Source organism: Pseudomonas sp. EA_65y_Pfl2_P78 (assembly GCF_963970495.1).
In the GTDB taxonomy this organism is placed as follows: Bacteria; Pseudomonadota; Gammaproteobacteria; order Pseudomonadales; family Pseudomonadaceae; genus Aquipseudomonas; species Aquipseudomonas baetica_A.
The window spans coordinates 1-57,136 of the sequence record NZ_CAXAON010000019.1 but is presented as its reverse complement, the minus strand read 5'-3'; the positions used below and the strand labels follow the sequence as shown (position 1 = coordinate 57,136).

Annotated in this window: 50 protein-coding genes, 4 tRNA genes and 2 pseudogenes (1 of these 56 cut by a window edge); 23 read left to right on the top strand and 33 right to left on the bottom strand. The window is 59.1% G+C overall.

The genetic code is table 11. The features are described from left to right. The 4 genes from AACY02_RS16005 to AACY02_RS15990 form a co-directional block, all read left to right on the top strand. Positions 1–504: the 3' portion of a DUF1780 domain-containing protein gene (locus AACY02_RS16005; protein ID WP_003228301.1), read on the top strand. 123 nt of this gene lie to the left of the window's left edge; only the last 504 of its 627 coding nucleotides appear in the window; the start codon falls outside the window, past its left edge; its stop codon occupies positions 502–504. After that, positions 501–1,028 carry an MOSC domain-containing protein gene (locus tag AACY02_RS16000; protein WP_339432780.1) on the top strand — a complete coding sequence of 176 codons (528 nt, stop codon included), beginning with the start codon at positions 501–503 and terminating at the stop codon, positions 1,026–1,028. The genes AACY02_RS16005 and AACY02_RS16000 overlap by 4 nt, the downstream gene beginning before the upstream one ends. Positions 1,029–1,079: 51 nt before the next feature. After that, positions 1,080–1,253, top strand: a complete 174-nt coding sequence (locus tag AACY02_RS15995; protein ID WP_007909875.1) for a DUF3094 domain-containing protein — start codon at positions 1,080–1,082, stop codon at positions 1,251–1,253. Between the two features lie 63 nt (positions 1,254–1,316). Then, positions 1,317–2,615 carry an NAD(P)/FAD-dependent oxidoreductase gene (locus AACY02_RS15990; RefSeq protein WP_221733554.1) on the top strand — a complete coding sequence of 433 codons (1,299 nt, stop codon included), beginning with the start codon at positions 1,317–1,319 and terminating at the stop codon, positions 2,613–2,615. 166 nt (positions 2,616–2,781) lie between these two features. On the opposite strand, the gene AACY02_RS26045 is transcribed toward AACY02_RS15990, so the two are convergent. The 9 genes and pseudogenes from AACY02_RS26045 to rluD form a co-directional block, all read right to left on the bottom strand. Beyond that, the gene (locus tag AACY02_RS26045) at positions 2,782–3,645 is read right to left on the bottom strand and encodes a methyl-accepting chemotaxis protein (RefSeq protein ID WP_445261965.1); all 864 of its coding nucleotides are present in this window, start codon (positions 3,643–3,645) and stop codon (positions 2,782–2,784) included. Beyond that, positions 3,637–4,407 (bottom strand): annotated as a pseudogene (locus AACY02_RS26040) (MCP four helix bundle domain-containing protein); the annotation flags it as partial. The pseudogene AACY02_RS26040 and the gene AACY02_RS26045, both read right to left, overlap by 9 nt. 162 nt (positions 4,408–4,569) lie before the next feature. Continuing rightward, positions 4,570–4,646: transfer RNA gene (locus AACY02_RS15980), tRNA-Pro, on the bottom strand. 98 nt (positions 4,647–4,744) lie between these two features. Further along, a tRNA-Lys gene (locus AACY02_RS15975) sits at positions 4,745–4,820 on the bottom strand. Positions 4,821–4,825: 5 nt separating this feature from the next. Next, a tRNA-Pro gene (locus AACY02_RS15970) sits at positions 4,826–4,902 on the bottom strand. A 9-nt stretch (positions 4,903–4,911) separates the two neighbouring features. Further along, a tRNA-Asn gene (locus AACY02_RS15965) sits at positions 4,912–4,987 on the bottom strand. 296 nt (positions 4,988–5,283) lie between these two features. After that, positions 5,284–7,848, bottom strand: coding sequence for an ATP-dependent chaperone ClpB (gene clpB / locus AACY02_RS15960; protein WP_339432778.1), 2,565 nt, complete (start codon positions 7,846–7,848; stop codon positions 5,284–5,286). Positions 7,849–7,978: 130 nt separating this feature from the next. Further along, the gene (gene pgeF, locus AACY02_RS15955) at positions 7,979–8,701 is read right to left on the bottom strand and encodes a peptidoglycan editing factor PgeF (RefSeq protein WP_339432777.1); all 723 of its coding nucleotides are present in this window, start codon (positions 8,699–8,701) and stop codon (positions 7,979–7,981) included. Further along, the gene (gene rluD / locus AACY02_RS15950) at positions 8,698–9,660 is read right to left on the bottom strand and encodes a 23S rRNA pseudouridine(1911/1915/1917) synthase RluD (protein ID WP_003228314.1); all 963 of its coding nucleotides are present in this window, start codon (positions 9,658–9,660) and stop codon (positions 8,698–8,700) included. The genes pgeF and rluD overlap by 4 nt, the downstream gene beginning before the upstream one ends. Before the next feature lie 151 nt (positions 9,661–9,811). Here rluD and AACY02_RS15945 point away from each other — a divergent pair, with 151 nt between their 5' ends. The 4 genes from AACY02_RS15945 (at position 9,812) to AACY02_RS15930 (ending at position 14,118) form a co-directional block, all read left to right on the top strand. Further along, the gene (locus AACY02_RS15945; RefSeq protein WP_339432776.1) at positions 9,812–10,828 is read left to right on the top strand and encodes an outer membrane protein assembly factor BamD; all 1,017 of its coding nucleotides are present in this window, start codon (positions 9,812–9,814) and stop codon (positions 10,826–10,828) included. A 125-nt stretch (positions 10,829–10,953) separates the two neighbouring features. Beyond that, a complete protein-coding gene (locus AACY02_RS15940) occupies positions 10,954–11,196 on the top strand; it encodes a PP0621 family protein (RefSeq protein ID WP_339432775.1) in 243 nt (80 codons plus the stop codon). Then, positions 11,186–12,775: a sensor histidine kinase gene (locus AACY02_RS15935; protein WP_339432820.1), complete on the top strand. Its 1,590-nt coding sequence runs from the start codon at positions 11,186–11,188 to the stop codon at positions 12,773–12,775. Before AACY02_RS15940 ends, AACY02_RS15935 begins: the two co-directional genes overlap by 11 nt. Beyond that, positions 12,772–14,118, top strand: a complete 1,347-nt coding sequence (locus AACY02_RS15930; RefSeq protein ID WP_339432774.1) for a sigma-54-dependent transcriptional regulator — start codon at positions 12,772–12,774, stop codon at positions 14,116–14,118. The genes AACY02_RS15935 and AACY02_RS15930 overlap by 4 nt, the downstream gene beginning before the upstream one ends. A gap of 127 nt (positions 14,119–14,245) precedes the next feature. Here AACY02_RS15930 and thiO read toward each other — a convergent pair whose 3' ends face one another. The 7 genes from thiO to AACY02_RS15895 are packed head-to-tail and all read right to left on the bottom strand — an operon-like array spanning position 14,246 to position 21,008. After that, positions 14,246–15,346, bottom strand: a complete 1,101-nt coding sequence (gene thiO, locus AACY02_RS15925; RefSeq protein WP_339432773.1) for a glycine oxidase ThiO — start codon at positions 15,344–15,346, stop codon at positions 14,246–14,248. A 57-nt stretch (positions 15,347–15,403) separates the two neighbouring features. Next, the gene (locus tag AACY02_RS15920) at positions 15,404–15,805 is read right to left on the bottom strand and encodes a type IV pilin protein (RefSeq protein WP_221730090.1); all 402 of its coding nucleotides are present in this window, start codon (positions 15,803–15,805) and stop codon (positions 15,404–15,406) included. Positions 15,806–15,820: 15 nt separating this feature from the next. Continuing rightward, positions 15,821–18,901, bottom strand: coding sequence for a pilus assembly protein (locus AACY02_RS15915; RefSeq protein WP_339432772.1), 3,081 nt, complete (start codon positions 18,899–18,901; stop codon positions 15,821–15,823). Continuing rightward, positions 18,888–19,328: a pilus assembly PilX family protein gene (locus AACY02_RS15910; RefSeq protein WP_339432819.1), complete on the bottom strand. Its 441-nt coding sequence runs from the start codon at positions 19,326–19,328 to the stop codon at positions 18,888–18,890. The genes AACY02_RS15915 and AACY02_RS15910 overlap by 14 nt, the downstream gene beginning before the upstream one ends. Before the next feature lie 50 nt (positions 19,329–19,378). Next, entirely contained in the window at positions 19,379–20,092 is a 714-nt protein-coding gene (locus AACY02_RS15905; RefSeq protein ID WP_221730093.1) for a PilW family protein, read from the bottom strand. Then, on the bottom strand, positions 20,089–20,538 hold the full coding sequence (pilV, locus tag AACY02_RS15900) for a type IV pilus modification protein PilV (RefSeq protein WP_339432771.1): 450 nt from the start codon (positions 20,536–20,538) through the stop codon (positions 20,089–20,091). Before pilV ends, AACY02_RS15905 begins: the two co-directional genes overlap by 4 nt. Continuing rightward, positions 20,535–21,008 (bottom strand): GspH/FimT family pseudopilin, encoded by a 474-nt coding sequence (locus AACY02_RS15895; RefSeq protein WP_221730095.1) that lies wholly within the window; start codon positions 21,006–21,008, stop codon positions 20,535–20,537. The genes pilV and AACY02_RS15895 overlap by 4 nt, the downstream gene beginning before the upstream one ends. Positions 21,009–21,138: 130 nt before the next feature. On the opposite strand from AACY02_RS15895, the gene AACY02_RS15890 reads away from it, so the two are divergent. Beyond that, a complete protein-coding gene (locus AACY02_RS15890; protein ID WP_339432770.1) occupies positions 21,139–21,693 on the top strand; it encodes a GspH/FimT family pseudopilin in 555 nt (184 codons plus the stop codon). Here the strand turns inward: AACY02_RS15890 and ispH are convergent. From ispH to murJ, 6 genes are all read right to left on the bottom strand, one after another. Beyond that, positions 21,665–22,609, bottom strand: coding sequence for a 4-hydroxy-3-methylbut-2-enyl diphosphate reductase (ispH, locus tag AACY02_RS15885; RefSeq protein ID WP_221730097.1), 945 nt, complete (start codon positions 22,607–22,609; stop codon positions 21,665–21,667). The two genes, AACY02_RS15890 and ispH, sit on opposite strands and share 29 nt — an antisense overlap. A 137-nt stretch (positions 22,610–22,746) precedes the next feature. Next, entirely contained in the window at positions 22,747–23,184 is a 438-nt protein-coding gene (gene fkpB, locus AACY02_RS15880) for an FKBP-type peptidyl-prolyl cis-trans isomerase (protein WP_339432818.1), read from the bottom strand. A gap of 7 nt (positions 23,185–23,191) precedes the next feature. Further along, positions 23,192–23,704: a signal peptidase II gene (gene lspA / locus AACY02_RS15875; protein WP_221730098.1), complete on the bottom strand. Its 513-nt coding sequence runs from the start codon at positions 23,702–23,704 to the stop codon at positions 23,192–23,194. Continuing rightward, positions 23,697–26,528: an isoleucine--tRNA ligase gene (ileS, locus tag AACY02_RS15870; RefSeq protein WP_339432769.1), complete on the bottom strand. Its 2,832-nt coding sequence runs from the start codon at positions 26,526–26,528 to the stop codon at positions 23,697–23,699. Before ileS ends, lspA begins: the two co-directional genes overlap by 8 nt. A 13-nt stretch (positions 26,529–26,541) precedes the next feature. Beyond that, positions 26,542–27,480: a bifunctional riboflavin kinase/FAD synthetase gene (ribF, locus tag AACY02_RS15865; protein WP_339432768.1), complete on the bottom strand. Its 939-nt coding sequence runs from the start codon at positions 27,478–27,480 to the stop codon at positions 26,542–26,544. Positions 27,481–27,609: 129 nt separating this feature from the next. Then, entirely contained in the window at positions 27,610–29,148 is a 1,539-nt protein-coding gene (gene murJ / locus AACY02_RS15860) for a murein biosynthesis integral membrane protein MurJ (RefSeq protein ID WP_339432767.1), read from the bottom strand. A gap of 252 nt (positions 29,149–29,400) precedes the next feature. Here murJ and rpsT point away from each other — a divergent pair, with 252 nt between their 5' ends. Next, positions 29,401–29,673, top strand: coding sequence for a 30S ribosomal protein S20 (rpsT, locus tag AACY02_RS15855; RefSeq protein ID WP_166216506.1), 273 nt, complete (start codon positions 29,401–29,403; stop codon positions 29,671–29,673). A 180-nt stretch (positions 29,674–29,853) separates the two neighbouring features. Here rpsT and AACY02_RS15850 read toward each other — a convergent pair whose 3' ends face one another. The 5 genes from AACY02_RS15850 to rplU form a co-directional block, all read right to left on the bottom strand. Next, entirely contained in the window at positions 29,854–30,321 is a 468-nt protein-coding gene (locus AACY02_RS15850) for a CreA family protein (protein WP_221730102.1), read from the bottom strand. A 9-nt stretch (positions 30,322–30,330) separates the two neighbouring features. Next, positions 30,331–31,449 carry a glutamate 5-kinase gene (proB, locus tag AACY02_RS15845; RefSeq protein ID WP_339432817.1) on the bottom strand — a complete coding sequence of 373 codons (1,119 nt, stop codon included), beginning with the start codon at positions 31,447–31,449 and terminating at the stop codon, positions 30,331–30,333. A 137-nt stretch (positions 31,450–31,586) separates the two neighbouring features. Beyond that, positions 31,587–32,810 (bottom strand): Obg family GTPase CgtA, encoded by a 1,224-nt coding sequence (cgtA, locus tag AACY02_RS15840; RefSeq protein ID WP_339432766.1) that lies wholly within the window; start codon positions 32,808–32,810, stop codon positions 31,587–31,589. Positions 32,811–33,003: 193 nt separating this feature from the next. Further along, on the bottom strand, positions 33,004–33,261 hold the full coding sequence (gene rpmA / locus AACY02_RS15835) for a 50S ribosomal protein L27 (protein ID WP_016773121.1): 258 nt from the start codon (positions 33,259–33,261) through the stop codon (positions 33,004–33,006). A 35-nt stretch (positions 33,262–33,296) separates the two neighbouring features. Beyond that, positions 33,297–33,608, bottom strand: coding sequence for a 50S ribosomal protein L21 (rplU, locus tag AACY02_RS15830; RefSeq protein WP_007924746.1), 312 nt, complete (start codon positions 33,606–33,608; stop codon positions 33,297–33,299). A 241-nt stretch (positions 33,609–33,849) separates the two neighbouring features. Between rplU and AACY02_RS15825 the strand changes: the two genes are divergently transcribed. The 3 genes from AACY02_RS15825 to AACY02_RS15815 all read left to right on the top strand — a co-directional run bounded on the left by AACY02_RS15825 (position 33,850) and on the right by AACY02_RS15815 (position 35,749). Continuing rightward, on the top strand, positions 33,850–34,818 hold the full coding sequence (locus AACY02_RS15825) for a polyprenyl synthetase family protein (RefSeq protein WP_339432765.1): 969 nt from the start codon (positions 33,850–33,852) through the stop codon (positions 34,816–34,818). Between the two features lie 126 nt (positions 34,819–34,944). Then, positions 34,945–35,286 (top strand): zinc ribbon domain-containing protein YjdM, encoded by a 342-nt coding sequence (locus AACY02_RS15820; protein WP_339432764.1) that lies wholly within the window; start codon positions 34,945–34,947, stop codon positions 35,284–35,286. Positions 35,287–35,491: 205 nt separating this feature from the next. Further along, on the top strand, positions 35,492–35,749 hold the full coding sequence (locus AACY02_RS15815; RefSeq protein WP_221730106.1) for a PA4570 family protein: 258 nt from the start codon (positions 35,492–35,494) through the stop codon (positions 35,747–35,749). 131 nt (positions 35,750–35,880) lie between these two features. On the opposite strand, the gene AACY02_RS15810 is transcribed toward AACY02_RS15815, so the two are convergent. The 3 genes from AACY02_RS15810 to AACY02_RS15800 form a co-directional block, all read right to left on the bottom strand. Further along, positions 35,881–36,498, bottom strand: coding sequence for an FKBP-type peptidyl-prolyl cis-trans isomerase (locus AACY02_RS15810; RefSeq protein WP_221730107.1), 618 nt, complete (start codon positions 36,496–36,498; stop codon positions 35,881–35,883). A 122-nt stretch (positions 36,499–36,620) separates the two neighbouring features. Next, the gene (locus AACY02_RS15805; protein ID WP_339432763.1) at positions 36,621–36,926 is read right to left on the bottom strand and encodes a DUF6482 family protein; all 306 of its coding nucleotides are present in this window, start codon (positions 36,924–36,926) and stop codon (positions 36,621–36,623) included. 134 nt (positions 36,927–37,060) lie between these two features. Continuing rightward, on the bottom strand, positions 37,061–37,549 hold the full coding sequence (locus AACY02_RS15800) for a TIGR00645 family protein (RefSeq protein WP_339432762.1): 489 nt from the start codon (positions 37,547–37,549) through the stop codon (positions 37,061–37,063). 161 nt (positions 37,550–37,710) lie between these two features. Between AACY02_RS15800 and AACY02_RS15795 the strand changes: the two are divergent. Next, a pseudogene (locus AACY02_RS15795) lies at positions 37,711–39,541 on the top strand (hypothetical protein). Here AACY02_RS15795 and AACY02_RS15790 read toward each other — a convergent pair. Together AACY02_RS15790 and AACY02_RS15785 are read right to left on the bottom strand one after the other, a co-directional pair. Then, positions 39,538–39,858 (bottom strand): PA4575 family protein, encoded by a 321-nt coding sequence (locus AACY02_RS15790; RefSeq protein ID WP_339432761.1) that lies wholly within the window; start codon positions 39,856–39,858, stop codon positions 39,538–39,540. The pseudogene AACY02_RS15795 and the gene AACY02_RS15790 sit on opposite strands and share 4 nt — an antisense overlap. 327 nt (positions 39,859–40,185) lie before the next feature. Further along, a complete protein-coding gene (locus tag AACY02_RS15785) occupies positions 40,186–42,624 on the bottom strand; it encodes a Lon protease family protein (protein WP_339432760.1) in 2,439 nt (812 codons plus the stop codon). Positions 42,625–42,924: 300 nt separating this feature from the next. Between AACY02_RS15785 and AACY02_RS15780 the strand changes: the two genes are divergently transcribed. From AACY02_RS15780 to AACY02_RS15765, 4 genes are all read left to right on the top strand, one after another. Then, on the top strand, positions 42,925–43,413 hold the full coding sequence (locus AACY02_RS15780) for a DUF3015 domain-containing protein (protein WP_221730112.1): 489 nt from the start codon (positions 42,925–42,927) through the stop codon (positions 43,411–43,413). 95 nt (positions 43,414–43,508) lie between these two features. Next, entirely contained in the window at positions 43,509–45,362 is a 1,854-nt protein-coding gene (locus AACY02_RS15775) for an Lnb N-terminal periplasmic domain-containing protein (protein ID WP_339432759.1), read from the top strand. 215 nt (positions 45,363–45,577) lie between these two features. Further along, positions 45,578–45,934: a hypothetical protein gene (locus AACY02_RS15770; RefSeq protein ID WP_339432758.1), complete on the top strand. Its 357-nt coding sequence runs from the start codon at positions 45,578–45,580 to the stop codon at positions 45,932–45,934. 71 nt (positions 45,935–46,005) lie between these two features. Next, entirely contained in the window at positions 46,006–46,500 is a 495-nt protein-coding gene (locus AACY02_RS15765; RefSeq protein WP_339432757.1) for a GreA/GreB family elongation factor, read from the top strand. 135 nt (positions 46,501–46,635) lie between these two features. On the opposite strand, the gene ettA is transcribed toward AACY02_RS15765, so the two are convergent. Next, complete coding sequence (ettA, locus tag AACY02_RS15760) at positions 46,636–48,300, bottom strand: energy-dependent translational throttle protein EttA (RefSeq protein ID WP_339432816.1); 1,665 nt, start codon at positions 48,298–48,300, stop codon at positions 46,636–46,638. Between the two features lie 286 nt (positions 48,301–48,586). Between ettA and AACY02_RS15755 the strand changes: the two genes are divergently transcribed. From AACY02_RS15755 to AACY02_RS15735, 5 genes are all read left to right on the top strand, one after another. Beyond that, on the top strand, positions 48,587–52,435 hold the full coding sequence (locus AACY02_RS15755) for a sensor domain-containing protein (RefSeq protein WP_339432756.1): 3,849 nt from the start codon (positions 48,587–48,589) through the stop codon (positions 52,433–52,435). A 237-nt stretch (positions 52,436–52,672) separates the two neighbouring features. Next, a complete protein-coding gene (glyA, locus tag AACY02_RS15750) occupies positions 52,673–53,926 on the top strand; it encodes a serine hydroxymethyltransferase (protein WP_221730117.1) in 1,254 nt (417 codons plus the stop codon). 276 nt (positions 53,927–54,202) lie between these two features. Next, the gene (locus AACY02_RS15745) at positions 54,203–55,516 is read left to right on the top strand and encodes a C4-dicarboxylate transporter DctA (RefSeq protein WP_339432755.1); all 1,314 of its coding nucleotides are present in this window, start codon (positions 54,203–54,205) and stop codon (positions 55,514–55,516) included. 50 nt (positions 55,517–55,566) lie between these two features. Next, positions 55,567–56,271 carry a FadR/GntR family transcriptional regulator gene (locus AACY02_RS15740; protein WP_339432754.1) on the top strand — a complete coding sequence of 235 codons (705 nt, stop codon included), beginning with the start codon at positions 55,567–55,569 and terminating at the stop codon, positions 56,269–56,271. 24 nt (positions 56,272–56,295) lie between these two features. After that, complete coding sequence (locus tag AACY02_RS15735) at positions 56,296–57,006, top strand: GntR family transcriptional regulator (protein ID WP_339432753.1); 711 nt, start codon at positions 56,296–56,298, stop codon at positions 57,004–57,006. The last annotated feature ends 130 nt before the right edge of the window (positions 57,007–57,136 follow it).

Genomic DNA, 57,136 nt, shown 5'->3' with positions numbered 1-57,136 from the left:
AACATTCCCTACCGCGCCGACGAGTTCGCCCCGGCCGGCGAACCACCGGACGTGCTGTTTCGTGATGCCAATTTCGAGGTGTTCTTCGTTCTGGATGAAGGCCGGCGACTCAACGATGAATGGCGCGATGAATTGCAGCGTCGGCGCAGTGCGTTCTCCCTCAGCCAACTGGTGCGCCGGGAGGCCAAGCCGCGACGAATTCCAGCCAATGAATTTCTGCTCAGACTGGCGCCGACCTTGCGCAAGAAAGCCCACAACTACAAGGAGCGCGGCATGGATCTGGGCGAACTGGACATCATCGCTTTCGCCAGCCTCAAGCGTGAGGTTCTGGACCTCAACAGCCACTTTCCGCCCCCCACCGAATATTTGCGCCAAGGCTGGCGCTCGTTGTCCCTCGTCGGCCCGACATTCGCCCGCGTGCTGTTCGCGCACCCCGATGCTCCGGATTTTCTGCGCAGCAACCTGGGCCGTAGCATCGTTTTCGACGTAGGAATCAGCCTGTGACGCCACTTCAACAATTGATCGCCGACGTACCGCAAACCGGCCGTGTGCGCTGGATCGGCGTGCGACCGGAATCCCGTGGGCCGATGATCGAACTCGATGCCGTGGAAGCGCGACTGGAGGCCGGACTGACTGGCGATCACGCTCGCCCCGGCATCCGCAACGCGCGGCAGGTGACGTTGATCCAGTGGGAGCATCTCGCCGTGATCAGCGCCTTGATGGGGCGCTCGCACGATCAACCGGTCAAGCCTGAGGATCTGCGGCGTAATCTCGTTATCAGCGGCATGAACCTGTTCAGCCTCAAGGGCCGACGCTTTCGCATCGGTCAGGCGATTTTCGAGACAACGGGCTGGTGTCAGCCTTGCGCCCGCCTGCAAAACAACCTCGGCCCGGGCACCTTTCAAGCGGTGCGCGGGCATGGCGGTATCACCGCACGAGTGTTACAAAGCGGAATCATTCGCCTCGACGATGGCGTGTCCGTCGAACCGGTTCCGGACAGCGGCTATGCTGCGTTCAACCCCGGTTGAAAACCGCTGTAGCTTCTGCACATTCAGCAACGTCTATCTGACGAGGCCATTATGACCAGCCGCCTGAACCCCGAAGACCAGAAACATGTCGAAGAGTACCTGCAACTGTCCCAACACCGAGTCGAGCGCCGGCCTTTCCGGCCGTGGATGCTCCTGGTGCTGGTATTGGCAGTGACCATTGGTCTGGGCCTGCTGAGCCGATTTATCAGTTACCTGACGCTATGAGCTGCATCGCGCTCGCTCGGGTAACCGCACCGATTTCCTTTAAAAACCTTGCGAGTTATCCCCATGTCCCATCGTATTGTTATTGTCGGCGGCGGCGCCGGCGGTCTGGAGTTGGCTACCCGTCTGGGTAAGACGCTGGGCAAGCGCGGCACGGCCAGTGTGATGCTGGTCGACGCGAACCTGACGCACATCTGGAAACCGCTGTTGCACGAAGTGGCCGCCGGATCGCTGAACTCTTCCGAAGACGAACTCAACTATGTCGCCCAAGCCAAATGGAACCACTTCGAGTTCCAGTTGGGCCGCATGAGCGGGCTTGATCGCACACAGAAGAAAATCCAGCTGGCCGCGACCTACGACGAAAACGGCATCGAACTCGTGCCTGCGCGCGAAGTGCAGTACGACTCGCTGGTGATCAGCGTCGGCAGCACCACCAACGATTTCGGCACTGAGGGCGCAGCGCAGCACTGCCTGTTCCTCGACACCCGCAAACAAGCCGAGCGTTTCCACCAGCAACTGCTCAACCACTATTTGCGTGCGCACGCCGGGCAAACCGATGTGGTCGAGCAGATCAGCGTGGCGATCGTCGGCGCTGGCGCCACGGGCGTCGAACTGGCGGCAGAACTGCACAACGCCGCCCATGAACTGGCAGCCTACGGGCTGGACCGGATCAAACCGGAAAACATGCACATCACCCTGATCGAGGCTGGGCCACGGGTGTTGCCGGCCCTGCCGGAACGCATCAGCGGGCCAGTGCACAAGACCCTGGAGAAACTCGGGGTCAATGTGATGACCAACGCCGCAGTCAGCGAAGTGACGGCGGACAGCCTGATCACCGCCGACGGCAACGTGATCAACGCCAGCCTGAAAGTCTGGGCAGCCGGCATTCGTGCACCGGGCTTCCTCAAGGACATCGACGGCCTGGAAACCAATCGCATCAATCAACTGCAGGTGCTGCCAACCCTGCAGACCACCCGCGACGAGAACATCTTCGCCTTCGGTGACTGCGCCGCGTGCCCGCAACCGGGCTCCGACCGCAACGTACCGCCACGCGCGCAAGCCGCGCACCAACAAGCGTCGCTGCTGGCCAAATCGCTGAAACTGCGCATCGAAGGCAAGACCCTGCCGGAGTACAAATACACCGACTACGGCTCGCTGATCTCGCTGTCGCGTTTTTCGGCTGTGGGTAACTTGATGGGCAATCTGACCGGCAGCGTGATGCTCGAAGGCTGGCTGGCGCGGATGTTTTACGTGTCGCTGTATCGCATGCACCAGATGGCGCTGTACGGGCCGTTTCGCACGGCGATGCTGATGCTGGGCAGCAAGATTGGCCGCGGGACCGAGCCTCGCCTGAAACTGCATTGATATAAAAACCTGTGGGAGCGGGCATGCTCGCGAAGGCAGTGGATCAGTCGGCCAATGTGCTGGCTAATAGACCGCTTTCGCGAGCAAGCCCGCTCCCACGGGGTTTGTGTTGAGCGAAAGATGAGGTGCCTGACTGAGCTCACCACCGTTCTTTGCGCCGGCCAACTTACAACTGGAATCGCCGCACCATGCCCTGCAAGGCATTGGCCAGTTGCGACAACTCAAGACTGGCAGCGCTGGTCTGGTCGGCTCCGGCAGCGGAACGTACAGAAAGGTCGCGAATATTCACCAGGTTGCGATCCACCTCCCGCGCCACCTGAGCCTGTTCTTCGGCGGCACTGGCAATCACCAGGTTGCGCTCATGGATCTCATGCACCGAAGACGTGATGGTTTGAAGCGCCTCACCCGCACGCTCTGCCAATGTCAGCGTGGTCGTGGCTCTCGCGGCACTGGCCTGCATCGAATCGAGCGCCTGGCTCGAACCGTTGCGCATGCCTTGCACCATCTGCTCGATCTCTTGGGTCGATTGCTGCGTACGATAAGCCAGCGCTCGCACCTCATCGGCGACGACAGCAAAACCTCTACCGCTCTCGCCTGCCCGTGCCGCCTCAATGGCCGCATTGAGCGCCAGCAGGTTGGTCTGCTCGGCAATCGCCCGGATCACGTCCAGCACTTTGCCAATGTCCTGCGATTGGTTGGCCAATGACAACACCAGATCCCCCGTGTGTTGCACATCGCCGACCAGCGCATTGATGGCACTGGCAGTTTCACTGACCCGCTCTTGCCCCAGATGCGCCGATTCACTGGATTGCCGGGTGGCGTCAGACGTCGACACCGCGTTGCGTGCAACCTCTTCCACGGCCGTGGTCATCTCATTCACAGCCGTCGCTGCCTGCTCAATTTCGTTGTTTTGCTGTTGCAGGCCTTGTGTGCTGTCGAGCGTCACCGCACTGAGCTCGTCGGCAGCGGTCGCTAACTGCGTGGCCGAACCGCTGATCCCTTGCAGGGTTTCGCGCAGGTTCTGCTGCATGGTCGCCAACGCTTTGAGCAAGCGGCTGACTTCGTCGTTGCCGTGGGTCTCGATGGGGCGGGTCAGGTCCCCTTGCGCCACACTCTCCGCGGCGCTGACGGCGCTACTTAGCGGGCGCACGATGCTGCGGGTGAGCAACATCGCCAACGCAACGGTCGCCAGTGCCGCCAGAGCGATGAACACGCTAACGATCATTCGCGACGCTTCATAGTGCGCTGCAGAGTTCTGGCTTTCGACGGCAACTTGTTTGGCGAACAGATCCGCCAGGTCATTGAGTTGTTTGCCGGAGCCGTCGACCACGGTTTTCATATCGACCAGCAGCAGCTTGGTCAACTCGTCCCGCTTGCCCTGTTCTGCAAAGGTGAAGGATTGTGCAATGCCGTTACGGTAAGCCGCGAAGGTCTTTTTGAACTGCTCATAAATCTGCTGGCCTTCAGGGGTGGTGACCAGTTTGTCGTAGGCGGCGATTTTCTCGCTCAACTCTTTGTCACGGATGTCCATCTGGCCGCGGTAAGTGGCGATGTTCTTCGGATCCTGATCCAGCGCCATGCGCAAAGAAATGGTGCGAATACGCAACATCAGCTCGCGAATTTCGTCCCCGCCACGAATACTCGGCAACCACTGATTTTCTACCGCAACCTCACTGTCGCGAATACTCGACATCTGTCCGAGCGCAAACACCCCAAGCAATGCCACCAGTACCGCGATCAGGGCAAAGCCCAATGCTGCTCGAGGAGCAATATTCAACTGACGAAGCAACATGACGAGCGCCCTTATTCTTGTAGTGGTCAGAATCAAGGGGCAAAGCAATGGCAGCCCCTCTTGTTAGCGGGCTATCGGCAAGTTGTACGATGACTTGAAGGGATTTGTCTTTCGTGAAGGCAAAAAAAATCCCCGTATCTTTCGATACGAGGATTTTTAATATGGTCGGGGTAAGGGGATTCGAACTCCTGACATCCTGCTCCCAAAGCAGGCGCGCTACCGGACTGCGCTATACCCCGGTAAAAAAAAGGCGATCCTTTCAAAGATCGCCTTCTTCGATCAGCGCTTTTGGCCTCTGATCTTAAGATTCGATCCCAGCGCTAACTGGTTTCAAAAATGGTGGGTCGTGTGGGATTCGAACCTACGACCAATTGGTTAAAAGCCAACTGCTCTACCAACTGAGCTAACGACCCAAAAATGGTCGGGGTAAGGGGATTCGAACTCCTGACATCCTGCTCCCAAAGCAGGCGCGCTACCGGACTGCGCTATACCCCGGTTTGAAATTGGCTCCGTGACCAGGACTCGAACCTGGGACCCAATGATTAACAGTCATTTGCTCTACCGACTGAGCTATCACGGAACTACATATTTCAATTTACAACGGTGAAACTTACAGCTCTTAGACCCTTGTTCGCATCGCTGCGTTCGTGTGTCTGAGGCGCGCTATTCTACAACCTAGATCACCTCTGTCAACCCCCTAAATCGCTTTCAAGTTAATGATTTGCAACTTATTTCAGATTTCTGCTCAGTGAGCTGAAACCTTGTGGGTGACTGACTGCGGGGCGCACTTTACAAGCCTTTTCCTTTGAGTTCAACAGCCTGGCGAAAAAAAGGCCTCGCAAAGCGAGGCCTTCCTTATTTCATTGACGCTGCGGCTCAGTTGAAAACGATTTCGTCGTCCGCAACGGTACCGGTTGCCGTGTCCCCCGGCATGAAATGCCCCGAGAGGATCAATTGTGCCAGCGGGTTTTCGATCCAGCGCTGGATCGCCCGTTTCAAAGGTCGCGCGCCGTAGACCGGGTCGTAACCGACGGCAATCAGCTTATCCATCGCTTGCGGACTCAGCTCCAGCTTCAATTCGCGCTCGGCCAGACGACTGCGCAGACGGCCCAACTGAATCTCGGTAATGCCCGCGATCTGATCCCGCGCCAAAGGCTCGAAGATCACCACTTCGTCAACCCGGTTGATGAACTCCGGACGGAAGTGACTGGTCAGCGCATCCATCACCGCCGCACGTTGCGCCTCACGATCACCCACCAGCTCCTGAATCTGCACTGACCCCAGGTTCGACGTCATGACGATCACGGTATTACGGAAGTCCACCGTACGACCGTGGCTGTCGGTCAGGCGACCATCCTCAAGCACTTGCAGGAGGATGTTGAACACATCCGGGTGCGCTTTCTCGACTTCGTCCAACAGGATCACCGAGTAAGGCTTGCGCCGTACCGCTTCGGTCAGATAACCGCCCTCTTCGTAACCGACGTATCCCGGTGGCGCACCGATCAATCGTGCCACGGAATGTTTCTCCATGAACTCGGACATGTCGATCCGCACCATCGCCTCTTCGGTATCAAAGAGGAATTCAGCCAGCGCCTTGCACAGCTCGGTTTTACCGACACCGGTCGGGCCGAGGAACATGAACGAGCCACTCGGGCGATTCGGATCCGACAACCCGGCGCGGGAACGCCGAACGGCATTGGCCACCGCCACGACCGCTTCGTCCTGGCCGATCACACGCTGGTGCAACAGGCTTTCCATCTTCATCAGCTTGTCGCGCTCGCCTTCGAGCATTTTCGACACGGGAATGCCGGTCCACTTCGACACGACTTCAGCGATTTCTTCCTCAGTCACCTTGCTGCGCAGCAACTGGTTTTCGCTCTTGCCGTGCTGATCGACCATTTGCAGGCTGCGCTCCAGATCCGGGATCACCCCGTACTGCAACTCGGCCATGCGGTTCAGGTCGCCTTTACGGCGCGCCGCTTCCAACTCCTGACGGGACTGTTCGATCTTCTGCTGAATCTGTGCAGAACCCTGTACCTCGGCTTTTTCCGAGTTCCAGATTTCTTCCAGATCCGAATACTCACGCTCGAGACGGACAATTTCCTCCTGAAGTTTTTCCAGGCGTTTCATCGCGGCTTCGTCGCTTTCTTTCTTCAGTGCCTGCGATTCCACCTTCAACTGAATCAGGCGGCGCTCCAGACGATCCAGCACTTCCGGCTTGGAGTCGATCTCCATACGGATACGGCTGGCGGCCTCGTCGATCAGGTCGATGGCCTTGTCCGGCAGTTGCCGATCAGTAATGTAGCGATGGCTCAGCTTGGCCGCTGCGATGATTGCACCATCAGTGATCGCGACCTTGTGGTGAACCTCGTAACGCTCCTTGAGGCCACGCAGGATCGCGATGGTGTCTTCTTCGCTTGGCTCATCCACCAATACTTTCTGGAAGCGCCGTTCGAGGGCTGCGTCCTTCTCTATATATTGGCGGTACTCGTTGAGCGTGGTCGCCCCGACGCAGTGCAACTCGCCGCGAGCCAGCGCTGGCTTGAGCATGTTGCCAGCATCCATTGAGCCTTCGCCTTTACCGGCGCCGACCATGGTGTGCAGTTCGTCGATGAACAGAATGATCTGCCCTTCCTGCTTCGACAGCTCGTTAAGCAGCGATTTCAGGCGCTCTTCGAACTCACCGCGGTACTTGGCACCGGCAATCAATGCGCCCATATCCAGCGAGAGCAGACGCTTGCCCTTGAGGCCGTCCGGCACTTCGCCGTTGATGATGCGCTGGGCCAGGCCCTCGGCAATCGCGGTTTTACCCACACCGGGTTCACCGATCAGCACCGGGTTGTTCTTGGTACGGCGTTGCAGAACCTGAATGGTGCGACGAATTTCATCGTCACGACCGATCACCGGATCGAGCTTGCCTTCTTCGGCACGTTTGGTCAGGTCGACAGTGTATTTATCCAGCGCTTGACGCGACTCTTCATGGTTGGCGTCGTTGACCGCGTCGCCACCGCGCAGGTTGTTGATCGCGTTCTCCAGCGCTTTCTTGCTCACGCCTTGGCCAAGCAACAACTTGCCGAGCTTGCTGTTCTCATCCATCGAGGCGAGCAGCACCAGCTCGCTGGAGATGAACTGGTCGCCCTTCTGCTGAGCCAGACGGTCAGCCTGGTTGAGCAGACGCGCCAGGTCCTGCGACATGTTGACGTCGCCGGTGGGGTTCTGGATTTTCGGTAATTGGTCGAGCTCTTTGGTCAGCTCTTTACGCAAGCTATTGATGTCAAAGCCCACCTGCATCAGCAGAGGTTTGATCGAACCGCCCTGCTGCTCAAGCATGGCTTGCATCAAGTGCGCCGGCTCGATGGCCGGATGATCATGGCCGACAGCCAACGATTGGGCGTCGGACAAGGCCAACTGTAATTTGCTGGTTAAACGGTCTATACGCATGGGTCACCTTCCTTTTGAGCAGGCCGGACCTGAAAACCATCCTGAATGAAGAAACCTGCCAGATACCACTGTAGATGCGGTCGATTCTGCGAGATTCAAGCGGCGGAGAGTTGATGCAGGTCAGGCAAGTCTAGCGGGTGAGCCAAACCAGGGAGGCAAAGCGACCCGTGCGCGACGCACGGCGGTAAGAAAAGAAACGCGGATCGGTCACGGTGCAGAAATCGCCGCCGTAAACCGCAGTGACACCACGAACTGCAAGACGCAGGCGGGCCAGCTTATAGATGTCAGCCATGAACTTGCCCGCATTGTGGCTCGGGACAAAGGCTGTCGCCGCTTCGGGCAGTTGATCGATAAAGACCTCCCGCACTTCCGGGCCAACTTCAAACGCTTGCGGGCCGATGGCCGGACCGAGCCAGACCAGCACCTCTTGTGCCGGGACATCGAGCGTATCCAGCGTGGCTTCGAGCACACCGGCCGCCAGACCACGCCAACCGGCATGGGCCGCTGCAACGCGGGTGCCGGCGCGATCACAGAAAAGCGCCGGCAAACAATCGGCCGTCATTGCCGTGCAGGCAATACCGGGGGTTGCCGACCAACTGGCATCAGCCGTTGCAACCACGCCCGGATCAGCATGCGCCACGCAAATGCCGTGAACTTGCTGCAACCAGGCAGGCTTTATAGAGAAGTGATCAGTCAGACGCCGACGATTTTCGGCAACAGCCTCCGGGCGATCATCAACATGATCGCCCAGATTGAGGCTGTCGAACGGTGCCTCGCTGACACCACCCTCGCGGGTGGTGACACAGGCCCTGACGCTGGCCGGCGCAGGCCAGTCCGGCGTCAGCCAGTTCATCCGACGAAAGCCTCGCGATCCTGCTTGAGCAGGGTCAGCAACCAGACGAAGTCTTCCGGCAGCGGCGATTCCCAGCTCATGCGCTCACCGCTCGTCGGATGATCCAGTTCAAGGAAGCGCGCATGCAGGGCCTGACGCGGGAAGTGCTTGAGCGACTCGACCATGGTCGGGTTTGCGGCTGGCGGAATGCGGAAACGACCGCCGTACGCCGGGTCGCCGACCAACGGGAAGTTGATGTGCGACATGTGCACGCGGATCTGGTGGGTACGGCCGGTTTCCAGTTTCACCCGAACGTGGGTGTGGGAACGGAAACGCTCCAGCACGCGGTAGTGGCTGACGGCAGGCTTGCCGCCTTCCATCACCGCCATGCGCTGGCGCTGCTGGCCGTGACGGCCGATCGGGGCGTTGATCTTGCCACCGGCGGTCACCACGCCAATCACGATGCACTCGTAGATGCGGCTAACGCTGCGGCTCTGCAATTGTGCAACAAGCTTTGTCTGCGCCTGAATGGTCTTGGCCACCACCATCAAACCGGTGGTGTCCTTGTCCAGACGATGCACGATACCGGCGCGCGGGACATTGATGATGTCCGGCACGTGGTGCAGCAAAGCGTTGAGCAAAGTGCCGTCGGCGTGACCGGCAGCCGGGTGCACCACCAGGCCCGCAGGCTTGTTGATCACCAGAATGTCGTCGTCTTCATAGACGATGTCGAGTTCGATGTCCTGGGCGATCCACTCGCCCTGGGCTTCCTGCTCGGCAGTCAGCTCAAGGATGGCACCGCCATGCACGATGTCGCGAGGGCGGATGACCGCCCCGTCCACAGTCAGGCGACCTTCTTTGATCCAGGCGGATAGGCGCGAGCGTGAGTGCTCAGCGAAGAGTTGGGCGGCGACTTGATCGAGGCGTTGGCCGCCCAAATCGGACGGCACCTCTGCGCGAAGTTCAATTTTATCGGACATGCTCTGACTGGGCGTCGGCACAGCCTTTGGTTTCGGCTGCGCGCTTGTGGTTAAATACGGCGTCTTTTGCCCCGAGGCTTTTCAACGGGGCGCTCATCATAACAGGACGGCCCCGCCCAAGACAGCGGCCGTCATAGGGACGCAAGCCGCCATGCAAGTGAAACACCTGCTGCTGATCGCCATCCTCGCATTGACCGCTGCTTGCTCATCGAAGGAAGTCGTAGACGAAAACCTCAGCGAAGCCGAGCTGTATCAGCAGGCTCAGACTGACCTGGACAACAACAGCTACACCAGCGCCACAGCCAAGCTGAAGGCTCTGGAGTCGCGGTATCCGTTCGGTCGCTACGCCGATCAGGCACAGCTGGAGCTGATCTACGCCAACTATAAAAACGCCGAGCCGGAAGCTGCAAAGTCCGCTGCCGAGCGTTTCATTCGTTTGCATCCGCAGCACCCGAACGTGGATTACGCCTACTACCTGAAAGGTCTGACGTCTTTCGACCAGGACGTCGGCCTGCTGGCGCGCTTCCTGCCGCTGGACATGACCAAGCGTGACCCGGGCGCTGCCCGCGACTCCTACAACGAGTTCGCCCAGCTCACCAGCCGCTACCCGAACAGCCGCTACGCGCCGGACGCCAAGCAGCGCATGATTTACCTGCGCAACCTGCTGGCGGCCTACGAAATCCACGTCGCCGACTACTACCTGACCCGTCAGGCCTACGTTGCTGCGGCCAACCGTGGCCGTTATGTCGTGGAGAACTTCCAGGAAACCCCATCGGTCGGTGACGGCCTGGCGGTGATGACCGAAGCCTATCAGCGTCTGCACCTGGACGAACTGGCGGCCACCAGCCTGGAAACCCTGAAGCTCAACTACCCGAACCACCCGAGCCTGCAAGACGGTCAGTTCGTGCCATCGGTCGCCGAAGCCGACAACCGTTCGTTCCTGAGCAAGGCGACCCTCGGTCTGATCGAGTCGCGTCCACCGCTGCCGCCAGGCGAGACCCGCGCCAACCAGGACGTACAGAAGCAGTTCCAGGACGCCAAAGACGCGATCCCGAACGAGCTCAAGCCTAAAGACGAAAACGGCGACGTGATTGAAGAGCCGGAACCTGAGTCGAGCAACAGCGACCGTTCGTGGTTCAGCTACATGACTTTCGGCGTGTTCGACTGATCACACCGGATGGACAAAAAGGGAGATCTTCGGATCTCCCTTTTTCATTACCGCGCTTTAATAGGCTGTGCGCTTGTCAGGTCCTTGGCTAAACTGCCGGATCATCAGTCGGAAAGCCGCTCATCATGTTTCGTTTATTGTTCTGGATCGTCCTGATATTTGCTGCGGTATGGCTGTGGCGCAAATTCAAGGCATCCGCCTCGTCCACACAATCTCCACGCTCGCCTCGCGAACAGGATGCCGCACCAATGGTGCGTTGCGCCCATTGTGGCGTGCACCTGCCCCGCGACCGCGCGCTGAGCGTTCAACAACAGTGGTATTGCAGCCAGGCTCACCTTGAGCAAGGCCCAGGCCCCAGTGATCGCTGAGGCCGCCAACGCCAACAGCAAACAGGCTCAGCGTCTGCTGCGCCTTTATCATCTCTACCGTTTAAGTGTCGGCATCACGTTGGTGCTGTTGATCTCCAGCAACATGGACAACCGTCTGCTGACGTCGGCCAACGACGATCTGCTGCGCGGTGGCAGTTGGCTGTACCTGATCCTCAACATTCTGCTCGTGGTGTTTCTGGAAAACATCCGCCGCCCCGCGCAACTGTTCAGTCTCGCGCTGGTCGACGTATTACTGCTGTGCGGCCTGTTCTATGCAGCAGGTGGCGTTGCCAGCGCCCTGGGAAATTTGCTGATTGTCTCGGTGGCCATCAGCAATACCTTGCTACGACGACGCATCGGTCTGCTGATCGCCGCCATTGGGGCTCTCGGTATTGTCGGCCTGAGTTTTGTGCTGAATTTCAGCCATCCCCTGAGCGCCAACGAATACCTGCAGGCCGGCACTCTCGGCGCCCTGTGTTTTGCCGCGTCTCTGTTGGTGCAAGGACTGGCCCGGCGCTTGGAAGTCAGCGAAACACTGGCCGAACAGCGCGCCAGCGAAGTGGTAGGCCTGGAAGCCCTCAACGCGTTGATCCTGCAACGCATGCGCACCGGGATTCTGGTGCTCGACGAGCAACGGCGGGTACAACTGGCCAACCACAGCGCCCAGACGTTGCTCGCGCAAGCCCGTCTTCAAGGCCATTTGATCGACGACTACTCGCCGGCGCTGGTCGATCGCCTGCTACTGTGGATGAATAACCCGACCCTGCGCCCGCAGAGTCTGAAAATTCCCGGCAACGGTCTGGAGTTGCAACCGAACTTCATTGCACTCGAGCAAAGTCCGAACCAGCAAACCCTGGTGTTCCTCGAGGATCTGGCGCAGATCGCCCAACAGGCCCAGCAACTCAAACTCGCCGCCCTCGGACGCTTGACTGCCGGCATCTCCCACGAGATTCGCAATCCGCTGGGCGCCATCAGTCATGCCGCGCAGCTATTGGGTGAATCCGAGGAACTCGACAGCGCGGATCGGCGTCTGACGCAGATTATTCAAGATCACTCCCAGCGCATGAACCGAGTCATCGAAAACGTCCTGCAACTGTCCCGCCGCCAGCAAAGCGCCCCCCAACGGCTGGAACTCAAGCCGTGGCTGGAAAACTTCGTCGCCGAAAGCCGCGAACAGGCCACCGAGCGCCAGCAGATTCATCTGCGAATCAACTCGGGTGACTTCACCACCCTGATGGACCCCAACCAACTCACGCAAATTCTCGACAATCTGTTACGCAACGGTTGGCGTCATAGCGCCTTGCTGCATGATCAGGCCGAGGTCTGGCTGGCACTGTTCATCGATGCCGATAGCCAGTTGGCGACACTCGAAGTGCAGGACAACGGCCCCGGCGTGCCGCCCGATGAACAGGCGCACCTGTTCGAACCCTTCTTCACCACCAGCAGCCAAGGCACCGGCCTTGGGCTTTATCTGTCCCGTGAGCTGTGCGAAAGCAACCAAGCGCGCCTAGACTTCAAACCACGCCAAGGCGGCGGCTGCTTTCGCATCACCTTTGCTCACGGACGGAAACAAAGTTGAACACGAGCCCACGGCAAAAAATCCTGATCGTCGACGACGAACCGGATATCCGCGAACTCCTGGAAATCACCTTGGGACGGATGAAACTCGACACCCTCAGCGCACGCAACTTCAGCGAAGCCCGGACGCTGTTACACAGCGAGTCGTTCGACCTGTGCCTGACCGATATGCGCTTGCCCGACGGTACGGGGCTGGAACTGGTGCAGCACATCCAGCAACGTTACCCGCAACTGCCGGTGGCGATGATTACCGCCTACGGCAGCCTGGAAACGGCGATCAACGCCCTCAAAGCCGGCGCGTTCGACTTTCTCACCAAACCTGTCGATCTCACTCGCCTGCGCGAACTGGTCGGCACGGCCCTGCGCATGCCTGCCTCTGGCGGACTCGGCACATCGATTGATCGACGCTTGCTGGGCGAATCGCCACCGATGCGCAACTTGCGCAAACAGATCGACAAACTCGCCCGCAGCCAGGCGCCGGTGTACATCAGTGGCGAGTCCGGTAGCGGCAAGGAATTGGTCGCAAGACTGATTCACGAACAAGGACCACGCGCCAGTCAGCCATTCGTGCCGGTGAACTGTGGGGCGATTCCTTCGGAGCTGATGGAAAGCGAATTCTTCGGTCATCGCAGAGGCAGCTTTACCGGCGCCGTCGAGGACAAACCCGGGTTGTTTCAAGCTGCGAATCGCGGCACGTTGTTCCTTGATGAAGTGGCGGACTTGCCTCTGTCGATGCAGGTAAAACTGCTGCGGGCGATTCAGGAAAAAGCCGTGCGCAGTGTTGGCGGCCAGCAGGAAAGCGTGGTCGACGTGCGGGTTCTTTGCGCCACACACAAAGATCTGGAGGCGCAGGTTACGGCCGAGCGTTTTCGTCAGGATCTCTATTACCGGCTAAACGTGATTGAACTGCGCGTACCGTCCCTGCGCGAACGACGCGATGACATTGAAGTGCTGGCCAGTCATATGCTCAAGCGCCTGGCCAGCGGCAGCGACCAACCGGCGGCACGCTTGCACCCACAGGCCTTGGAAGCACTAAAAAGTTACCGGTTTCCGGGGAATGTCAGGGAACTGGAAAACGTCCTCGAACGCGCGCACACATTGTGCGAAAACCGAGTGATCGAGGTGGGGGACTTGCGACTGAGCGAAGGTAATTGCACGGCCGAGAGCGGCCTTGCCGACCTCACGCAGATCGACAATCTTGAGGATTATCTGGAGAACGTCGAGCGCAAACTGATTTTGCAGGCGCTGGAGGAAACCCGCTGGAACCGCACGGCGGCGGCGCAGCGCTTGAGTCTGTCGTTTCGTTCGATGCGCTATCGCCTGAAGAAGCTCGGTCTGGATTGAGGCCCCTTCGCGAGCAGGCTCGCTTCCACAGGTTTAGAGGGTGTACATGAATAGTGTGGACAGCAAGCCCCCTGTGGGAGCGGGCTTGCTCGCGAAAGCGGTAACGCAAACGCCAACGAATACCTGACTAGATACGGCCTTCAGGTGCATACGGCGCCGGATCAATAATCGGCGTCCGTCCCAGCATCACATCGGCAAACAACTGGCACGACGCCGGTGCCAGCACCAGTCCGTTGCGGTAATGACCGCAGTTGAGCCACAACCGATCAAACCCCGGCACCCGGCCAATATAGGGAATACCTTCCGGCGACCCCGGACGCAACCCCGCCCAATGCCCGACCACTTCGGCATCTGCCAGCGCCGGCAACAACTCAACCGCAGAAGCCTTGAGGCTTTCGAGCGCCACGTCGGTCGGTGTCTTGTCGTAGCCCTCGTGCTCCAGCGTACTGCCGATCAGGATATGCCCGTCGCGGCGCGGAATCGCATAGCGCCCTTTGGCCAGCACCATGCTTGGCAGAAAATCCGCTGCGCACTTGTACAGAATCATCTGGCCTTTGACCGGCTCGACCGGCAATGTCAGGTCCAGCGTCTTGAGCAAGTCACCGCTCCATGCGCCCGCCGTCAGAACCACTTGATCGCCCGCGATCAGCCCATTGGATGTCTCGACACCCACGACGCGCTCACCCTCGCGAACAAATCCGCTGACTTCACATTGTTCGTGAATGGTCACGTTTGGCAGCGCCAGCAGCGCCGCTTTCAGCGACTTGACCAGCCGTGGGTTCCTGACATTGGCTACATCAGCCATGTAGATCGCCCGTGAGAAACCTTCACCGAGCACCGGCACCGCTTCGTGGGCAGCCGAGATATCCACAGCCTGCAACGGACGGTTTTCCCGTTTGGCCCACGCCAGCGCTTCGGCCTCGTCATCGAGATCCAGCCAGTACAAGCCCGTAGTATGCACCTGGGGATCAACCCCGGTATCGGCGAACAAGCGCTCGCCGAGCTGTGGATAAAAATCCTGCGACCAATGCGCCAGCGCGGTAACGGCCGGGCTGTAGCGCCACGGATACAGCGGAGAAACAATGCCGCCGCCAGCCCAGGACGATTCCTGGCCGACGTTCGAGCGATCCAGCAGCACCACGCTGCGCACTTCGGAGGCGAGATTGTAGGCGGTTAGCAGGCCAATTACCCCGCCACCGACAATCACCACTTGCTGTTGCCTGGTCATGTTTGATCCAACCGTAAAAAAGACAGTGGGCGCAAAAGGCACCCTGAGAAAAGCGCTTCAGCGGCCCCAGCAATCCTTGGTGGTCAGCCCGGTAGTCGCGTTGTTCATGCTTCTGACACCGGTGTTGGTGAGGGTGAAGTCCCCGCACTTGTCGGTGGCCATGGCCGTGCCCGTTTTACGGGTGGCGGTCAGCAGGAAGGTCTGGTCAGCAATGGTCGGCGTGACGGTGTAGAAATCGTTGCCTGTGCTGAGCCCGGTAATGCCGGTGTAGACATTGTTCTTGGTGTAGAAACGCTCGAGGGTCTGCGCCTGCTCCGACAACAGCGATACCACCTCGGCACGGCGGCCCTTTTTAACGTACTCGGTGAGGCTTGGATAGCCGATGGTGATGACGATCCCGATGATCGCAATCACGATCATGATTTCGATCAGGGTAAAACCTCGGTTGAATCTGCGCATGCCTCAAACTCTCACTTACTGTATTTGTCGCCACATGATACGACGGCTGCCGCCGCCGGATTTTTCCACCAGGGTAGTCACGCCACCACTGGAGTCACTCACGATCTTGCGCGTTGCACCGTTGACGATGGCATTCAGGGTCGGGATACCGCCGGTAAACACAACGCCACTGGAAATCGTGTCGTTGCTGTCGACCACACCATCGGCGTTGGTATCGAGTACCGCGTAGTTAAGCATCTTACCGCTGAACGCATCGAGTTCGACCAGTTTGCCAGTGCCGAAACTGGCACAGGGATCGGAGGTATCGACGCTCGCCGTGGTGAAGATGATCCGACCGAGCACCAGGCTGGCCTGATTGATCACCCGCTCACCGGTCAGCGCGTTGTTATACACCAATGGCAGATACCAGCCTTTCTCCCCCGGATAAGTCGTGTCGTTCTGGGTGGTGGTAATGAATTGCCCGGAACTGCCGGAGAATACGCCCGTGACGGCCTGCGCCCGCAAACTGCTGACAGTGAGTTGCCCCGAGCCACCATCGGCATCCCACACCGAGTAGAACGCCTGCAAATCCTTGTTGGTCTTATCTGCCGTTTCGTTGAATTTACCGGTACCGACGAAAATCTGTTTGCCGCCCAGCGCGTTGTCTGCCAGCAACGGTTGCGCGGTAATCGGCTGAGTCGATCCACCTGCCGTGGTGAACAACGGTTTGCCGGAAAATGCTACACCCCAACTGCTGGTCGACGTCGCGCTCAAATCGAACTTCCACAATCGCCCTTTCAAGTCGCCGCCATAGGCAGCCTGCACCACATTGGACGAGTTGACCTTGAGTTTCACCGAGGACAGACCGTTAGTGGTTTCTGTACTGTCGATCACGATTTTCCTGATCAACGATCCATCACGTACATCCAGTACATACAAGGCGGCCACCCCGGAGTTGCTGCCATAACCGTTGGCAATGAACGCCGCCCAGCGCCCATCGGCCAAGCGTGCCACTTCCGGTCGGGCATAGGCGTAACCCAGATCATTAAAAGCGTTGGCGGTGCTGGCGGTGGCCGGTGCGCTGACTTCCCACAGAGCGCGTAAAACGTTGCCCGCAGACGCGTCAAACAGTTGCAGCGCATAGAACGTCTTGCCACCGGCACCGGTGCCACCGATGGCCAGGGTTTTCCAGGCGCTGTTGAGTTGGGCGTCATACACGCCGACCTGACCGTCGACCAGAAACTTGTGGCTGACACCGTTGATGTAAGTCGGATCGGCAATAAAGCGCAGCGACGGCAACACACTGGACGGCATGTAGGCGTAGCGCCGAGTGCCGTTGGCCGAGTTGATGACGTTGACGAAACCGTCGTTGGCATTCACCACAAGGCTGGCGTTCATGTTCGCCGCTTTGGTGGTCAGGTAGGCGCTGTAAGTGGTGTCGCCGGACAGGTCTGAGGCGGTTTTATCTGTTGGCGACGCCAGCACCAGTGGCGAGTTGATGATGTCGCCCAACAACACACTGCGAACCTTGAACCCGGCCTTGTTGGTCCCTTTGCTCCATTCCACCAGATCGTTACCCGTCATGCCGGTGGGCAGGCCCTGACTGAGTGTCGTCTGTTGTGTGGCGGAAAAGTTACCGTAGGACAGCGTTACAGCGGCATTGCTGGATGTGTTCCAGGATTGGTAAATCGGCGCCGTAGCCCCCGGCACGATGGTCGTGTCAGTGGTCCAGAGTGTCGCCGACGTGTTCACCGCCCCGGCCGCTGTGAAGCCAAAGGACTTGATCGTGCCGCGCCAGTCCTTGGGGTCGTAGCTGGTCTGGAAATAGCTGGTGCCGCTGGCGAGTGTAGTGCCGCTGGTGACACCGCTGCCGCCGGAGCCGGCCTTGGACGTAATATCGCTGAGCGCCGACGACAATGCCGCGTTCAGCCCAGTGCTGTCGGTCGCTTGATAGTACTTGCCCTGTCCGTAACTGGCCGCATCGGAGAGCATCTCGTTGTCAGCGGTGAACCCCACGGTGTAGGTGTTCATGTTCTGTTTGGGAAAATCCACTGCATTCCAGCTCTTGCCCGCCGCGTCCGTACCGGTTGAACGCATGTCGATGTCAAAAGCGAATTTGGCGATGTCATCCAGATAGAGTGTGTCGCCCTCATCGTCGCCATTGAGGTTATTGCCGTCATTGTTGACGCCATCCCAGTTCGGTAAACGGCTGCCGCCTAACGGATCGTTGGTCGGGAAGGTACGGTCGAATGTCGGCAACCCGTCAGTGATCACCACACCGTAATTTTTCTGGCAGCGATAGTGGATCGGGCTGGTGTAGGTGCTCGGCGAATTGTTGTAGTACGGCGTCATACCGCGCATGTAGCGGGTGACTTCGTAATAGGTTTCCGCCAGCGGCGTGTTCGCCACAGCGCTCAGTCCGTTGATCGAGGAGATCAGAGCGTTGTAGTTGCTGTCGGCCTGGGCCTGGGTAACGCTGCCGGTCACCGGTGACAGATCGCTGATGGTGCGGGCGATGTAACCGCCATTGCCTGAGTTGTTGCTGGTGACCGGGTTGAACGTCGACAGGCCAATGCGCAGTGTACGATTGCTGGTCACCAGAGCTGTCGATACGTTGCGCGCGACGTTGATCCGGTAGTCGTTGGGAATCGCTCCGATGGTGAAGTCACGGTTACTGCCGCTGGCCAGGCCGACCACGTAGGAAATGTAGTCTGCTGAGTATCGCGTGTTGCCACCACCCACCGGATCCGGCAATTTCAGGCAAAGCGGCGTCAGACTGTTGTTGTAAAACGCATACGCTCCGCCGGAGCACCCGGATGTCGACAGGCTCGACAAAAATACCGTGTTACCGCTGATCTCCGTCGAACTGAAGCACAACCCGAAAAAACCGTTGCACTGTCGTGCCGGTGTGCGGTCAACGGCAGGATCGAATCCCGGCGCATAAATGATGCTGTTCATGCTTCCCGAGTCGTCGATAAGCAGCATCACATTCGGCGCTACTGCTGCAGCGCTCAACAGCGGCGAGTCGGATGGTGTGAACGCATAGACCGGTGTTGCCAAATAGAACCCCAGCAGCATGCCGAACAGCAGCGATGCGCAGCGCTTAATACTTCGCATAGACACTCTCCACCACACTGCGCGAAGTGCCGGCAATGCCGACCGCAGTCACCCGATAAAGCGTTGCCGAGGTGTTGCTCGGCACGTTGACAGCGGTCAGCGTCGTGCCGATGTTCTGCACGCCATAGAAGCCGTTACCGGCGGTGATCCAGGTCACGCCCGATGTCGAATTGAACCCGGCCGCACTGACCACCGATGACTCTGCCGGCGGCGCACATTGTGTCGTGCCGCTGCACACTGCCAGCGTATAGGTATCGAGTTGCACCGCACTCTCACCCACCCGCAACGCGGCTTCAGCGGTCTGGAACGATTGATTGCGCAGGCTCACACTGCCCGCCATTTTTTCCTGAAGGGTGGCGCTTTGCATCGACGAAAGGCCGATCATCGTCAGCAACAACAGAAACACCAGGCTGACCAGCAGCACCATGCCGCGTTGCGCCTGACGTTGATGGAAAGAAATCCTCACAGGAGCAGCCCTCACTGCAAGCGGTTGCGGACAGCCGCAACCACGTTGAAGGTTTGATCGGCCACCCGTTTGCTCGGGTCGTTGAGGGTCAGGCTCAAGCGCACGCTGCGGATCCGTGCTGGATCACCGGGGTTGGTACTGTAAGTCGAAGCCGCCACATCGGTGGCTGAACTGGCCAGACCGAAAGTCACGTTGAAAGCGCTGACGTTATTCACCAACACTTGCTGAGCAGGTGTGCCGCTGCCGGTGCCCATCAGAATCTGATTGTTGCTGAAACTGTAGAGCAGACGGCGAATCGGGAAAGCGATCTGCCCGGTCGCCGGGCTTCGCAAACCGGTGTAAGCCGTTGCGCTGTTGCGGCAATCGGAGAGCACTGTCCAGGTCGGTGTGCCGCCGCTGCCGCCGATGTCGGCCGTGACCAGCGTCAGTTTCAGGTTCGCGTTGTCCCAACTGATCGGCGTGATCTGCGCCGCACTGAAGTCCCCTGACGTGCTGGCATCGGTGATCGTGCCAAGGCAGCCAAACATCCCGACCATACGGATTTCCTGAATCATTTTGCTCAACACGAAACGCGCATCTTCCTGCATGGCAGCGGCACTGTTCTGGCTGACGTAGGTATTCTTCGCGGCGATGAAAGTCTGAACCACGCCCAACACCACAATCAGCCCCAGTGCCAGGGCGACCAGCATCTCGATCAGGCCAAAACCGCGGTTGTGACGCTTCATGGCGTGGCCACCGGATCGACCGCAGCGCGACTGGTCAGCACGAAACTGCGTTGAGCGCTGGCCGTGTTGGCTGCCCGCGCGTCACTCCAGGTGATGGTGATGGTGTAAACCCGCTGGTTGAGCGTGATGCTGCCGGTCGCCGTCGGCCCGCCGAAACCGACGATGTTGGTGGTGAAATCGTAGAGATCCTGATCGCGGGCGACGCTGAGGTTGCCCGACGTCGGTGGCGTGACGGTGTAGTCGGCGCCGGAATTGGCGCGGATACGGTCCATCATGTCGTAGGCAATGAAACTGGCCTGACTGGTCATGCGCGAGCTGTCGGTGTACTTCAGGGCATTGAGTTGCACGGCCGCCGCCCCCAACAGCCCGACCGTAAGAATCAACAACGCGACCAGCACTTCGATCAGCGTCATGCCTTCCTGTGCGTTTTTACTCCCTGCCCTCATCCGCAACTTCCACCCAATTGAATTCGTCCGTTCAAACACACATTCAGCGTCCTGCTTTGCGTTCCCAAGGTGTAACTGAAGACCACCGCCGTCGATGGCGCGGCCAGACCGCCGAGATTGTTGAAGTCCAGTGCGGTCACCCCAGAGGTTAGCGCCAGAGTTGCGCCGCTGCTCATGGCTGGAACAACCCGCAACACATTGGCCGAAGTGCCAGTACTGTCGTAGACCGACAGTTCGCCGGTCCAGGCATTGCCCCCGGCCGTCGGCCGCAGCCGCGTCGTCACGCCCCGATCAATCGCTTCCAGTCGTGCGAAATTGATCGCTCGTTGCAGGTCGCCCATTTCGGTATCGGCCCTGCTGCCCTGTATCGAACGGGTAAACGCAGGCACCGCCAAAGTGATCAGGGTTACGAATATCGCGACCGCAACCAGCAACTCGATCAGCGTGAAACCTTTTGTACGAAGATCCATCGTTGCCCTCCGTTGCCGTCAGCTATACCTGCTTCTACACGCTAGAACATTCAACCGACCTGTGTCGGTTGATTTGCCCTGTGCGGCGCACGGATCGCCCCGCACATCACACGCCATGGAGGGAATTTTCATGCCGCAACGAGGCTTCAGCCTGATTGAACTGCTTATGGGACTGGCGATTGGCGCAATTGTTCTGCTGCTGGTCAGTCCGGCGTTTGCCACGCTCAGGGAGTCAAACCATCGGGATCAGGCCGCACAGTCGTTGCTCGACGGCATCCGCAATGCCCGCACAATGGCGATCACACGCAATCAAAGCGTGGTAATCCATGGCATCAATGGCGACTGGAGTCAGGGCTGGCGGATCATTCTGGATATCAGCGGCAAGGGGCCGGAGGACAGCAGCAATCCGCTGCTGGTGGAGCGTGCGAGTGACGCGAAGGTGCCGATTGTCGGCAACTGGTTGGTGAGCCGTTATGTGCGCTTCAGCAGCCTGGGGCAACCGCTGATGCCCGGTCGAGCCTTTCAGGCTGGGACATTACACATCTGTTCGACTCGCGAGCCGGTCAGCCAGCGCCAGGTGGTGCTGGCGGCGACCGGTCGAGTGCGCCTGAGCAGCAAAAACGCTGAACAGGCGTTGTGTCAGAAAACAAATACGTTTAAATCGAACGTACGCGCAGCTCTTTAGGCATCGAGAACGTGATGTTCTCTTCGCGGCCCGCCAGCTCATCGGCACCGGTAGCGCCCCAGGCCTGCAACTGTTGGATCACGCCACGCACCAGCACTTCAGGTGCGGAAGCACCGGCGGTGATGCCAATGCGCTCGACGCCATCGAACCAGCTCTTTTGCAGGTCTTCGGCACCGTCGATCAGGTAGGCCGGAGTGGACATGCGTTCGGCCAGTTCACGCAGGCGGTTGGAGTTGGAGCTGTTCGGGCTGCCGACCACCAGGACCACGTCGCATTCGTCGGCCAGTTGCTTGACCGCGTCTTGTCGGTTTTGCGTGGCATAGCAGATGTCGTCCTTGCGCGGGCCACCGATGGCAGGGAAACGCGTGCGCAAAGCATCGATAACGCGGCTGGTATCGTCCATCGACAGCGTGGTCTGTGTGACGAACGCCAGTTTTTCCGGGTCATGTACCTGCAACTCGGCCACGTCTTTCTCGTCTTCGACGAGGTAGATTGCACCGCCATTGCTGGCATCGTACTGCCCCATGGTGCCTTCAACTTCCGGGTGACCGGCGTGGCCGATGAGGATGCATTCGCGACCGTCGCGGCTGTATTTGGCGACTTCGATATGCACCTTGGTGACCAATGGACAGGTGGCGTCGAATACTTTCAGGCCACGGCCAGCGGCTTCGGTACGCACGGCTTGCGAAACACCGTGGGCACTGAAGATCACGATGACATCGTCCGGAACCTGATCCAGTTCTTCGACGAAAATGGCGCCACGGCTGCGCAAATCCTCAACGACGAATTTGTTGTGCACTACTTCATGACGCACGTAGATCGGCGGCCCGAAGACCTCCAGGGCGCGGTTGACGATTTCTATCGCCCGGTCCACGCCGGCGCAGAAGCCACGGGGGTTGGCGAGTTTGATTTGCATGCTGTGCCTCGTGTCTTGCGCGCGAAAAAACAGTGAATAACGACTGTGGGAGCGGGCTTGCTCGCGAATGCTGACTGACATTCAACCTATAAGTTGTCTGACACACCGCTTTGGCGAGCAAGCCCGCGCCCACATTTTTACAACGCCTTGACGCTGATGATTTCCACGTCAAAGGCCAGCGTCTTGCCCGCCAGCGGGTGATTGAAGTCGATGGTCACTTGCGCATCGTCGAACTCTTTCACCACACCCGGCAGCTCAGTATTGGCCGCATCGTTGAAGATCACCAGCAAACCCGGCGACAGCTCCATATCAGCAAACTGCGAACGTGGGATGATCTGCACATTCTGCGGATTCGGTTGACCGAAAGCGTTCTCCGGCTCGACGCTCAGCGTACGCTTGTCCCCGGCCTTGAAGCCAAACAAAGCAGCCTCGAAACCCGGCAGCAGGTTGCCATCGCCGACCTTGAAGGTCGCAGGGGCTTTGTCGAAGGTGCTATCGACCGTGTCGCCGTTCTCCAGGCGCAATGCAAAGTGCAAGGTGACTTCCGTGTTCTGGCCGATGCGTTGCTCAGCCAATACCTGTTCAGTCATGAACGGTTTCTCCGGTTTTCTTGGTTTTGAACATGTCCAGTGCCAGCATCACCGCGCCAACGGAGATGGCGCTGTCGGCGAAGTTGAACGCCGGGAAGTACCAGCGGTTCTGCCAGTGCACCAGAATGAAGTCGATCACATGGCCCAGGGCAATGCGGTCATACAGATTGCCCAACGCACCACCCAGCACCAGCGCCAAAGCGATGGCCAACCAGGTTTCGTTGCGCCCCAGTCGCTTGAGCCAGACCACCAGCACCGCGCTGACCACGATCGCGATCAGGGCGAACAGCCAGCGCTGCCAGCCGGAACCGTCAGCGAGAAAGCTGAACGCAGCACCGGTGTTGTAAGCCAGGGTCCAGCTGAAGTAATCGGGAATGATCACGATCTGCTGGAACATTTCGAGCTTGTTTTCGAAGTAGAACTTGCTGGCCTGGTCAATGACCAGAACCAGCAAACTCAACCAGAGCCAGCTCAACCGTCCGAAACGGCCAACGGCATTAGGCATAGTGACGAACCTCGCCGGCGCCGCTGATGTTTTCAACGCAGCGACCGCAGATTTCCGGATGCTCCGGGTTTACGCCAACGTCTTCGCGGCAGTGCCAGCAACGGGCGCACTTGGCGAAGGCCGATTTGACGATCTTCAGCTTCAGGCCGCTGACTTCGGTCGCTACCGCGTCGGCCGGAGCCTGGACAAACGGTGCAACGCTGGCGGTCGAAGTGATCAGGACAAAGCGCAGTTCGTTGCTCAGCTTGGCCAGATCGGCGCTCAAGGCGTCTTCGGCGAACAGCGTCACTTCGGCTTGCAGGTTGCCACCGACGGCTTTCGCCGCGCGCTGGATTTCCATTTCTTTGTTGACCGCGACCTTCACTTGCATGATGCGATCCCAGTACTCGCGACCCAGCTCGAAGCCTTCCGGCAGCTCGGTCAGACCTTCGTACCAGGTGTTGAGCATGACCGATTCGTTACGCTCGCCCGGCAGGTATTGCCACAGCTCGTCGGCGGTGAACGCCAGGATCGGTGCGATCCAGCGCACCAGCGCTTCGGAGATGTGGAACAACGCGGTTTGCGCCGAACGGCGGGCCTTGCTGTTGGCGCCAGTGGTGTACTGACGATCCTTGATGATGTCGAGGTAGAAACCACCCAGCTCCTGCACGCAGAAGTTGTGGATCTTGGAGTAGACGTTCCAGAAACGGTACTCACCGTAGTGCTCTTGCAACTCGCGTTGCAGCAGCAGCGTGCGATCCACCGCCCAGCGATCCAGTGCCAGCATCTCTTCGGCCGGCAGCAGGTCGGTGGCCGGGTTGAAACCGGTCAGGTTCGAGAGCAGGAAGCGCGCGGTGTTACGGATACGCCGGTAGGCGTCCGCGCTGCGCTGCAGGATCTGCTCGGACACGGCCATCTCGCCGGAGTAGTCGGTCGAAGCGACCCACAGACGCATGATGTCGGCGCCCAGGGTGTCGTTGACTTTCTGCGGTGCGATCACGTTGCCCAAAGACTTGGACATTTTGCGGCCGGACTCGTCGACGGTGAAGCCGTGGGTCAGCAACTCGCGGTACGGCGCGTGGTTATCGATGGCACAACCGGTCAGCAGCGACGAGTGGAACCAGCCACGGTGCTGATCGGAACCTTCCAGGTACAGGTCGGCACGCGGGCCGGTCTCGTGCCCCATCGGGTGCGAACCGCGCAGAACGTGCCAGTGAGTGGTACCCGAATCGAACCAGACGTCGAGGGTGTCGCTGATCTTGTCGTACAGCGGCGCATCGTCGCCAAGCAGTTCGGCAGCGTCCATCTTGAACCAGGCTTCGATGCCTTCGACTTCAACGCGCTTGGCGACTTCTTCCATCAGTTCAACGGTGCGTGGGTGCAGCTCGCCGCTTTCCTTGTTGAGGAAGAACGGGATCGGCACGCCCCAGTTGCGCTGACGGGAGATGCACCAGTCCGGACGGTTGGCGATCATCGAGTGCAGACGCGCCTGGCCCCAGGCCGGGACGAACTGGGTGTCTTCGATGGCTTTGAGCGAGCGCACACGCAGGGTGTCGCCGCTGACCGGCTCTTTGTCCATGCCGATGAACCACTGCGCGGTGGCGCGGTAGATCAATGGAGTCTTGTGGCGCCAGCAGTGCATGTAGCTGTGCTCGATGACGGTGGTGTGCATCAGCGCACCGACTTCGGTCAGCTTCTCGACGATGGCCGGGTTGGCCTTCCAGATGAACTGGCCGCCGAAGAGTTCCAGCGACGGCACGTACACACCGTTGCTCTGCACGGGATTGAGGATGTCGTCGTTGACCATGCCGTACTTCTTGCAGGTCACGAAGTCGTCCACGCCGTAGGCCGGAGCGGAGTGAACCACGCCGGTGCCAGCGCCCAGTTCGACGTAGTCGGCCAGATATACCGGCGACAGACGGTCGTAGAACGGGTGACGGAAGTTGATCAGCTCCAGCTCTTTGCCGGTAGTGGTGGCGATGACCGAACCTTCAACGCCGTAGCGAGCCAGGCAGGCTTCAACCAGCTCTTCAGCCAGCACCAGCAGCTTGTCGCCGACATCGACCAGGGCGTAGTTGAATTCCGGGTGAACGTTCAGCGCCTGGTTGGCCGGGATGGTCCACGGGGTGGTGGTCCAGATCACGATCGAGGCTGGTTTGCTCAGCGACGGCAAACCAAACGCGGCAGCCAGTTTGGCTTCGTCAGCGATCGGGAAGGCAACGTCGATGGTCGAGGACTTCTTGTTTTCGTACTCGACTTCGGCTTCAGCCAGGGCCGAGCCGCAATCGAAGCACCAGTTCACAGGCTTGAGGCCCTTGAACACGAAGCCGCCCTTGACGATTTCGGCGAGGGCACGTATTTCACCGGCCTCGTTCTTGAAATCCATGGTTTTGTACGGGTTGGCGAAGTCGCCCAGCACGCCGAGGCGGATGAACTCGGACTTCTGCCCTTCGATCTGCTCGGTGGCGTAGGCACGGCACAGCTCGCGGGTCTTGTCCGCGCCCAGGTTCTTGCCGTGGGTCACTTCAACCTTGTGCTCGATCGGCAGGCCGTGGCAGTCCCAGCCCGGAACGTACGGCGCGTCGAAACCCGACAGGGTTTTCGAGCGGATGATCATGTCCTTGAGAATCTTGTTCAGTGCGTGACCGATGTGGATCGTGCCGTTGGCATACGGAGGGCCGTCGTGCAGAACGAACTTCGGACGATCCTTGCCAATCTCGCGCAACTTTCCGTACAGGCCAATACTGTCCCAGCGCTGCAGGATCTGCGGTTCGCGCTGTGGCAGGCCGGCCTTCATTGGGAAGGCGGTGTCCGGAAGGTTTAGCGTGGCTTTATAGTCGGTCATTTAAGGCTCTTCATTAGCGATGGGCGCTAGGTGCGGCTAGTGCACGGGCGGTGGCGACATCCGCATTGATCGCCGTTTTCAGCGCCTCCAGGGAGGCAAATCGCTGCTCTTCACGCAGCTTTTGGTGGAAAACCACCGTCAAACGCCGGTCATACAGATCGCCGGCAAAATCTAAAAGATGGACTTCAAGGTGGGCCTTGCCATCACCTTGCACCGTGGGCCGCACGCCGATATTGGCGACGCCGGGCCAGGTCTTGCCGTCGATATCCACATCCACCAGATACACCCCGGTAAACGGCACGCGACGACGCTTGAGTTGAATATTGGCAGTGGGCGTCCCCAGTTGCCGGGCCAGTTTCTGGCCATGCAGCACGCGACCGACGATGCGGTAAGGGCGGCCGAGCAAGCGTTCGGCCAGGGCAAAATCGGCGGCGGCCAATGCGTTGCGCACCTGAGTGCTGCTGACGCGAATGCCGTCCAGCTCGACGGTTTGTGCAGCTTCGACGCTAAAACCGTGGACCTGCCCGGCCTGCAACAGGAAATCGAAATCACCGAGGCGGTCGCAGCCGAAGCGGAAGTCATCACCGACCTCCAGATGCTGTACGCCGAGGCCGTCTACCAGAATGGTGTCGACGAACTCACTGGCGCTGAGCTTGCTCAGACGCTGGTTGAAGGCCAGGCATAACACCCGGTCAACACCTTCGGCCGCCAGCAGTTGCAGCTTGTCGCGTAGCCGGGCCAGACGCGCCGGCGCGGTCTCGGGCGCAAAAAATTCCCGTGGCTGCGGCTCGAAAATCACCACGCAGCTGGGTACGCCCAACTCGAGCGCACGCTCACGCAGTCGGGCCAGGATAGCCTGGTGACCACGGTGAACACCGTCAAAGTTGCCAATAGTGGCGACGCAGCCCCGATGCTGGGGGCGCAAGTTGTGGAGGCCTCGAACCAGCTGCATAACGCGCTTCTTGCTCATAAAGTGGTCGATTATAACCACACCCGACGGCCGACGACAGGCAACACCGTAACGCAAAGTGATCGAGCCGACAAAACTGCCGGCCCGTGCCCACTCATAAAGGGTAAAACCTCAGCTCAAGGCTTTGCGATTGAAGTCGCGCAGACGAAAACCGAGCAGCAGCAACATACCAAAATACGCAACTACGCCGGCTGCCACCAAGGCCCCCAGACGCAGGAAGCGTTCAAGCATGTGCCCCTGATCCCAGGCTGGCATGAAATGCATGCCAATCAACAACACCGCCGACATCACCGCCACCGCCACCACCAGTTTGAAGCCGAACCTGGCCCAGCCTGGCTGCGGCTGGTACATCTGCTGTTTGCGCAGTTGATAGAACAGCAACCCGGCATTCAGGCAGGCGCCGGCACTGATCGCCAACGCCAGGCCGGCGTGAGCCAACGGACCAATCAAAACAAGGTTGAACAGTTGCGTGACGATCAGCGTGAAAATTGCGATTTTCACCGGAGTGCGAATGTTCTGTTGCGCATAAAAACCCGGGGCCAGCACTTTGATCACGATGATCCCGAGCAGGCCCACCGAATAGGCAATCAACGCGCGCTGGGTCATTTCAGCATCAAAGCCACTGAACTGGCCGTACTGGAACAACGAAACGGTCAACGGCTCGGCGAGAATCCCCAGCGCCAGCGAGCACGGCAGCACCAGCACAAAGCACAGACGAAGCCCCCAGTCGAGAATCCGCGAATATTCGTGGCGATCCTTGCTGGCGTAGGTTTTGGCCAAGGTCGGCAGCAGGATGGTACCCAACGCCACACCCAGCACGCCGGACGGCAACTCCATCAAGCGGTCAGCGTAATACATCCACGACACCGAACCTGCGACCAGAAACGAGGCGAAGATCGTGTTGATAATCAGCGAAATCTGACTGACCGACACCCCCAGGATCGCCGGCAGCATCTGCTTCATCACTCGCCAGACGCCGGTATCGCGCAAATTCAGGCGCGGCAGGACCAACATGCCGATCTTCTTCAGGTGCGGCAGTTGATAAAGCAACTGCGCCAGACCGCCCACCAGCACCGCCCAGCCCAAGGCCATGACTGGCGGATCGAAGTATGGCGTCAGGAACAGCGCAAACACGATCATGCTGACGTTGAGCAGGGTCGGTACGAATGCCGGCACCGAGAAACGGTTCCAGGTATTGAGGATCGCACCAGCCAGCGAGGACAGGGAGATCAGCAATATGTAAGGAAAGGTCACCCGCAAAAGGTCGGAGGTCAGCTGGAATTTTTCCGGCGTGTCGGTAAAACCGGGAGCTGTCGCCCAGATCACCCACGGCGCGGCGATCATGCCAAGCGCCGTTACCAGCGCCAGCACCAAGGTCAGCAACCCCGACACGTAAGCAATAAAGGTGCGCGTCGCCTCCTCGCCTTTCTGGCTTTTGTATTCGGCCAGAATCGGCACAAAAGCCTGAGAGAACGCACCCTCCGCGAAGATTCGCCGAAGCAGATTAGGCAGCTTGAAGGCAATAAAGAAGGCGTCCGTCGCCATCCCGGCCCCGAATATACGGGCGATGAGCGTGTCACGGACGAACCCGAGAACCCGCGAAAGCATCGTGATAGAGCTGACGGCGGCCAACGATTTGAGCAGATTCATTGAGGGAATTTGTGCCTGTCGATAAACAGCAGGCGAACAATGCGCCTACTTGTGCGATACTCTGCGCCGCAACAGCACAGAGCCAAAGCTCGCGAGTTTACAGGTCAAGCGCCGGAAATAAATATCCCGCCTCTTTATACCTACCACTTAGCGGAACGTTTCAAGCGCCCTTGACAAGACATCTCTTCATCGGCATGATTCGCGGCCTATTTTGTTTGCTATTTCCTAAAAAGTCTTTCGAGGAGCTCGACGGTGGCCAACTCACCTTCCGCCAAAAAACGTGCAAAACAGGCTGAGAAGCGTCGCAGCCACAACGCCAGCCTGCGTTCCATGGTTCGTACCTACATCAAGAATGTAGTTAAAGCCATCGACGCAAAAGACGCTGAAAAAGCTCAAGCTGCATACGTTCTGGCTGTGCCAGTTATCGACCGTATGGCCGATAAAGGCATCATCCACAAGAACAAGGCTGCTCGTCATAAGAGCCGCCTGAATGGCCACGTCAAAGCACTGAAAACTGCTGCTTAATCGACGTAGTCATTAAAAAACCGACCCTAGGGTCGGTTTTTTATTGCCTGTAATTTGATAAAGGCAGAAAAAATGTGGGAGCAGGCTTGTTCGCGAATGCAATCTGTCAGCTGACATACCCAGCAACTGACACGACATCTTCGCGAGCAAGCCCGCCCCCCCACATTTAGATTGACGCTTTTACTGCCCGGCCGGCATCCACGGCAAAATCGGGATCGCCGTCACCGCATTCTGCGGACTGCCCTCGATCAAGCGATCACTATAGACCAGGTACACCAGCGTATTGCGCTTCTTATCGAGGAAACGCACCACTTGCATGGTTTTGAATACCAGCGAAGTGCGCTCCTTGAACACCTCTTCGCCATCCTTAAGCTCGCCCTTGAACTTGATCGAACCGACCTGACGACAAGCAATCGATGCCTCGGCACGATCTTCAGCCAGCCCCAAGCCACCCTTCACGCCACCCGTCTTGGCGCGCGAGAGGTAACAGGTCACACCCTCGACTTTCGGATCATCGAAAGCCTCGACCACGATCCGGTCGTTCGGACCGACAAACTTGAACACTGTCGACACCTGACCAATTTCTTCAGCCGAAGCCAGCAATGGCAACACCATCAACAGACCCAACAATCCTTTTGCTACGCGCATGAGTTTTCCTTACACCAAAATCAGATTGTCACGGTGAACCAGTTCAGGTTCAGCCATGTAACCGAGCAAACCGACAATCGCATCCGACGATTGACCGATGATTTTTTGCGCCTCCAGCGCACTGTAGTTGGCCAGGCCACGAGCGATCTCACGACCATCCGGCGCCACGCAAACCACCATTTCACCGCGCCGGAAACTCCCCTGCACCAGTTTCACACCCACCGGCAACAGACTCTTGTTACCCCGGGACAGCGCCGACACCGCACCATCATCCAACACCAACGTACCACGGGTTTGCAGGTGCCCTGCCAACCACTGCTTACGCGCCGCCAGCATGCCGCGCTCAGGCGACAACAACGTGCCGATACGCTCACCCGCCTTCAAGCGATCAAGCACACGCTCAAGACGCCCACCCACGATGATGGTGTGTGCGCCGGAACGAGCCGCCAGACGCGCCGCACGCAGCTTGGTTTGCATACCACCACGCCCCAGCGCGCCACCTGTACCACCCGCCACCGCATCCAGGCCCGGATCATCGGCACGCGCCTCGTAAATCAACTGAGCATCGGGATTGTTGCGCGGATCAGCATCGAACATGCCATCGCGATCCGTCAGGATCACCAGCAGATCAGCCTCGACCAGGTTGGCCACCAACGCCGCCAGCGTGTCGTTGTCGCCAAAACGGATTTCATCAGTGACCACGGTGTCGTTCTCGTTGATCACCGGAATGACTTTCAGCTCGACCAGCGCACGCAAGGTGCTGCGGGCATTCAGATAGCGCTTGCGGTCAGAGAGGTCGTCGTGAGTCAGGAGAATCTGCGCGGTGTGCCGACCATGCTCGGCAAAGCTTGATTCCCAAGCCTGCACCAAGCCCATCTGACCGATTGCCGCCGCAGCCTGAAGCTCGTGCATCGCACTGGGTCGTGCGGTCCAGCCCAGACGGCTCATGCCGGCCGCCACCGCCCCGGAAGACACCAGCACCAACTCGACACCCGCCTCATGCAGGGCCACCATCTGCTCGACCCAGACACTCATTGCCGCGCGATCCAGCCCTTTGCCATCAGCTGTCAGCAAAGCGCTGCCGATCTTCACGACCCAACGCTGCGCACCTGTCACCTTGCTCCGCATCATCTTCAACCTTAGCTTGAGGACAGCGCGACCTGGCACTGCCCGTGACGTTAATCGTGGCTATTGGTGACCAACGATCGATTTCCAGATACTAAAACGCCGCTCGATTGAGCGGCGCTTAAGTTTACTGCAACGAATCAGTCACGCACGTAAATGATTTCCGGACCGTCTTCGTCATCCACGTCTTCTTCATCCCAATCATCGTCGCCGATGTCGTGGACCGACTTCACGCCACTGCGACGCAGGGCACGCTTGTCATCCAGCGCCTGCAACTGCGCGCGGGCTTCGTCTTCAATGCGCTGATCGAGATCGGCCAGTTCTTCCTTGTAAGACGGGTCGGCAGCAAGGCGATCGGCACGATCTTCCATGTAACGCATGATGTCGTGGCACAGACGCTCCGTACCGATCTTGGCAATTGCCGAGATCACGTAGACCGGACCTGTCCACTCCAGACGATCAACGATCTCCTTGACGCGAGCATCGTGCTCCTCCTCAAGGATCTGGTCGCACTTGTTCAGCACCAACCAGCGGTCACGCTCAGCCAGGGACGGACTGAACTTGATCAGCTCATTGACGATGACCTCAGCCGCATCAGGCGCACTGGTGTCATCCAGCGGCGCCATATCCACGAGGTGCAGCAACAGACGCGTACGCGCCAAGTGCTTGAGGAAGCGAATCCCCAGGCCGGCACCGTCGGAAGCGCCTTCGATCAAGCCCGGGATGTCGGCAATGACGAAGCTCTTCCAGCGATCGACGCTGACCACACCCAGGTTCGGGACCAACGTGGTGAACGGGTAATCGGCGACCTTCGGCTTGGCGGCCGAAACCGAACGGATAAAGGTACTTTTACCGGCATTCGGCAAGCCCAGCAGACCTACGTCGGCCAACACTTTCATTTCCAGCTTCAGGTCGCGCTGCTCGCCCGGCTTGCCCGGCGTGGTCTGGCGCGGCGCACGGTTGGTACTGGATTTGAAACGGGTATTGCCCAGACCGTGCCAACCGCCCTGCACGACCATCAACTTCTGGCCAGCCTTGGTCAGGTCACCAATGACCTCCTGAGTCCCGGAGTCGATCACGGTCGTACCGACCGGAACACGCAGGATCAGGTCTTCACCCTTTTTGCCGGTGCAGTCGGTGCTGCCACCATTGGAGCCACGCTCAGCATCGAAATGCCGGGTGTAACGGTAGTCCACCAGGGTGTTGAGGTTTTCGTCGGCCATCATGTAGATGGAACCACCATCACCACCATCACCACCGTTCGGACCACCGTTCTCGATGAACTTTTCCCGACGGAAACTCATGGCGCCATTACCGCCATCACCAGCCTTTACGCGAATCGATACTTCATCAACAAACTTCATAACCAACGCCTCTCGCCGTACGGACGAGCCGAAAAACAATCAAGACATAAGACTCTTGCAAAAATGAGCGCAGCGACCCCAAAACACGACCTGCTTCGCACGCCGACAGCCCATACAAACAGCTTTGCAAGAGACTCACCCCACAAACGAAAAAGCCCCGTCGCAAGACAGGGCTCTTCCAGCGATCTCGCGATTAGGCCGCGATTACGCTCACGTAACGACGACCGAAGGCGCCTTTTACTTCAAACTTGATCACGCCTTCGATTTTGGCGAAGAGGGTGTGATCTTTACCCATGCCAACGCCGTAACCGGCGTGGAATTGGGTGCCGCGCTGACGCACGATGATGTTGCCGGCCTTGATGACCTGGCCGCCATACATCTTCACGCCAAGGCGTTTGGCTTCTGAGTCGCGACCGTTACGGGTACTACCACCAGCTTTTTTGTGTGCCATGAGTTCAATTCTCCTAGTGAGGAATTAGGCTGTAATTAAGCCTGAATACCGGTGATTTTGATCTCGGTGAACCACTGGCGGTGGCCCATACGCTTCATGTGGTGCTTACGGCGACGGAACTTGATGATGCGGACTTTATCGTGACGACCTTGGGAGATCACTTCAGCCTTGACGGTTGCGCCAGCAACAACAGGTGCGCCGATGTTCACGTCGTCGCCATTGGCGACCAGCAGAACGCGGTCAAAAGTCACGGACTCGCCAGTAGCGATTTCCAGTTTTTCGATCTTCAGGTATTCACCCTCAGCGACCTTGTATTGCTTACCGCCGGTAACGATTACTGCGTACATGGTATTTCTCCGATAATCCTGCTCACCCAGCTCTTTATAAGAAGAGGTATTGGCTGGCATGGCTGCATGGGGCTGGAACGGCCCAAGTGCAATTGCGTAAGGCAGGTGCTGCCCAGGAAGTTCAGGGTGCGCGATTGTACGCAAGCTACCGCGGTCATGCAAGTAGCCGTCCATCGTGCCTTGACAGGTCTGGATGGGGGTCCTAGCATGCCGCGCAACCCTTCTGGAGCGACTCTCGCTGATGCAACCCCAAGCTTTCTACCGCGCGGTGGCGGACGATTTTAGCGCCGTCGACGGCATCATCAAGAAGCAGCTGACTTCCCGAGTACCGCTGGTATCGAAAATCGGCGACTACATCACGTCGGCCGGCGGCAAACGTCTGCGTCCTTTATTGGTGTTGCTGTGTGGCAAGGCACTGGGTCGCGAAGGCGACGATATGCGTCTACTGGCCGCCACCATCGAATTCCTGCACACCGCTACCCTGCTGCATGATGACGTCGTCGACATGTCCGGCATGCGCCGCGGCCGCTCAACCGCCAACGCCATGTGGGGCAATGCCCCGAGCGTGCTGGTCGGCGACTTCCTGTACTCGCGCTCGTTCGAAATGATGGTTGAACTGGGCTCGATGCCGGTGATGAAGATCCTGTCCCAGGCCACCCGCATCATCGCCGAAGGCGAAGTGTTGCAGCTGTCCAAGGTGCGCGACGCCAGCACCACCGAAGAAACCTACATGGAAGTCATTCGCGGCAAAACCGCAATGCTCTTCGAAGCCTCGACCCACAGCGCCGCCGCGCTGGCCGGTGCCAGCGCCGGGCAGAGCGAAGCCCTGCGCACCTTCGGTGATCATCTGGGCGTGGCATTCCAACTGGTCGACGACTTGCTCGATTACAAGGGTGATGCTGAAACCCTGGGCAAGAACGTCGGTGACGATCTGGCCGAAGGCAAGCCGACCCTGCCGCTGATCTACACCATGCGTGAAGGCACGCCCGAGCAGGCTGCACTGGTGCGTCAGGCGATCCAGAAAGGCGGAATCGAAGATCTGGAAAGCATCCGCGCGGCCGTGCAAGCTTCCGGCTCGCTGGAGTACACCGCGCAACTGGCCCGCGATTACGTGGCCCGCGCGATCAAGTGCCTCGATGCACTGCCCGCCAGCGAATACCGCGACGCACTGGTTGAACTGAGCGAGTTTGCGGTCGCCCGCACACACTGATCGCCACGTAATCAAAGAGCCGCAGCCTTCCTTCGAAGCCTGCGGCTTTTTGTTGTCTGCCCTATCTCGGTTAAAACCCTATACAATGTGCGACTTTTAGCGAACCACATCCCTCAAGGAGCCTTAGTGAGCACGTTGCCACCCTGCCCGAAATGCAATTCCGAATACACCTACGAAGACGGCACTCAACTGGTTTGCCCCGAGTGCGCCCATGAATGGTCGGCCAGCGGCGATACCGAAGTGGCCTCTGATGATGCCGTGAAGAAAGATTCGGTCGGCAACGTCCTGCAGGACGGCGACACCATCACCGTGATCAAGGACTTGAAGGTCAAGGGCACCTCGCTGGTGGTCAAGGTCGGCACCAAGGTCAAGAACATCCGCCTGTGCGATGGCGACCATGACATCGACTGCAAGATCGACGGCATTGGCCCGATGAAGCTCAAATCTGAGTTCGTCAGAAAAGTCTGAATCCGCTGTCATCCATCCCGCGCCAGCCGTGGGATGGAGTCTCTCCCTCCCCGCCCTGCCCCAATCAATCCAAGCAATAGCCATACGCCAGCCGTTTTGACCTTACACAACCTTTACCCGGAAAAAACCAGAAACAGCCAATAGCCCCTTGCTATTTGACGAATAAGAATTATTCTCATTGAAACCCTTCAAGGAGATGAGAACCATGACTTATTTGATCGACGCTTGGCTGGATCGCCCACATCCGTACCTCAGAATCCTGCATCGGGAAACCGGTGAAGTCTGTGCAGTGCTTGAGGAGGAAGCCCTGCATGAGTTGCAGGATCAGGGGGATTTGGATGTCAGCAGCCTGAACTCCAGCGAGCCGCTGGTATTAAAGGAGCTGGTGCGTAATCTGTTCCTGTTCTGCTACGCCCGGGCCTTGCGCCCGACCGGTGAGATGCACAACAAGATTGAAGTATGAAACGCGATAAAACCGTGGGAGCGAGCTTGCCCGCGAAAATGGAGTCTCAGGCAACACCAGGTGTGACTCAAAGAACGCCTTCGCGAGCAGGCCCGCTCCCACATTAGCTTGTCATAAGGACAGGCCAGGTCTTACAGAACGTCCAGCAGCTCGACGTCGAATACCAGAACGCTGTGCGGCGGGATGCTGCCAACGCCTTGAGCGCCGTAAGCCAGTTCGCTCGGCACGTACAGACGCCATTTGCTGCCGGCATTCATCAGTTGCAGGGCCTCGGTCCAACCAGCGATCACGCCGCCGACCGGGAATTCGGCTGGCTGACCACGCTCGTAGGAGCTGTCGAACACAGTGCCGTCGATCAGCGTGCCGTGGTAGTGCGTACGCACTTGATCTTCACGGGATGGCTTGGCGCCTTCACCCTGAGTCAGTACTTCGAATTGCAGGCCGGAAGCCAGAGTGGTGATGCCGTCGCGCTTGGCGTTTTCAGCCAGGAACGCCAAGCCTTCGCCAGCAGCCGCTTCAGCTTTTGCAGCCGCTTCGGCTTGCATGATTTCGCGGATCACCTTGAAGCTGGCGGACATTTCTTCCTGACCCACACGGCTTGGCTTACCGGCGAAAGCGTCGGTCAGACCGGCCAGGATGGCATCCAGGCTAACGCCCGGTGGCGGGTTGTCACGCAACTGGTCACCCAACTGACGGCCGATGCCGTAGCTGACGCGGGTTTCGTCGGTGGACAGATTTACTTCGGACATGACACTGCTCCGCTGTGCGGACGGCCACAAGACTTGCCGTGCGTGCACAGCGCGTCCCGGCGCGCCCGGAACCAAAAGGGCGAGCAGACTAGCACAGATGCTCAGGCGATGGGACGCAGTGCCTACAGGACCGAGCGCCAGGCGATCGGCACCTTGAGGCTTTCCTCGCCACTGGCGCCAAGGCCACACATTTCATCGTGTACCGAGGTGTGGACGAGGTTGAACGGCAACACCGGGAAGTTATGCAACATATCCCGCGCATGCTCCACCGATCGCAGCGTCAACAGGTTGCCCTTGAGATCACTTAACGGATACGCCGCCCCATGCATCCGTGCTTCGAGCAGATAGATTCCGCCCTCCATGGAAATCAGGTTCAGTTCATCGACCTTCCTGGCGATAGCAAACGCATTCAACTCTTGCAGGTTCATGAACACACCTCACGCAATGGCGAGCCGGGATCTATACAGGGATAGGCCCACGCGCATCAAAGCACAAGCCACAAACGACACCGCCCGTCTGTTTCGCAACAGACGGGCGGTGTTTTGCAGCGCTCAAACCTTGATCAGTGTTTGGTGACCTTGTCGAGGTAGCCCATGGCGAACGCCGAGACGACAAACGTCATGTGGATGATCACGTACCACATCAGATGTTCGGGATCGACGTTCTTGGCGTCCATGAAGATCCGTAGCAAGTGGATCGAGGAGATCGCCACGATCGAGGCTGCCACTTTCATCTTCAACGAGGAAGAGTCCATGGTTCCCAGCCAACTGAGCTTTTCCTTGCCTTCGTCGATGTCCAGTTCAGAGACGAAGTTCTCGTAGCCGGAAATCATCACCATCACCAAGAGGCCGCCCACCAGCGCCATGTCGATCAGCGACAGCAGCACCAGTATCAGCTCCGACTCGGCCATCGAGAACACGTTGGGCAGGATATGGATGACTTCCTGGAAAAATTTCAACGCCAAGGCCAGCAGCCCGAGGGACAACCCGATATAGATCGGCGCCAGCAGCCAGCGCGAGGCGTACATTGCGTTTTCGATAAAGCGTTCCATTGAATCTCACACAAGGGGCTGGAAAATGGCGGCGAGTATACCAGCCACCGAGGACAGCCAGAAACTGCCCGCAAGTCCGGCACCTGCGTGTGTGTGCCAAAGTTTTTCTGCTAGTGTCCAAGCCAATGACAGCCCCGTGACAGTGGACAGGACGCGTGGAAATGGATGTGCGATTGCCGATAACGATTGCCGGAATGTGCCTTGTGCTATTGATGAGCGGTTGCTCGCCCGGCGACAAGAAGCACGCAGTCAGCCTTGAGGAAAAGACGGCAACGTTCGAACAGTCTCTCGACGCCATCACTGATCCGAAGCTCAAGGACGCCGTCACCGAGCTCGGCGGCTCGCTGCTGTTGCTTGAACGGGCACAGCTCAAACTCGAAGGCAATCCACTGCGCACCGAATATGGCGAGGACGCCCTCGGCGTGCTCAAGCACTACCCGACCCCGCAGGCGCTGGTCGATACCTTCATCAGTGGCCTGTTCGTGCTGCACAAGGACGCCAGCTCCGATTACCTCACCGACCTGCAGCCAGTATTCCCGTTCAACCTCAACATTCCCGGCGGCTTCCTGTTTCCCCATCGTGTGGAATGGCAATCGGTGACGTTGAGCAACAAACGCGTCATCCCCTACCAGCCCGAGTGGTCGGAAACCGATCCCGGTATTCAGCTCAGCCCGTCCAGTTCCAACGTCACCAACCCCGATGACCTGACCGTAACCTACCCGTTCATCGAAGGTCTGGATGTGGACAAGAAAAGTCAGCCGCAACCGGTGAGCCTGCAGGGCAAGGTTGAAGTCATCGCGCCGCGACGCTTGTACAGCTTCGACCTGACGCAAAAGGACGTCGGCCAGACTCGCACCAACGACAACCTGAGCGTCAAACTGCTGAAGCTTGGAAAGAACTACGCCGAAGTCGAATTCAGCAACAACCTGCCCTTGCCAGCGCAAGTCGCCGATTCGCAACTCAATCCTTTGATCGTTCAGGCCCGCGACGCCACCGGGCAATACCTGGTGCGCGCCGGTTCAATCAATGAAAGTCCGGAACAAGTAGCCTTCTACGAAAAACAACTGGCGCACCTGCAACAACAGAAAACCTGGAGCAACGCGCTGGAAAAGCAACTCAGCGCCGATCAGCAAGCCTTCGAGCAACAACACCCGCAGCGCTATAACAAGGTCTATTTCAATGGCCCGATCGAGACGTTGGAGGTCCGCGCGCTGGACTTCTCATCCGCCACCGTCACCCGCCAGTCGCTCGATCTCCCCATTCGCGCCTTTCATCAGCACACCACGGACAAAGCCATCAAGCCGCTGGATCTGCCAGTGGTGGTGTATGACGATCTGGCCGAGAACTGGCTCAAGGGCGCGAGCCTGACTGAAGAACAGTTGAAAGCCGGCATCCGTGTCCACCAATCCGTGGAAGACCCGAGCGCCGCGCGCATCGAGTTTTCCCATCGCCGCACCTTCAACGACGAGTTGCTCGGCGACGACTTCAACCCCGGCGACAGCCCGGTGACGTTCTTCACCGAGAAACACAACGGCAAACTCGATGAGCCGATCGAACTGCCGCCCGAGGCCTATCAGGTCGATCCGCTGCGAGCGACGATCACTTACAGATCTGAATCTGTTCCCGCAAACCCCAGCGATCGCCGTAGGCTCGATGCCGTTGTTCCTGGCAACGGTGGCCAAGCAAGCGTACGACGCCAAGTCCTTGCCCAAGGGGCTGGAGATCAAGAACAACATGCTGGTGGTAGACCTGAAACAGTTTCCGGCCAACGAATGGCGCTTCTTCGTCAAGGACGACAGCGGCAACTATCTCAAGCAGATTCTCTCGGTCAGCCACGATGCGAGCGCAGAGGGCCCGGCGTTGTTCGGCGTGCATTACTTCTATGGCCGCCCAACCCACGTGGAAACCTATCAGCGAACTGACCTCACCACCCTGCAATACGGCTTCGAGGTCAAACTCGACCCAGCACAGTTGACCGACCCTGCGCTCTAACTGTTGAGACTTCGTCCGCGCCCCCCGTTGATCTGCCGAAGCTGGGCTTGCAGGTGCAGGCTCCAGATCTGCGGATCGTCGGCGAGCTCATAGCCGTGCAGCGTCAGACTTTCGACGATGGTGTCGAGGATCGACTCGGCGGCGACTGGCCCGTGGAACGGGCCTTGGGCTTTGATAGCGGAAGGTTGTTCACCGGCCATGCCGGCAGCGAAGAGCAGCGTCCACATGCCGGTATCGCCGGCCAACGGTTTGATGACACATTCGATACGGGTCACGAGACCCAGGCATTGACGGGTGAGGCAGAGGTTGCGCGACATGGCGGCGACCCTCGGTGAAGCCGGTATTCAGCCCTCACGGGAGGACTGGCTCGATCCAGTGATACTGTCGACATCCTTGAGCTGAGAATAGAAGAAAAGTTCGCCGCGCAAGCCGCACGAAACCAGAATGCGCCGAATGGTCATTGTGTGAATATTGGCGCCAGAGTAGTGGCGCTTTCTATTGGCTGCACCCTGAAAAATATGGGAAGGGGCTTGCTCCCGAAGGCAGTGTGTCAGGCAACAGATTCGTTGGCTGATACTGCGCCTCCGGGAGCAAGCCCCCTCCCATTGTTTTGATGCCGTTGCAGTTTTTGACCTGGTTAAGGTTTACGCCGGTTTGGCTTCTACCAACGCCTCTTGCGCCAGTTCCTTCTCAGCCTCCTTCAAATCCTCTTCGCTGATCATCTCGGCAATCACCCGCAGACGCTCAACCACCCGCGCATTGACGCTGCCTTCAGGGAACTGACCGTCTGCATCCGGTTCACCGGCCGGCTCGCCAACCAGCAGGCTCAGCGCCTCGTCGGCCTGACGCACCGCGTAAACGTGGAACTGCCCGGCGCGCACCGCCGCCAGTACTTTTTCGTCGAGCATCAAGGTGGCGACGTTGGCCTGCGGAATGATCGCGCCCTGCTCGCCGGTCAGCCCGCGCGCCTCGCAGAGGCGGAAGAAGCCTTCGATCTTCTCGTTGACCCCACCGACCGCTTGCACTTCGCCGAACTGGTTGATGGAGCCGGTGATCGCAAAGCATTGCTTGAGCGGTGTTTTCGACAGCGCCGAAATCAACGTGCAGGCCTCGCCCAACGAAGCACTGTCGCCATCAACGTAACCGTAGGACTGCTCCAGCGCGATGCTCGCGGAAATCGCCAACGGGAATTCCTGCGCATAACGGCTGCCCAGATAGCCGGTGAGGATCATCACGCCCTTGGAGTGAATCGGCTGGCCGAGGTTGACCTCGCGCTCGATGTCGACGATCCCGCTGCCGCCCGGATACACCGTGGCGGAAATCCGCGCCGGCACACCGAACGCCGAGTCGCCGACTTCCAGCACGGTCAAACCGTTACACTTGCCGACCGCCGCCCCGTCGGTGTCGATCAGGATGATCCCGGCGAGCATGTCGTCGAGAATTCGCGCCGACACACGCCCGGTGCGAGTGGCCTTGGCTTTCAGCGCACGCTCGATATGCCCGGCATCGGTCATTTCATCGCCGGCCAGATGACGGATGAAATCCGCCTCGCTGACCAACTGGAACAAATCACCGATTCGCGCCGACAAACGCCCCTGATGCTCGGCCAGACGGGCGCTGTACGTCGCCAGACGCGCGACCGCATCGGCGGTCAAAGGCGCCATGCCTTCTTCAGAAGTGCGGGTTTTGAGCAACTGGGCGAATTGCTCCAGGCTCTCGTCGACCATCGGAATGTCTTCGTCGAAGTCGACCAGGACGCGGAACATCTCCTGAAAGTCCGGATCGAGGTCTTGCAGCGTGTAATACAGCGAACGTGCGCCGATGATGATGACTTTGACCTGCAACGGAATGTGCTGCGGGTTGAGGGTCACGGTGGCGAAGCGGCCCATCTCGCCCAGCGGCGATTCCATTTTCAGCTTGCGCGATTGCAGAGCGCGCTTGAGCGCATCCCACACGAATGGCTCGCTGAGCATTTTTTCCGCTTCAAGAATCAGGAAGCCGCCATTGGCACGGTGCAGCGCGCCTGGACGCAACTGGCGATAGGTGGTGTAGAGCGCGCCCTGATCGGTGGTGTATTCGATACGACCGAACAGGTTTTCGTAAGTCGGGTGCGGTTCGAATACCACTGGCGCGCCGCCGCTGGCCGGATGCCCGACCACCAGACTCGGTGCGTACTGCTCCTCCAGCAGTTTGCGCGCAACGGCGTCAGTCTTGCTGTCATCGACCAGTTGCTCGACCACGGTTTTGAGCAGGTACACCTGCATCGCTTGCAGGTAACCGCAGACGGCGGCGTTCTCCGCGTATTTCTCCGACAGCGGCGACAACAGCGGCTGCAAGGCCAGGGTGATGGTTTCTTCGTTGAGCTGACGCAGCTGGTTGTTCGACTCACGCTTCCACTGCGGCAGGCTGGCGAGTTCTTCGTTCAGGCGTTCTTCGAGACCGGAGATGTCATCGTGAAAACGTTCGCGATCGGCTTCCGGCAATTGCGAAAACTCAGCCTCATCCAGCGCCTTGCCGTCGAGCATCGGCGTGAAGGCGATGTTGCTGCTGTCGCGGTACAGGGCGACGTCTTTTTCCAGAGCCAGACGCTCGATGATGTCGAGGGCCTTGTCGTAGCGCTGGTTGAAAGCCCGGTCGATGGCGCTTTTCTTTTGCTGGTAGGACGGATGCTCGAACACGGCCGGGAAGGTCGCCAGCAGGTTGTCGATCAAGCCGTTGATGTCACCGATAAACGAGCCGGCCGTACCCGATGGCAGTTCCAGAACGCGAGGCTCGCGAGGCTCGTCGAAATTATTGACATAGACCCAGTCCGCCGGGGTCTGCAGGCGTTTGCCTTCGGCCTTCAGGTAGCGTTTGACGAACGAGAAACGACCGGTGCCGGGCTCACCCATCACGAATACGTTGTAACCGGGGCGTGGCATGGCCACACCGAACTGCAAGGCTTCGACCGCACGTTCCTGGCCGAGCACACCGCGAAAGGGCTCCAGATCATTGGTGGTAGTGAAGCTGAACTGTTCAGCGGAAAACGGACGGGTCAGCGCTTCGGGCGCTATACGCAGGCTGGCAGCAACAGGATCAGGCATCGGGCTTCCTTAACAATCAGGCGGGGCAGATAGCGGCATTCTGGCGCTGCCCGTACCCCACTGGCAAGGCGCGCCCTATGACAAAGCATAGACAACCGGTCGCCCCCGCCCCCTCCCCTGTGAAATCGGGGTTATCGCCAAATCTTTTGTAAAAAATCACGGAACCCCAGGAACGTGCCTAAACTCCAAACTGCGCGGCTGGAACTAATACCGGCCCACTGGCTTCGTTTGGATCTGTTTCTACAGAGCTTGGGGGGCCAGAACCCTGTCCATTGGTATGCACACAAAGAGAACAAAGCTATGAAACGGATTCTTCTCGGTACTCTCTTCACCGCTGTATCCATCAACGCAATGGCGCAAGCCCCGGGCGGCCCGGATTGCGGTTGGGGCAACATGCTGTTCGAAGGTCAGCGTGGCACCCCGGCTCACTTCCTCGCTTCCACCACCAACGGCACGTCCGGTAACGCTACCTTCGGCATGACGTCCGGCACCAACGGTTGCTCGACCAACGCATCGCTGACCTACGGCGGCAAATCCTGGATTGCCATGAATGGCATGATGAACGAGCTGTCCGAAGACATGGCCAAAGGCAACGGCGAAGCGCTGACGACTTATGCCGTGGTACTGGGCGTGGCGCCGCAAGACCGTGCGCACTTCGCGGCCGTCACTCACGAGCACTTCCAGCAGATCTTCAGCAAGGCTGACGTGACCGCTGAAGACGTGCACACCAACACCCTGGCCGTTCTGAAGTCAGACCCACGTCTGGCCAAGTACGCCACTCAGGCTTAAGCTCGACCCCACCCGCTTCTTTCGGGAAGCGGGTTTTGTTTTTTCGGCCCGTCCCTCCTTGGGTCTTTTTTTCTTTCCTGTTTAAGTTGCCGACTATGCTCAAACGCCTTGCCTGGCTGGCGCTCTGTGTCTGCGCCCCGCTGTCCGCCGCGCCAACCATCGATCCTCAACGTTTGCAGCAACTGGCCAATGACCGCTTCTGGATTTCCCTCGGCCACTACGAAACCGCCAAGCTCGGCGGCTGGCGCAGCTATGTCAGCGACAAGAAATTCTTCCTCGCGCCCGATGGCAATGAACATCCCGACCATGAACTGGCCGCCACGGTACAAGCGCTGTACGCCCCGGCCAGCCTCGGCGAGCAGCACGCGCAATGCGTCTACCCCGCCCGCACGCGCTGGCTCAAAACGCAACTCAACCTGAGCGACCTGCCAACGCCTGCGTGTGCCGAGTACAAAAAGTGGTTCAAGGACGTTTCGCCGCACAGCGCGGTGATGATCTTCCCCGCGGCTTATCTCAACAGCCCGTCATCGATGTTCGGCCACACGTTGCTGCGCATCGATCAGGCTGACGTGCAGACCGACAAGACCTCGCTGCTCAGTTACGCCATCAACTTCGGCGCCTACATCGAAGGTTCGGACAACAGCATTCTGTACGCCTGGAAAGGCTTGATGGGGGGCTACCCGGGGCTGTTTGCGCTGGTGCCGTATCAGGAAAAACTCTCCGAATACCGCAGCCTGGAAAACCGCGATCTGTGGGAGTACCGGCTCAATCTGACGCAAGAAGAAACCGCGCGCATGGTCGAGCATGTGTGGGAGCTGAAGCAGATCCAGTTCGACTATTTCTTCTTCGACGAAAACTGCTCCTACCGCTTGCTCGAATTGCTGCAGGTCGCGCGACCGAGTTTGCGCCTGACCGAACAATTCCCGCTGACGGCAATTCCCACCGACACGGTCAAAGCGGTGAAAGAAGCCGGGTTGGTGGAAAGCATTCAATACCGCCCCTCTCGTGAACGTGAACTGCTCAGTCGCGCCGAGCCTTTGACCGATGACGAACAGGCGTGGGTACTGAACGTCAGCGCCGATCAACAGCAACTGCAAGAGCCGACATTCAAAGCGCTGCCTCGCGAGCGCCAAGCGCTGATCATCGATGCGGCTTATCGCCTGGAACGCTACCGCGCCAACGGCCAGGAGCGCGATCCGCAACGAGCGCAACGCAGTTTCGAACTGCTGCGGGCAATCAACAAGAACCCCGCCCCCGAACTGGACATTGCGCAACCGGGCCTGCCTGAAGACGGCCACGAATCACGCACCTGGCAGGCCGGTCTCGGCACCCGTGGTGATCGTGCGTTCGGCGAATACGGCTTGCGTATGGCCTATCACGACCTCAACGACAACGCCGAAAGTTTCCCGCTCGGCGCGCAGATCGAAATCCTGCAAATGAAGCTGCGCCAGTACGAAGGCAAGCACTGGCAATTCCAGCAACTGGATCTGGCGACCATTCGCTCGCTGACGCCGCGCAATGAGTTGTTGCAGCCATTGTCGTGGCAAGTCACCGGCGGCCTTGAGCGTGTGCCGGGCAAGCATGATGACGAAACCCTGGTCAGCCACGTCAACGGTGGCGGCGGTGGTACGTGGCAGTTGGGCGAAGATGTGCTCGGGTTTGCCCTGGGCACGGTACGTGTCGAACACAACAATGACTTCGCCGGTTTCATTGCGCCAGCCGCTGGTTTCAACAGCGGCGTACTGTGGAAAAACCCGCTGGGCAACCTGAGCCTGGAGGCCAAGGGTGATTACTTCACCAACGGCGAAGTGCGCCGTAGCCTGAGCCTGAATCAGCAGTGGGAATTGTCGCGCAACCTTGGTTTGCGCCTGAGTGCGCAACGCGAGTTCAGTCATCTGGCCACGCCTGAAACCGAAGTCATGCTCGAGGTGAAGTGGTATCACTACTGATCTGAAGCCCAGCAAATAACCCCTGTGTGGCGGGCCTGCTCACGAAGGCGTCGTGTCAGGCGATTCAAATGTCGGCTGACACACCGGTTTCGCGAGCAAGCCCGCCTACAGGAATCTCCAGTGTTCAACGAATTACTCACACGCCTTTCACCAACGCCCGACGAATCCCCTTCTAGACTTTCCCTATCAGCCGAGAACCGGCGCGGGAGAGTGCGATGTGGCGGTGTGCGGGTTTGCTGGGTGTTTTGCTGATGCTGGGCGGTTGCCAGACCACTCACGAAGATTTCATCGCCAAAGGTTACCCACCGGCCTTCGCCGACGGTTTTGATGACGGTTGTGTCAGCGGCCGGCAAGCGGCCGGCTCGATCAGCGGCGAATTCCGCAAGAACGTGCCGCGCTATCTCAAGGACAACCAATACGCCGAAGGCTGGACCGACGGCTTTCGCCAGTGTCAGGCGATGCTGGAAAACAAGGGTCGCGAAGAGTATCGCAACGAACACTGGGACGAACGCGAACGCGCCTGGCAGCGCCAGAAAGATCAGGGCGCCGGGCGGGCTTACCGCTCGCAGTAGGTCGCTTCCAGACATCCAGTGAAACCAAATGCCGGCGACCATGACCCAAACTCTATGAAGAGGAGGACACCATGAGCCGCGCTTTCGTTAACGAAGACAATGCCGCCGCGCAAGCCGATCAGCCCGTCGAACGGCAGGCCAGCACGCAACCCAATTACGTCACACCGCTGGGGCTCGCCCAGTTGCAGGGGAAAGTCGCCGAGCTGCAAGCCCTGCACGCCGAGCAATCGGCCAAGGGTGAACAGGCTGACAAACAACGTCTGGCCGATCTTGAACGTGATCTGCGTTACTTCAATCAACGTCTGGGCAGTGCCCAAGTCGCCGTCGCCGCGACCTCTACCGACAAGGTGCAGATCGGCAGTTGGGTGACCTATGCCGACGAACACAACACCGAGCGCCGCGTGCAACTGGTGGGTGAAGACCAGGCCGACGCCGCCAAAGGCTTGATCAACTGGGGCTCACCACTGGGCCGGGCATTGCTCGGCGCCCAGCTTAACGACGAGGTGCTGTGGCAGCGCCCCGCCGGTGATCAACTGATTGAAGTGATCCGTGTCGAACCTTCGTAAACCACGCCTTGGGCCCACATCGCATCGGCGACCAAAGTTGCCCACCTCACCTGCCGCCCATCAAAGCCCTGCTAAAAAACCAGGCACAAAAAAGCGGAGCCCGAAGGCTCCGCTTTTTATGCAACCCGCCCAGTATCAGGCCAGTTTTTTGTGGCGTACCCGGTGTGGCTGGGCCGCTGCTTCGCCGAGGCGCTTTTTGCGATCAGCTTCGTACTCGGTGTAGTTGCCTTCGAAGAACACCGCCTGGGAGTCGTCTTCGTACGCCAGGATGTGGGTCGCGACGCGGTCAAGGAACCACCGATCGTGAGAGATCACAATGGCGGCGCCCGGGAAGTCCAGCAGGGCTTCTTCCAGCGAACGCAGGGTTTCAACGTCGAGGTCGTTGGACGGTTCGTCGAGCAGCAGGACGTTGCCGCCCTCTTTCAGGGTCAGCGCCAGGTGCAGACGACCGCGCTCACCACCGGACAGGTCCTTGACGAACTTCTGCTGATCGCCGCCCTTGAAGTTGAAACGACCGACGTAGGTACGCGACGGAATCTCGTAGTTGCCGATGCGGATCTGGTCCGAACCGTCGGAGATCTGCTGGAACACCGTCTTGCTGCCGTCGAGGTCTTCGCGGCTCTGATCCACACAAGCCAGCTGCACGGTTTCGCCGACTTCGATGGAGCCCGAATCCGGCGTTTCCTTGCCCATCAGCATGCGGAACAGGGTCGACTTACCGGCACCGTTACCGCCAATCACGCCGACAATGGCGCCTTTAGGCATGGAGAACGACAGGTTGTCGATCAACACGCGATCGCCGTAGCCCTTGGTGACGTTCTTGAACTCGATGACTTTGTCGCCCAGGCGCGGACCGGCCGGGATGTAGATCTCGTTGGTTTCGCTGCGTTTCTGGAATTCCTGCGACTGCATTTCTTCGAAGCGTTGCAGACGAGCCTTGGATTTCGACTGGCGGGCCTTGGCGCCTTTGCGCACCCACTCCAGTTCTTCTTTCATGGCTTTTTCGTGAGCCGACTGCTGCTTGGATTCGGCCGCCAGACGATCGGACTTGGCTTCGAGCCAACCCGAGTAGTTGCCCTCGTAAGGAATGCCCGCGCCGCGGTCGAGTTCCAGAATCCAGCCCGCGACGTTGTCGAGGAAGTAACGGTCGTGCGTGATCGCAACCACGGTGCCCGGGAAGTCGTGCAGGAAGTGCTCCAGCCACGCCACGGAGTCAGCGTCCAAGTGGTTGGTCGGTTCGTCGAGCAGCAGCATGTCCGGGGCGGACAGCAGCAGACGGCACAGGGCCACACGGCGTTTTTCACCGCCGGACAAATGTTCGACCTTGGCATCCCACGCCGGCAGACGCAGCGCATCGGCGGCGACTTCCAGTTGGCGATCCAGGTTGTGACCGTCGCTGGCTTGCAGGATGGCTTCGAGCTTGGCCTGTTCTGCCGCCAGTTTGTCGAAGTCGGCATCTTCTTCAGCGTAAGCCGCGTAGACCTCGTCCAGGCGCGCCTGGGCGTTCTTGATCACGCTGACCGCTTCCTCGACCACTTCACGCACGGTCTTGGTGGGGTCAAGTTGTGGCTCTTGCGGCAGATAACCGATGTTCAGGTCCGGCATCGGACGGGCTTCGCCCTCGAACTCAGTGTCGACGCCGGCCATGATTTTCAGCAGCGTGGACTTACCCGAACCGTTGAGGCCGAGTACGCCGATCTTGGCGCCGGGGAAGAACGACAGAGAAATGTTTTTCAGGATTTCCCGCTTCGGCGGAACAACTTTGCCCAGCCGATGCATGGTGAAGACGTATTGAGCCATGGAGAACCTTGGGTCAGTGACAGATGAATGATTGGAGCGCAGGCGATGCCCGGCCAGACCGTGCGCGTCGTTCACTTGATGTTGATCAATGCGTGCGCGCTGAAAAAAGTCTGAGTCTAGGAGCTGGAACGCTCCCGCGTAACCGGCAAAGCTACCTGAATGACCGGTGGCAGTCCAGCCGCGCGGGGCTGGCACTTCGCCACGACTCAAGGCATGCTAGCCGCCCTTCGGGCGTCCGGCTTATAGTGCACGTCGCGCCAGTCCAGCCAAACCGCAGGATTACAGCTTGTCCAAAGTCACTCCGCCAGCCTCCGTGAGCAGCTCCCAACCGGCGCCAGGCTCCCCCCTGCGCGGAACATTAAAGGGTGCGCTGGCCACATTGGTGCTCTTGTTGCTGGCGTTGCTGTTCTGGCAATTGCTTGATCAATTGCACGAAACCCAGAAAAACCAGCGCCAATACACCATCGATTACACCGCCGACCTCGCCTCTCAGGTCAGCCTGAACATGGCGCTGAATGCGCAAATTGCCCTCAATCTGCTACCGATCGTCGAACAACCGCAATCAGCCGACGAACAGCAGGCGCTGTTACGCAAGCTTCAAAAATCACTGCCGGACCTGCGCAGCCTGGCGTTGCTCAGCCCCTCCGGGAGAATCCTCAGCGACAGCAGTGCCGAAAGCTCCGACGCCGACTACCTTAGCGAACTGGTACGCCGCAGCCGCGCCCAAGCGCACTACTTCAGCAATGCCGACGATGGCTCGGTGGTACACCTGTTATTGCATCAGGCCAGCGGCAACGTTCGTGGTTATTGGGCACTGCGCCTGACCCCGACATTCTTCGACTCGCTGACCAAGCAGAGTGAAACCGGCCTGCGTCCGCTGTGGCTGGTGGAAAACCGCCTCAACCACCAGATCATCAGTCGCGACGAAATACTGTCATCCGCCAAGCCAGGCGTGCTGAGTCCCGACGATCTGGCCAACACCGTGCTCACCGTTGCGCTGAGCAGCAGCGATTGGCAACTGCGTGGTTTGTTCGACCGCCAGCGCGTGCTCGAAGAATTGCTGCCCGCGTTCATCGGCAAATGCCTACTGGGCCTGGCCTTCTCGCTGCTGCCGGTGATCGCACTATTGAACATGCGTCGCCGTCAGCGCCAGGTTCATGAGGGGCGCCGGCGTTATCAGGACATCTTCGACGGCACCGGCGTCGCCTTGTGCGTGCTGGACCTCTCTGGCCTGAAACAGTTTTTCGACAAGGCGCAGATCCAGAGCAGCGATCAACTCAAGGCCTGGCTCGACCAGCCGCAACAGCGTCAGCAGGTGTTGCAGGAATTGCGCGTTACCGAAGTCAATCAGGTAGCGCTGCAATTGCTCAACGTCAACTCCTGCGACGACGCCTGGCAACTGTTGATCGACGGTCATCCGCACCCTCACTGCGCGATCGGCAATCAGGTACTCGACGCCGTACTTCAACAGCAAAGTCAGCTGGAACTGGAAATCAAACTGCCGGACACCAACGGTCGCGATCAACACCTGTGGATGGTTTTACGCCTGCCGCAGGAGCAGCACGACTATAAAGCGGTGATCCTGAGCATCAACGACATCACCAGCCGTAAACTCATCGAACTGTCGCTGCTGGAGCGCGAAGGTTTCTGGTCGGACGTGGTGCGTACCGTGCCGGATCATCTGTATGTGCAAGACGTGGTCAGCCAACGGATGATTTTCAGCAACCACCACCTCGGCCAAACGCTGGGCTACAACCGCACCGAACTGCATCAAATGGGGGAGTACTTCTGGGAAATACTCCTGCATCCGGAAGACGCCGACTATTACCATCGCTCGCGTCAGATGCAGCGTCACGCCGGTTACAGTCAACTGCTTCAGTGCCAGTTGCGCTTCCGGCACCGCGACGGCGAATGGCGGCGCTTCGATATTCGTGAACAAGCGCTGGCCCGCGACAAACATGATCAGGTCACGCGGATCATCGGTGTGGCCAAAGACATCACCGAGCAAATCGAGGCCAGCGAATCGCTGCGCGACAGCGAACAGCGCTACCGCATGCTCGCCGAAAGCATCAGCGACGTGATTTTTTCCACCGACAGCAAGCTCTCGCTGAACTACGTCAGCCCGTCGGTGCAAGCGGTGCTGGGTTACGACGCCGAGTGGATTTTCCAGAACGGCTGGCAATCGACCATCGCCAATCCGCAGCAACTGAGCGGTATTTACACCCTGATGGATCGGGTCAGCAAGGCGCTGGACAAACCCGAGCAACTGGCAATCTTGCGCAATCAAGTGCAGACGCAGTTATTCCTGTTCGACTGCCTGCGCGCCGATGGCCGCAAGATCCCGATCGAGTTGCGACTGGTGCTGGTGTGGGACGAGCACGGCGCGTTTGAAGGCGTGCTCGGCGTCGGACGCGACATCAGCCAACAGCGCCGCGCCGAGAAAGACCTGCGCATGGCGGCCACCGTATTCGAGCATTCTACGTCGGCGATCCTGATCACCGACCCGGCCGGGTACATCGTCCAGGCCAACGAAGCCTTCAGCCGCGTCAGTGGTTATGCGGTCAGCGAAGTGCTCGACCAGTTGCCGAACATGCTCACCGTCGACGAGCAACAGGATGCGCACCTGCGTTACGTGCTCAAGCAACTGCATCAGCACAACACCTGGGAAGGCGAGGTCTGGCTCAAGCGCCGTAACGGCGAACATTACCCGGCATGGGTCGGCATCACTGCCGTGCTCGATGACGAAGGCGACCTGGCCAGTTACGTGTGCTTCTTCAGCGACATCAGTGAGCGCAAGGCCAGCGAGCAACGGATTCATCGTCTCGCCTATTACGACGCCCTGACCCACCTGCCGAACCGCACACTGTTCCAGGATCGTCTGCACACCGCACTGCAATCGGCCGAGCGGCAGAAGTCCTGGGTGGTGTTGATGTTCCTCGACCTCGACCGCTTCAAGCCAATCAACGACTCCCTCGGCCACGCCGCCGGCGACCGCATGCTCAAGGACATGGCCACGCGCCTGCTGGCCTGCGTCGACGATGACGACACCGTGGCGCGGATGGGCGGCGACGAATTCACCCTGCTGCTGCAACATCGCTCCAGCCGCGAGATGGCGCTGAACCGCGCGATCCATGTGGCCGAGCAAATTCTTGCGAGTCTGGTGCGCCCGTTCGTGCTTGAAGGCCGCGAGTTCTTCGTCACGGCCAGTATCGGCATCGCCCTGAGCCCGCAGGATGGCAACGAGCTCAGCCAGTTGATGAAGAACGCCGACACCGCGATGTACCACGCCAAGGAACGCGGCAAGAACAACTTCCAGTTCTATCAGGCCGACATGAACGCCAGTGCGCTTGAGCGCCTGGAGCTGGAAAGCGACCTGCGCCATGCCTTGGAGCAGAACGAATTCGTCCTGTATTACCAGCCGCAATTCAGTGGCGACGGCAAACGCCTGACCGGCGCCGAAGCGCTGCTGCGCTGGCGTCATCCGCGTCGCGGACTGGTGCCGCCGGGAGATTTCATTCCGGTACTGGAAGAACTCGGGCTGGTGGTAGACGTCGGTGATTGGGTGATCGGCGAAGCATGTCGCCAACTCAAGACCTGGCACCAGAACCGCGTGCGTGTGCCCAAAGTGTCGGTGAACATCTCGGCGCGGCAGTTCTCCGACGGCCAACTTGGCACGCGAATCGCCAATATCCTCAAGGAAACCGGCCTGCCGCCGGCGTGCCTGGAGCTGGAACTGACCGAAAGCATCCTGATGCGCGAAGTCTGCGAGGCGATGCAGATTCTCGACGGGCTGAAAAACCTCGGCCTGAGCATTGCGGTCGACGACTTCGGCACCGGTTATTCATCGCTCAACTACCTCAAGCAATTCCCGATCGACGTGCTGAAGATCGACCGCACCTTCGTTGACGGCCTGCCGTCCGGCGAGCAGGACGCACAGATTGCCCGGGCGATCATCGCCATGGCCCACAGCCTGAACCTGGCGGTGATCGCCGAAGGTGTGGAAACCCATGAGCAATTGGACTTCCTGCGTGAGCATGGCTGCGATGAGGTGCAGGGGTATCTGTTTGGAAGGCCAATGCCGGCGAGCCGGTTCGAGGCGCAATTCAGTAACGATGCGCTCTTCATGTTCGACTGAAAATCTGTGGCGCGGCCTTCGCGAGCAGGCTCGCTTCCACAAGGATTGATGTCGATCACAAAATCGCAGGCTGGCCTCGGTTAGCGTGAGCGAGCCGGCTCGCGAAGCGGCCAGTAAAAACACCGCACATCTGTCATGAATGCCACTTGTCTGCGACATGATGTCGTTTCATATGCCATCCAAAACCCATTGGGTTAGAATGCCCCCCTTTTCTGCCCCCGATCCTTGAGGACCGCCATGTTCAGCCGTGATTTGACTATTGCCAAGTACGACGCCGATCTTTTTGCCGCCATGGAGCAAGAAGCTCAGCGCCAGGAAGAACACATCGAGCTGATCGCTTCGGAAAACTACACCAGCCCTGCGGTGATGGAGGCTCAAGGCTCGGTACTGACCAACAAGTACGCCGAAGGTTATCCGGGCAAGCGCTACTACGGTGGTTGCGAGTTCGTCGACGTGGTTGAGCAACTGGCCATCGACCGCGCCAAAGAACTGTTCGGCGCCGATTACGCCAACGTTCAGCCGCACGCCGGTTCCCAAGCCAACGCCGCTGTCTACCTGGCACTGCTGCAAGGTGGCGACACCATTCTGGGCATGAGCCTGGCCCACGGTGGTCACCTGACCCACGGCGCCAGCGTTTCCTCCTCCGGCAAGCTGTACAACGCGGTGCAGTACGGCATCGACGCCAACGGCCTGATCGACTACGACGAAGTCGAGCGTCTGGCTGTTGAGCACAAGCCGAAAATGATCGTGGCCGGTTTCTCTGCCTACTCGCAGATTCTGGATTTCCCACGCTTTCGCGCGATCGCTGACAAGGTTGGCGCTTACCTGTTCGTCGACATGGCTCACGTGGCCGGTCTGGTCGCCGCGGGCGTCTACCCGAACCCGGTGCCTTTCGCTGACGTGGTGACCACCACCACCCACAAGACCCTGCGCGGTCCGCGTGGCGGCCTGATCCTGGCTCGCGCCAACGCCGACATCGAGAAGAAGCTGAACTCCGCCGTATTCCCGGGCGCCCAGGGTGGCCCGCTGGAGCACGTGATTGCCGCCAAAGCGATCTGCTTCAAGGAAGCGCTGCAGCCTGAGTTCAAGACTTACCAGCAACAAGTGGTGAAAAACGCCAAAGCCATGGCCGGCGTGTTCATCGAGCGCGGTTTCGACGTGGTCTCCGGCGGTACTGAAAACCACCTGTTCCTGCTGTCGCTGATCAAGCAGGACATCTCCGGTAAAGACGCCGACGCCGCGCTGGGCAAAGCGTTCATCACCGTGAACAAGAACTCCGTGCCTAACGATCCACGCTCGCCATTCGTCACCTCCGGCCTGCGCTTCGGTACGCCGGCTGTGACCACGCGTGGCTTCAAGGAAGCAGAGTGCAAAGAACTGGCCGGCTGGATCTGCGACATCCTGGCTGACCTGAACAACGAAGCGGTGATCGACGCCGTTCGTGAGAAAGTCAAAGCCATCTGCAAGAAACTGCCGGTCTACGGCGCTTAAGTGCGACGTTAAACCCGCAGCATGAAGAACCGGCCAGTGATGGCCGGTTTTTTTTCGCCTGCAAAAAAGTTTCGGGTCAACAACCGCTCAAGATCGGGGGATTGCGCACAACTGGTAAGACCGGTCATGCCAATTCGTCATTTTTCACTTGCGATCCGTAAAAAACAGCGCCTAGACTGCGCCTGCACTGGACATACCGGTAAGACCACAATAATTAAGTCCTGAATCTGATGTGCCCCGCACACGGCAGCCAGGACACCGACCAGGATTCCTCCCATGCTCAGATGGTGCTCGCGTTCAATCTTCCTCCAAGTGGTTCTCGGACTGGTGCTCGGCATCGTCTGCGGGCTGACCCTTCCCGAATATTCCGCCCAGCTCAAACCCCTAGGCGACGGTTTCATCAAACTGATCAAGATGCTCATCGGCCTGATCGTCTTCTGCGTAGTGGTCAGCGGCATCAGTGGCGCGGGCGACCTGAAGAAGGTCGGGCGCATCGGCCTCAAGTCAGTCATCTATTTTGAAGTGCTCACCACCATCGCCTTGGTGATCGGCCTGGTGTTTGCGTTCAGCACCGGGATCGGCAGCGGCGCCAATATCCATCTGGAGCAACTGTCCGCCGCCGACATCGGCGATATCGCCGAACGCGGCCAGCACATACACACCACCACGCAGTTCCTGATGGATCTGATCCCGACCTCCGTCATCGGTGCCTTTGCCGACAACAACATTTTGCAAGTGCTGTTGTTCTCGGTGCTGTTCGGTAGCGCATTGAATCTGGTCGGCGAAGCCGCCTCCGGGATCTCGCGGCTGATCAACGAGCTGAGCCATGTGATCTTCCGGATCATGGGCATGATCGTGCGTCTGGCGCCGATTGGCGTGTTCGGCGCCATCGCGTTTACCACCAGCAAATATGGCCTGGATTCGCTGCAGCATCTGGGCAGTCTGGTCGGTTTGTTCTATCTGACGTGCATGGCCTTTGTCGCTTTGATTCTTGGCTTGGTAATGCGCTTGTCCGGACTGCGCCTGTGGCCGCTGCTCAAGTACCTGCGTGAAGAAATGCTGATCGTCATGGGCACCGCGTCCTCCGACGCCGTATTGCCACAGATCATGCGCAAACTGGAACATCTGGGCATCGGCAGCTCGACCGTCGGGCTGGTGATTCCGACCGGTTACTCGTTCAACCTCGACGGTTTCTCGATCTACCTGACCCTGGCCATCGTGTTCATCGCCAACGCCACCGGCACACCGCTGGCCATGACCGATCTGCTGACCATTCTGCTGGTATCGCTGATCACCTCCAAAGGTGCCCACGGCATTCCCGGTTCGGCGCTGGTGATTCTCGCCGCAACGCTGACGGCGATTCCCGCCATCCCCGTGGTCGGTCTGGTGTTGGTGTTGGCGGTGGACTGGTTCATGGGCATCGGCCGAGCGCTGACCAACCTGATCGGCAACTGCGTCGCCACCGTCGCCATCGCGCGCTGGGAAAAGGACATCGATGTGCAACGCGCGAACAAGGTGCTCAGCGGTCAGCAGGGCTATACCTTTCAAGCGAGAAAACCGGTCGCTCAAGCAGCCGCCAAAGAATTTTGAATGACCGCCGTGCCTGCTGACCCGCAGGCACGGCTCATGGAGCAAGACAAGTGATTACCACCTCAACCGTCGTCAACTCAGTCGTAGAAAAACTCCGGGCCGCGCTGGCCCGTGGTCAGTGGCGCTCCGGCGACATGCTGCCCGGCCAGCGCGAACTGGCCGAACAACTGGGCATCAGCCGCCCGAGCCTGCGCGAAGCGGTGATCGTCCTGGAAACCCTCGGCCTGGTGCGCTCGATGCCGGGCAAAGGCGTGGTGGTGCTCGACGCGCAACGGAGTGACAGCCAAAGCCACGACAGCGCAGTGGCCGGCGCCAGCCTCGAAGACGTGCTGCAACTGCGCTACACCCTGGAGCCGTTCATTGTCGGCCTCGTGGCCCAATCGATCAGCAGCAAGGAAGTCGGCCAGTTGCGCCTGACCCTGATGGACATGCGCGAAGCCCTGGAGGCCGGCGACAGCGAAGCCGGGGTCAGCGCCTACATCGCCTTCCACGAAGAATTGTTCACCCTGACCTCAAACCCGATTTTCCAAAGCGTGGTGCAACAGACCAGCAACGCCCTCAAGCAAAGTGCCGACGTGCTGCGCAATTCCCCGGAACATCTGGCCGAACGCCTCGAAGAAAACGAAGCGGTGGTGCGCGCGATCCGCAGCAAAAACAGCGCTCAGGCCAGTGCCGAAATGCGTCGACACATCCTGCGCGAAGGCCAGCGGATGGGCATCGAGCTGAACATTCCGGAAGACCACTTGAACACCTGAATTTCTTCACACTGGAGACCGGCCATGAACAGTCTTGCCACGCCGTCGCACCCTCGCCAGACCTCGGCGGCCCTGCCCTTCTCCCGCCTGCAAGTGCCGGTGGGCGATCTGTATCCGCGACTGTTCGACGCGATCCTCGAACAGCGTCTCGATGCTGCCAGCCGTTTCACCGAAGACAGCCTCAGGCAGATGTTCGGCGTCAGCCGCGCCGATGTGCGGCGGGTGCTGACGCAGCTGTCCCATGAACACATCATTGTGTTGCGCGCCAATCATCGCCCGCGTGTCACCGCGCTGAATGCCGAACAAACGCGGCAAACCCTGCATGCACGGCGCCTGACCGAAAGCACGCTGGTGCGCCTGGCTTGTCAGCGGCCACAGGCCGAAGAATTGAAGCGCCTGCGAGCGTTGATCGAGCGTGAACGCCAGGCTGTCGAGCAGGATCGGCGGGCGATGGCGATTCGGTTGTCCGGGGAGTTCCACCTGCAACTGGCACACATGGCGGGGAATGCACCGCTGGCGCATTTTCTCGGCAGTCTGGTGCCGCTGACGTCATTGGCGATTGCGCGCAGCGCAGGGCTCACGCGAGGTTGTTGCGCGTGGCAGGAGCATTTGGCGATTGTTGAGGCAGTGGAATGTGGGGATGCTTGCAAAGCCGGGATGCTGATGAACCAACATCTGGATCATCTGGAAGACACTCTGTTGTATTGCGTCAATGAACAGTGCGCCACCGGATGATCGGGGAGTGTCAGATTTTTTGTGTGCGGGCCGGTAACGGCCTGCCGTAAGGCAAGCCCTTTTTTCACCAGTTCAACCTGGTAAATCGATCTCCATAAAGAATCGCAAACTGATTCATTGCTGTCTTCCA

What these genes read in the sequence shown, in the direction of transcription:
- AACY02_RS15770 (WP_339432758.1), top strand. Translation starts at nt 45,578, where the DNA reads ATGTGGCGGTGTGCGGGTTTGCTGGGTGTTTTGCTGATGCTGGGCGGT.
- AACY02_RS15810 (WP_221730107.1), bottom strand. Translation starts at nt 36,498, where the DNA reads ATGTCCGAAGTAAATCTGTCCACCGACGAAACCCGCGTCAGCTACGGC.
- AACY02_RS15910 (WP_339432819.1), bottom strand. Translation starts at nt 19,328, where the DNA reads ATGGTGCTGCTGGTCAGCCTGGTGTTTCTGTTGTTGCTGACGATGATC.
- AACY02_RS15800 (WP_339432762.1), bottom strand. Translation starts at nt 37,549, where the DNA reads ATGGAACGCTTTATCGAAAACGCAATGTACGCCTCGCGCTGGCTGCTG.
- glyA (WP_221730117.1), top strand. Translation starts at nt 52,673, where the DNA reads ATGTTCAGCCGTGATTTGACTATTGCCAAGTACGACGCCGATCTTTTT.
- AACY02_RS15825 (WP_339432765.1), top strand. Translation starts at nt 33,850, where the DNA reads ATGCAACCCCAAGCTTTCTACCGCGCGGTGGCGGACGATTTTAGCGCC.
- pilV (WP_339432771.1), bottom strand. Translation starts at nt 20,538, where the DNA reads ATGAGGGCAGGGAGTAAAAACGCACAGGAAGGCATGACGCTGATCGAA.
- AACY02_RS15815 (WP_221730106.1), top strand. Translation starts at nt 35,492, where the DNA reads ATGACTTATTTGATCGACGCTTGGCTGGATCGCCCACATCCGTACCTC.
- AACY02_RS15805 (WP_339432763.1), bottom strand. Translation starts at nt 36,926, where the DNA reads ATGAACCTGCAAGAGTTGAATGCGTTTGCTATCGCCAGGAAGGTCGAT.
- lspA (WP_221730098.1), bottom strand. Translation starts at nt 23,704, where the DNA reads ATGCCTAATGCCGTTGGCCGTTTCGGACGGTTGAGCTGGCTCTGGTTG.
- rpmA (WP_016773121.1), bottom strand. Translation starts at nt 33,261, where the DNA reads ATGGCACACAAAAAAGCTGGTGGTAGTACCCGTAACGGTCGCGACTCA.
- clpB (WP_339432778.1), bottom strand. Translation starts at nt 7,848, where the DNA reads ATGCGTATAGACCGTTTAACCAGCAAATTACAGTTGGCCTTGTCCGAC.
- AACY02_RS15920 (WP_221730090.1), bottom strand. Translation starts at nt 15,805, where the DNA reads ATGCGCAGATTCAACCGAGGTTTTACCCTGATCGAAATCATGATCGTG.
- AACY02_RS15765 (WP_339432757.1), top strand. Translation starts at nt 46,006, where the DNA reads ATGAGCCGCGCTTTCGTTAACGAAGACAATGCCGCCGCGCAAGCCGAT.
- rplU (WP_007924746.1), bottom strand. Translation starts at nt 33,608, where the DNA reads ATGTACGCAGTAATCGTTACCGGCGGTAAGCAATACAAGGTCGCTGAG.
- AACY02_RS15945 (WP_339432776.1), top strand. Translation starts at nt 9,812, where the DNA reads ATGCAAGTGAAACACCTGCTGCTGATCGCCATCCTCGCATTGACCGCT.
- thiO (WP_339432773.1), bottom strand. Translation starts at nt 15,346, where the DNA reads ATGACCAGGCAACAGCAAGTGGTGATTGTCGGTGGCGGGGTAATTGGC.
- AACY02_RS15915 (WP_339432772.1), bottom strand. Translation starts at nt 18,901, where the DNA reads ATGCGAAGTATTAAGCGCTGCGCATCGCTGCTGTTCGGCATGCTGCTG.
- ileS (WP_339432769.1), bottom strand. Translation starts at nt 26,528, where the DNA reads ATGACCGACTATAAAGCCACGCTAAACCTTCCGGACACCGCCTTCCCA.
- AACY02_RS15905 (WP_221730093.1), bottom strand. Translation starts at nt 20,092, where the DNA reads ATGAAGCGTCACAACCGCGGTTTTGGCCTGATCGAGATGCTGGTCGCC.
- AACY02_RS15785 (WP_339432760.1), bottom strand. Translation starts at nt 42,624, where the DNA reads ATGCCTGATCCTGTTGCTGCCAGCCTGCGTATAGCGCCCGAAGCGCTG.
- ispH (WP_221730097.1), bottom strand. Translation starts at nt 22,609, where the DNA reads ATGCAAATCAAACTCGCCAACCCCCGTGGCTTCTGCGCCGGCGTGGAC.
- proB (WP_339432817.1), bottom strand. Translation starts at nt 31,449, where the DNA reads ATGCGGAGCAAGGTGACAGGTGCGCAGCGTTGGGTCGTGAAGATCGGC.
- AACY02_RS15940 (WP_339432775.1), top strand. Translation starts at nt 10,954, where the DNA reads ATGTTTCGTTTATTGTTCTGGATCGTCCTGATATTTGCTGCGGTATGG.
- pgeF (WP_339432777.1), bottom strand. Translation starts at nt 8,701, where the DNA reads ATGAACTGGCTGACGCCGGACTGGCCTGCGCCGGCCAGCGTCAGGGCC.
- AACY02_RS15890 (WP_339432770.1), top strand. Translation starts at nt 21,139, where the DNA reads ATGCCGCAACGAGGCTTCAGCCTGATTGAACTGCTTATGGGACTGGCG.
- AACY02_RS15745 (WP_339432755.1), top strand. Translation starts at nt 54,203, where the DNA reads ATGCTCAGATGGTGCTCGCGTTCAATCTTCCTCCAAGTGGTTCTCGGA.
- AACY02_RS15735 (WP_339432753.1), top strand. Translation starts at nt 56,296, where the DNA reads ATGAACAGTCTTGCCACGCCGTCGCACCCTCGCCAGACCTCGGCGGCC.
- ettA (WP_339432816.1), bottom strand. Translation starts at nt 48,300, where the DNA reads ATGGCTCAATACGTCTTCACCATGCATCGGCTGGGCAAAGTTGTTCCG.
- murJ (WP_339432767.1), bottom strand. Translation starts at nt 29,148, where the DNA reads ATGAATCTGCTCAAATCGTTGGCCGCCGTCAGCTCTATCACGATGCTT.
- cgtA (WP_339432766.1), bottom strand. Translation starts at nt 32,810, where the DNA reads ATGAAGTTTGTTGATGAAGTATCGATTCGCGTAAAGGCTGGTGATGGC.
- AACY02_RS15895 (WP_221730095.1), bottom strand. Translation starts at nt 21,008, where the DNA reads ATGGATCTTCGTACAAAAGGTTTCACGCTGATCGAGTTGCTGGTTGCG.
- AACY02_RS15775 (WP_339432759.1), top strand. Translation starts at nt 43,509, where the DNA reads ATGCTCAAACGCCTTGCCTGGCTGGCGCTCTGTGTCTGCGCCCCGCTG.
- rluD (WP_003228314.1), bottom strand. Translation starts at nt 9,660, where the DNA reads ATGTCCGATAAAATTGAACTTCGCGCAGAGGTGCCGTCCGATTTGGGC.
- AACY02_RS15990 (WP_221733554.1), top strand. Translation starts at nt 1,317, where the DNA reads ATGTCCCATCGTATTGTTATTGTCGGCGGCGGCGCCGGCGGTCTGGAG.
- AACY02_RS26045 (WP_445261965.1), bottom strand. Translation starts at nt 3,645, where the DNA reads ATGCAGCAGAACCTGCGCGAAACCCTGCAAGGGATCAGCGGTTCGGCC.
- AACY02_RS15780 (WP_221730112.1), top strand. Translation starts at nt 42,925, where the DNA reads ATGAAACGGATTCTTCTCGGTACTCTCTTCACCGCTGTATCCATCAAC.
- AACY02_RS15790 (WP_339432761.1), bottom strand. Translation starts at nt 39,858, where the DNA reads ATGTCGCGCAACCTCTGCCTCACCCGTCAATGCCTGGGTCTCGTGACC.
- AACY02_RS15850 (WP_221730102.1), bottom strand. Translation starts at nt 30,321, where the DNA reads ATGCGCGTAGCAAAAGGATTGTTGGGTCTGTTGATGGTGTTGCCATTG.
- AACY02_RS15995 (WP_007909875.1), top strand. Translation starts at nt 1,080, where the DNA reads ATGACCAGCCGCCTGAACCCCGAAGACCAGAAACATGTCGAAGAGTAC.
- ribF (WP_339432768.1), bottom strand. Translation starts at nt 27,480, where the DNA reads ATGCAGCTGGTTCGAGGCCTCCACAACTTGCGCCCCCAGCATCGGGGC.